Genomic DNA, 56,666 nt, shown 5'->3' on the forward strand with positions numbered 1-56,666 from the left:
TGGCGGAGGCAAGCTGGGTTTGGCCGGCCCGAAAGGGGTCAGGGCGGCTCCGCCACATAATCTCGCCCGACGCATAAAAAGGGATCAGCGCTCACCAGATCGGCTGGATGCGCACGTTCCATGCCCGGTCGGAGATCTATTGCGCGGCGCAAGCATGCATCACCGATGCGCACACCCGACATCTGCATTCTCGACTGTGGGGCAACGGAACGACCTCATCGTCCGATGGCCAATTCTTCCGCGCGAGCTACCGCGCCGCAAAGCGCGGTGACGTCAATCTGCACTATGGCAGCGAACCCGGATCGAAATTCTACAGCCATCTTTCTGATCAGTATGGCTACTTCAGCATTCTGCCCATCAGTCCGACCGAAAGCGAGGCGGCCTATGTGCTCGATGGGCTATTCGATCAGGACACGGTCCTCGACATCCAGGAACACTTTTCTGATACGGGCGGTGCGAGTGATCACGTCTTCGGGCTGTTCGCTCTGATCGGCAAGCGGTTCGCACCGCGACTGCGCAATCTCAAAGATCGGAAGTTCCACATGTTCGAGAAGGGCGATGCGTATCCGGCGCTGTCGAACCACATCGGGGCGCCGATCAACACCACTCTGATTCTCGGCCATTGGGACGATCTGCTCCATCTGGCAGCGTCGATCAGGACGCGGTCGGTGGTGCCGTCTACGATCTTAAAGAAGCTGTCCGCGTCACCGAAGGAAAGCCAGCTCGCAAGGGCGCTACGGGAACTCGGTCGGATCGAGCGCTCGCTCTTCATGATCGAATGGTACTCGAGTCCAGCGCTACGGCGAAGGTGCCAAGCTGGCCTCAACAAGGGCGAAGCTGCGCGGCGAAATCCGTGATCGGTCGTTCGAAAGCCAGGCGTTCCGCGCCTCCGGCCTCAACCTCGTCGTTAGCTCGATCGTGCATCGGAATACGGTCTACATCGAACGGGCCGTCACCCACTTGCGCAAAATGCATCGCGAGACTCCGGATCAGTTGCTCAAGCACGTCTCGCCGCTGAGCTGGGAGCATTCGCACCTTCCTCCATGAGTTCGGGGCGCTCTACCAGGCGTTCTGCGGCGACACGGATATGCCGGATCTGACTACCGCGGCTCCTTACGGGGGCTTCGTAGCCTGGCAAGAGCGTCTGCTTGCCAGCGATGACGAAGAACGCATATGGGCCCACTGGCGCAGCCAGTTTGTTGATCATGAACCCGACCTGGCCCTTCCGACCGACAGGCCACGAGCCGCGCTTCCACGCACACTGGGTCAGTTCGTGTCCAGGTACGAAAACCGAGCGCTGTGAATCAGCACCGAAAGTTGACCGCCCCTTGCGAGCGCCCGCTGGGGCGAGGCTCAGATCTCGCCGCCGTCCCGGAAGCAATCGGCGCCAACGTCGCGGTCCTTGGTTTAGGACGCACCTTTTGGGCGGACGGCGTTGCAAAATCCAGTAAAAATCACCGCCCGCAGCAGGGGCAGCCGTTTCCAAGCGGTCCCATCGCAATCTGTTCAGACTTTTCGATACGCTCGTTCAGGGTGCCAGTTTCAACCCCAGGCTGCGTGATCCGTTTTACAAATTCATTCCGATCCGCTGGCGACAGTTTCGTATATCCGCGGATAACCTTGCGCAGTTCTTCGTTCATTTTCTTCTCCTAGTTTCCGCCGCAAACGGCGCATTTGTTTTTTTGCCACCAAGGCAAACGTCGCGAAGTAGGGATTTCATTGCATACCGAACATGACCGTCGATACTCGATCAGGCCATTTCGCATGCCTAGGTTCTTTTCTTTGGACGTTATGTCCTTCTCGATGTCGTGGGAATCTATGATTCTTTGTTGATCGGTCCGCATCCTGAATTCGAGAGCAATATCGTCTACTCGGTTTTCCCCGATAGCCTGCTCCATTTCATATGAATCGCGCACTGCACGTGAGCTGTACGCCAGATCGTCGTCCCATCGGCTGAACACCGCCCAAAGAGCGAAAAGCAACTGGATCACTGCTGCCAACGCGAGCCCAACCTTGAGCGCAGTCAGATACGCTGGTGGCAGCTCAAACGCGTCTGACCCCGCAATGCCGGCAAGGATAATAGGGATTGCGAACGCCCAGAAATCGCGCAGCTTCGTAAGAAGCTTGAGCCGCCTCAGACGGCGCGAAAAGATAGTATGGGTCCCATGGCAATTCAGCGCGGAATTCCACGCTTGTGTGCGCATCGCATCTTCAGTGATCATGCTGGTTCGATGATGAAAGCTATAGATTGGGAATGGAGAAGCTTGTGAGCCGACTCGGCTACCTTAGGCTGGCCATCTTACGCGCCGCAGTCCAACCTTTCTGCTCGGCCTAGCTTGCCCTTGGGTCGGCTCACCTCGATGGAAAATGGCTGTCGGAAATTGCATGCATCCCCCCTAGATCATGAGAAGAGGTAACATGATGGTGTGAATTGCGATAGATTTTAAATGCAGCGCAAACGGTAAAAGAACCGTAGTGGAAAACCCGTTGCAAGGGGGGCTGCCTACAACGGCAATGTTCCCCATCATTGTAGGGCACGTCCTTCGGACAAGGCTCTGTTCCGCCACAGTCACAACAGCCCAAGGCTTCCGCAGCCCACCTCTAGGTGTAGAGGAAGGCGCCACCCACTCTCCCCAAACATGCTTTCGACCTTCGCAATTTGGCGGGATCAGAGCCTGGTCCGAAGGACTGCCTCTCATACCGGCAGGTTGTTTACCAGCAATCGGTTCCCCGCTTTTTTTGCGTTCGGTGGGTTCCGCCCTCCTTGGGCTAGCAGATTTGGTTATCTGAATATCAACCGCATGCTTCGCTGTTCTGAGTTTCGGCGAGCCGGGGGCAAGAACTGGAGCGATCGGCACAACGTACCTTATCTCCAACGACGGTGAACGTCTCACCATTATCTTCTTAATCTTCGTCGTCATCAGAGCCCGGTCAGCCCAGCGAGAATGTTCCCCGCCAGCAGCTTCTCCTTCGACAGCAGCCCAGCGTCCTCGAGTGCCTCGACCAGCTGGCGCAGCGTGTCGAGCCCGAACTGCGACAGAAAAGTTTTCGTCGTCATATAGGTATAGGGCGAGCCCGGCTGCGGGCTGCGCGGCCCGAGGCGATCAGCTCCTGCGCGCGCAGCACGGCGATCAGATCGCGCGATACCTCCTTGCCGAAAAAGCTCGAGAGCTCGCCACGGGTGATCGGCTGGAAGTAGGCAATGCACATCAAGACAAGCGCCTCCGCCTGCGACAGTTCTTTACTTGCAGTGCTAAAGAGGTACCGTTTCGGACCCCTACAGTTTGCCACGGCAAAGATAGGAGGTAACGATCTTTTTGGAGCTTTGACTACGGCATAGGTGTCGTGACCACAACGTCGTCGAAAATAACTGGGCTTTTGAATACCGACACGACTAGCTTGAACGTCGGGAACGAGGGCGCATATCGGTGAGGTTTAAACACCCACCCCGAGCATCGGCGTACGTGCTCGAGCCGCCGAGTTCGCGGTCCAGCCAGCGATTGAACCGCTCAGCCGCAGTCTTGCCCGGCACGAACCAGGCCTTGAGGTCGTCCCTCCAGCGAGCACGCGGGAAGCTCTCCCGGAAGCGCTCCATTGTCACGCGATTATAGGGAAATGCGACAGTGGCGCCGGGATGGTCAGTCCTAGGCCTAGATTTTTCGCTGTTGCCAGTCATGGCGCGGTTTCCTCTGCGGTCCGCGTGAGACGGCCGAGAGAGGAAATTCTGCGTACAAAATGACAGTCAGCGAATCGGCGAGTCAGCGCACGAATTCAGATCGCCACGGGGCAGCGTTCAATCATCCAGATTTAGTCCAACCAGCTACGCGCGACCAAAAGAACGGGGACATAGACCGATATAGATCACACTTTGCTTGCCAACCGTGTCGCGAGGTGGCCCTATGTGCCACAGGTCGGCGGCCTGATCTTGGGGGGACAGTGAAGCTTGGTGATATTGACGCTTACGAACGTCGCCTCCGCGGTGCGATCGTTGCCTTCAACAAGAGGCGAGTGCCAGGGGTCACACTTGTCGAAGCTGTCGACGAGGCGGCGCTTTGGCCGGAGGGTTTCGAGCAAGCGCAGCCATTCTTGACCGACCTCCAATTGGCAACGCTCTTCGACAGGAGCCCGCTCCTGCTTTGTGCGATCGCGGCCGAGATTGGGTTTAGATTCGAGGGGGTCGGAACCGAATACTGGAACAAGCTTGCTGCGGCGCTTGGGGTCCCAATCACGATGTCGGATCGAGCGAGGTTCGGTCACGTCTTCAGGGCGACTGCGCACAAGTTTAGGCTTTCGAAGCCCTCGGAAAGTGCCTTTAGCGCGCACTTCTCCATAATGTCTTGGCCCATCGCGAGTGCTTTACTGCCGCTCGATCTCATTGGACCTGTCACGCGCCTTGTCGCTAGAGCGCCCTCGGCGGCACTTCCTGGTCCCGGGCGCAGCGCCAATTTCCCTAGTCTACGAGCGTGGGCGAGCGCGGCGGAAGGGGCCCGACTGGTCGATTGGTTACGTTTCGAGGCGGCGTCGGAACGAGTCTTGACCGCCTTGCTCACGGAGAACCGCGGGGGCGGTATTTCGACGGTTAGCTATTCACGCCTTCACGACGCGATCACGAACTCGTCCGAGGCTTTTTTTGCCGCTCGCGCTGCCCGCCGGCGTGCCCGACGGAATAAGGGAGGAAGAATCGCTCCAGAGACCCCGGGGCGCCTCGAGGTGACCCGCGAGTCGGCTGGCTTGAAGCTTTATGCCACATGGCCCGCCTTGGCCGGTGAACTGGTTGATGAAGCTAAGAACATCGCGCGCGCTGCCGGTTGGCGGCCGCAGCTTTGGGGGGCGGGCGCGCGCCTGCATAGTGAAACTGCCCTTGGAGACGGCCCTTTCGCGTTAACCCACTCGGACATCCCTCGAGCCGATCAGGCCGCCTATCGTGATGCGGGGGCCGTGTTTGGTGAGGGCAGTACGATTGCAGCAGCGCTTGCCAGCCGCAGCATAGACTGGAACGACGCTTTGCTGTTCGATGTAAACGACGAACGCACACGAGGCGAGCAACGCTTTGCGCCTTTCGATCTCAATAGCGGCCATGCATGGATTGCCTGTCGCGCGGAAATTACTTCTCTCGATCGGCTCCATTTCATCGGGTCGGTCGCCGGCTATCGAATATTCGAGGCGAGTCTTGCAGATGAAACCGCGCGCGCGGTCCTCCGCACCCATGGACTATTAGCTGCCAAGGATCGCATCTTAGCGGCCCGCCACCCGATCGACGCGATCATTGCACCTCAGCGCGTGGTTCGACCCGACAGACCCTTCACGATCTATCGGCCGGGGCCCCCAATCGACGTTGGCGAACCTCGGCGGCTGCGCAACGGTGAGCAGATGAGTGGACAGCCTCGCGTACGCGGCGAAGACGCCCAGGAGCCGGACGATATTCCGATCAGGTTGTCGCTTCTCGAGCGTGATGGAGCATTCTCTGCACTCATAGAGCGGAGGCTGCAGTTGCGTCTCGAAAGCGCACATGCGCTGAGAGCCGTTCCGCTCACAGCTGAGCTTGAAATCAATGGTAAGCTCATCCTCCGTAGCGTCGGCGAACTTGCTGAGCTTCCTGTCACTGTCGAGCAGCAATCGCCCCTTCTGAAGGGCCTGTATGCGGACGTTGTCCGCACTCGACTCCTCGAGAGTGGGGCGGGTACTCTTCGTTTCTCGGTTGGCCGGCTAGCCACTATCGAAGTGCCGCTCGCACGACCGACGGGGGCTGTCGACTGGTCAACCACTCCTCCAACTCTGATCGAGGCAGACGGCTCAGCCAGTATGGCCTGCGCGCCCGCCACCGCGCCGCACCGCTTCGCCCCGGCGCCGGCCGTCGTTCGGCCCGAGCGGGGCGCCGTCGGGTACGTATTTCGGTTCGGCGACGGTCGCTTCGCAGATCCGATGAATCTCCTAGCGAGTCCAAGCTTCAATCTTGGCGATTTCGCCGCCGCCTTTAGCAATGACTTTGGCTCACGCCAGCTTCGCGATGGGGAGCGGGGGAGCGGAGATCTCGCGCGGGCACGCATCGCGTGGTCACGCGCACAATGCGGAACGTTGCAAGCTCTGGCAGCGAAAAGTCGAGTCGTGCAGCAATTCGAAGAACCGCTGATCTACAATCTCTGCGGTCGTGAGTGGTTCGATCGAGAGCGAGAGGACAAATCCTCCCGCTCCGACCCTCACGAAGCACTGTATCTGGTCGCGCTGGAGCAGGGTCTCGCCAGCCTGCCCGAGGGTGTTCCGGAACGTTACGCTGGGGACTTTGCCGAGGCGTTTGCGGTCCGGGCCCGTGACCTCGATCCAGACTGGCCGCTTAGGCGGCCGGCTCCGCGAGACGACGCGATGGACGACGCGCTCAATCTTGGCTTCACCGACGCGGTGAATACCCTTCAGGCGCGTGGCTCCTTGGCTGACGTCGATCCGGATGATTGCGATTTCGGTAGTTCGGAAGATGCTTGGGCCTCTGCGGCGGAGGAAGCCATCCGCCGGGTTTGTCGATCACGCCTCGCGCGCCTGATCGCGCCTGATGAAGGGGGGCGACAACTGCGCGACCGCTTCTATTTTAACATCGGCGTTGCCGAGATGGCCGAGGATCTCGCGGCGTGGTCCCGCACCTTCGCACTGCCGCGGGGGCAACTGAGCGCTGAAGCGGCTGCTGCCGCGCTCCAACTGTGGCTTTCCCCCGCCGCTTGCGACGCGCTTGATGCTGCGATGCGCGTGCTGGTCAATGATCCGTTCGTCGCTCGAGCTAGCCGTTATGCGGCGATCCGTATGGATGCGACGCTAGGCGCGGTCTCATGAGCGATTTCAATCGGCTTCTGCTTAACCTCCATGCCGAAGCGCGTCGCTGCGACCGCGATCAAGCTTTGCTTGGCGCGCTCGGGGTGGGCGCGTTCGCCTATCCGCATCAACTCGATAGCGTCCATCGTATGTTGACCGCGTCGGCCTGTCGCTGGTTGCTCGCCGACGAGGTCGGCCTTGGAAAGACTGTCCAGGCAATCATGGTAATGCGCGCACTTGCAGCGCAGTCTTCCCGCCTGTTCAACGTTGCGCTCGTCGTGCCCGACGACCTGGTCGAGCAATGGGAAGAGGAGTTGCTGGCGCGCGGCCACGCAATCGCGATCGAAGCCGGCGAGTCGGGGAGACCCAACAGTAATCTCCTTATGCGCCTCATCCGGCCGAGCCGGATCGTGGCGGGCGGAAAGATCGCTGCCGACAGAATCGACATGCTTCTCGTCGACGAGTTTACCAAGCTGCAGGTCGCGGTTCGCAATGAACTGATCGCGGCCGCACGCACAATTCCGCACGTTATCGCGATGACAGCCACTCCGGCGCTTCACCAGGTTCGCACGCGCGGCGAACTTATGGAGTTGCTCGAGCCGGAGGCTGCGCGAATTGCCCGGGCCGAAGGCCGCAATGTCCTTGAGGTACTCTCGGAGCGCGAACAGGCAGCCTTCGACCGATTCCGCGGCGAACTCGCCGACGCCGCCCGCCGTCGAGCCGTCGGGGACTGCTATGGCCTCTACCGGCGGCTCATTCGAACTCAACGCACCGACTATCCCGACACTTTGCCACAGCGCCGCTATCAACCGATCCGAGTCGCGCCTACTGACGGCGACGTGGAGCGCGCCAAAGCCACTCGAGCCTACCTTGAGGCGGCCGAAGCGGCCGGTCTCGATTATAGGCGGGACGCGCTGCTCCAAGTTGCGGGTCGCAGTCCGCAATCGCTTCGTGAACGACTCTCAACGCTCAAACGGACGCAAGCCGTTGCAGATGCCTGGCGGCGCATCGAGACCGTGCTACGCGACGAACCGGGGGACGCCAAGCTTGATGCACTCGTCGACCACGTTCGAGAGGTCCGCGCCAGCAAGCCCGACGCTCGCGTCGTGATCGTCGCGGAGGATAATCCCACCACTGATTACCTTTACGATGCACTGACAAAGCTCGTCGATGCCAAGGTCGCTCGAAAACGTCGTGTGATGCGAGCAGCCGAAGAACTCGAAGTTCAAGTCGCCTTGCTCAAAGGCGCGCTCGAAGATTTCGTCAGCGGGGAAGCGCATATCTTGATTGCCGCGCTCGACGCTCGTGAAGGTCACAATCTTCAGTTCGCAGACGAGATCATCTTCTTCGCGCTCCCGTGGTCGCCGCCGGACATTCAGCAGTGGATCGGGCGCATCGACCGCCTGGGGACGCGAGGGGTTCCATCGAGTCGAACCATCGCCATCACCCCCATCGTGACGGAGAACTCAATCGAGGATCGAATCCTCGAGGTGCTCGAGGCGACGAAGGTGTTTGAGAGAAGCGAGGTTTGGGACGACTCTGAATGGCAGGCTATCAGCAAGGCGATTAACGCGGCGGCTGAAGGTGATCGCGGAGCGAGTTGGAGCGACGCCACATCACATGCGCGCAACCTCGGCGATACTGCAGATGATTGGCTGAAAACTACCAAGCTACCGCCTAGCCCCCGTACTACGATCGCAGAAAAGAGAGCTGCTAGTCTGCGCAACCGCGACTATGCGTGCCCGCTCACCGCTGAGGCCGAGGATCGAAAACTCAACTGGTTCCAGTGGCGCGAGCGAGGTCTGGATGTCCTTCTGAAGCTAGCGCGCGAAGAGTATTTCGACATCCGCAGCGGAAAGGACGGCCAACAGAGCTTCAAGACCATCTGGTACAGAGGTGATGGTCGCGAACCAGAATTGGCCCTGCCCGACATCGACAACCGGGGTTCCTGGCATCGGCAAGCCTTCATCGCGAAACGGACCGCGATTGAATGCCCTCCTAACACCTATGTAGAGCAGAAGGACGGCCAGAAGCGCCGCCTGCACTTCCTCGATCATGGGTGCAGCTTGCACGACCAATTGATCGATGCACTCATTAGAAAGCCCATATCAAGCGACCTCACGACCGAGTTCGTCGTAGAGTTCCCACCCGGTCATCCGATCCTCGCCTGGGAAAGCAGGAGGCTCTTCATCGCAGTTGCAGTGCTCGATCTCTCCAGTGCGCTGGCGCCGGACTTGGATGCAATCATCGCCCCGATCGACAGGCAGGCGTCGAAACCCGAACAGGATGCGCGAAACACCGCGCTAAGATCCCTTGAAGCGTCGCTCGCTGCCGACCGTCGTTGGCTACTCGACCGCTGCCCGCCCGTTTTCCTGATGAACGTGTTCGTCGAGAACACGGGCAGCTTCTCACCGGCGATGGCGGCAGCCGGTTCGATCCTGGATCCGTCACATGCCCGGTTGCGCGGTCGCCAGCTTTCGCGACGACGATCATCTCTTGCCGAGCCGCAGATTGCGGAGGCTCGCGCCGCCGCACAGGCGGACCTGCAAAAAAGGGGGTCTGAAGCGCTTGGCCGCGCGCTCGTTTCCATCAACGGCGCTATGGAGACTCGCCTGTTCGCAGCCGACGCAGATGCGGTGCAGCATGCCGAAGCGGCGCGAGCCGAACTGGCCAGTGCCGAGGCGTTAGATCAGAAGCTGGTTTTCAATCAGGCGGCAGTGCGTGGGGCAAAGCTGGCGGTCGAAATCAGTGAGAGGGCAAGCGCCGCGCGCAAGGCTTGGCTTACCGGAGTGGCCGGTAGCGTTTCGAAAGCAGCTGCGTTGAGCAAGCGGCGGTATTTCTGGGTTGTTCCCAGGACTATGCCCGAGGAGAGCTTAGCAGGCGCTCAATGACGCCACGCGCTTGATCGTCGAGGCGCCAGGACCAAGCGTTGACTTGATCGCCGGTCAGCAACGCAGCTCGCTCGACTTGTCGCGGCGGCGGTGTGAGGAATTCGAACGTTCCAGCCTCTCGGTTAACGGCCCAGACCGGTTGTCCCGCGGCTAGTGTGATGCCTACGATAATCCAGTGCCAGATGTCCCGTGTCGGCGGCTCCCACACCGTTGCGTTTCCATTCTCAATCGCCAAAATGACCCGGCGCTTCCGATACCCTCCGCTGATCGTCGCTGCAAAGCATCCGTCAACGTCGGCCCGAGCCCACCGCCCGCTCGGGCCGTCCGGCGTGCCAAAGTAGGCACCCGATCCGCTCAGGACCGCCAGGTTCTGCGGTTCATCGAGGGAATACCGCTCGCCCGAACTCGCCAGAGCTCGAGCATACTCCCAGAGTGCCTTGGCATCATCCTGGGGCTGGTCCGCACCGCCCAGTTCAACCAGGGCATCCCGCCACGCTGGTCGACCTACCTCGACGTGGAGAGGCGTCGGGATCAAATCCATTCTCCCATCCAGCGGCAATCGCCTGATCGGATCGCTAGAACTGAGCTCCACCGCACCGAGTATCACATTGTCGGCGCCACCCCACACCAAACGCCGCGGAGTAGTCGGCGCATATCCGCGCCCGGCATCGGTCGCTAGTTCATCGATATCTCCAGATCGCATGAGCATGCCGATCGCGTCGTCGATCGCTGCGCGCAAAGTGTCTTCGGCAATGCCCAGAGGGCGATAAGCCTCCTTTATCCCGCTGGTGATGCGGCCGCGACTGACATACCCCCCCTCCCGGATTGCGTCGCGGATGTGCCTTAATACGCTGCCTGGCAATGCCTCTTCGGTGGCGAGGTACAGGACTTCCGCCCATAGTGAACTCTTGCTCATTCGTCGGAGCCGAGGGCCACAGCCGCCGTGATCGCATCATCCAGTTGTTCGCGCGACGATCGGTCGTGCGCCACTATGATCAGATGCGAGCGAGCACGCGTCAGCGCCACATAGAGATCGCAAACCGTGAACAGGCCACCGAGCCCCGAAAAATCGGCAAGCACGACCAAGTCGGCCTCAAGCCCCTTAAAGCTGCGCGCGGTCGTTACCAAGACACCCCCGCCCTCGCGCCAGGTCCCGGCGTCTTCGACAAGCGCCACCCCATCAACATCACGGACGTTTGCGAGTGGACCCTTTCCTTTAGCCGCTGGACCGAGAATGGCGATCTGACGCGAGGTGAGCCGGTGCTCTTTCAATAGCGAACGCAGTTCTCCCTGGATCAGTCCGGCGATTGATGCGGCGTTAGGAGGAGTAATGATCTTCGGAGGCCTCCCGAGGGGTGCCGTCTCGAAAGGTAGGGAGGCTATGTTGGTCGCGGCGGTGGCGCAGGCGACGATTCGGCGCGTGTTCCGGCAGTTGATGTCTAGCCGGAAGCGGAACGCACCCTTAATGGGCGGATCCACCGGCTCGCGACGTAGGCTCTGCGCTGTATCAAGAAATGCCCAAACCGGACCGTTCTCCTCGAGGAGATACTCAAGCGCGTCCCACCAGCCGGGCGAAAAGTCCTGCGCCTCGTCGACCACGAGTGCAGTAAACGGCAGTCCATCGCTATAGAGGTCCATTGCCGCCTGCGCGAGCAGATCGGGCACCAGTTCGTCCCACCACTTCTGCGGCTCGGAGGCATTCGCATTGAATTCGATACCAGCCTCTCGGCAAAGGTCGGCCGCGAGGCGATGGAAGTTCTCAACCCTGATGCGGCCCCCATTCTCGACGAGTTCGTCGGCGAACTCCTCCCGAATCCACTTCGCGAGTTCGGAGTTGAAACAGGTAAACAACACTCTGTGGCCCGCGCCCGCAAACGACCGTGCGCGCTGCATGGCCAAGAGCGTTTTGCCGGATCCGGCGACGCCTTCGATGATCGCACGAGGATTGGTCTCGAACCCGCGCAAGACCTGAAGTTGCTGACTGGTCAGTCGGGCGAGCGTCGCCTCATTGGCGGACAGACTTACACTGAGCGGTTCGTAGATCCGGAACTCTGGCGCTAGCGCCTTGCGCACCGCCTCGAGACCTTCAATCGAGAGTTCGGGTTTGAAGGCACCGTTGGCCTTATAGACCCGCGTCAATCCCGCCTCGAGGTCGGCCATGTCGTCGATCGAGAGCACGGCCTCGATCGGAAGATCTGTCGGTGCCTCGCCCTTGAACACGCAGTGGGGGAAAGCAACCGCCGTGCCCCAGGTCACGCGCTCGACGAGAGCCCTCCCGCATATCAGTTCGACACGCTTCCTCAGAGCCCACTTGCTTCGAGACGCCTGTTGAACCGGATCTTTTATTTCCTCGACACCACTCTTCTTGCGCCGAAACCAACGACGCTGCCTAACCTCGATTTCGCCGCCCTTGACTTCCAGAACGAGCACACCGTGCTGACGGTGAAGGATCAGGAAATCGGCCTCACCCTCGCGAGCCGGCGCGGCGAGATCGTCGCGGGCAGGATTTGCCCATGGCAGGGAATGCATGACGATAAAGCCGGCCCCGAGGCTGGCTTGCATTGCGCGCGCGACGTCGGCCTCTGATCCGTGCTCGATCGTCTCCGGATTGATTGGCGGGATGAACAAGGCCATCAACCAACAACCTTCACAAATCGAGCAAGCACTTCGACCGCAGTCGCAGGCACTACCAGTTCACTCACGCATTCCATATGCTGAGAAGCCGCACGATACCGGATGCGCATACCGTCGGTGCCTGCAGGCTGGAGGATGCCAACGGTCCATTCGGCACTCGTCGATCCGAAGGCCTTTCCATCGGTGCGGCGAAGCAGACAGATGTCCGTTTTTCCGGGTGCGTCGCTTGAAGGTCTGAACAGACAGGGAGCACCGCTCTGCACTGCGCTACCTTGACCATCCCCATTCTTGCCGCTGAGCATATTTCCTCCAATCCGGAAAAGCAGGTCGTTAGTCTCCGCACCAGCGACTGCATATTTTGGCGTTCCGGAATCGCCGGCTAGATTGCCGGCGATGACCATCGATGCATCAAGCTCAGGCGTCCCGTTGGGGTCGAAGGCGAGCGTGTTCGTGCTTGTCGTTACTGGTCTGACAAGCGCGATATTGGTGGCGATCGGTAGGGCGCGCAGAACCATCAGGATGTCGACGGCCGCCACCACCTGGCCATTGGCGAGCGCTTGAGCTCGCGACGAGCACGGCTCGCCATCGATGAAGGGGTGCGAAAGGCAGACTATCCGGCCACCTTCCTCGACGAGTCCTCCGTCGACGCGGGTAAACTTCGCATCGCTTTCCAGGAGGTCGCGACCCAGCCGATCGAGCGCTTCGTCTTCACGTTTGGCAGCAATGCTGAGCGGTTGTCCCCCGAAGCACGCCTTGAGCAGATCACCGCCGATGAAGCGATCGAACATCGCATGGTCGAACCGATTCTTGTACGACCGGAGGCACTGGTAGCAGCTATCGTCGCAGGTGCAGTCATCGAGCAGTTCGATTGCACGTTTGGCCAACCGGTTCGGGTCTTTGGAGGCTGCCTTCACGAAGCCGGCGCCGCCGGCTGCCTGGTCATAGAGATAGAGATCCATGAACTGTTGATCGCCGCTCGCTGGAGCAAACCGGAAGTCCCCATCGATGTCGTTGGGCTCAAGATCTTCGAGTTGGCAAGCCGCGCGGCGGAGAGCTTCGACCGCTGATCGCGCTGCGATGACGGTGGAAGGCCGATCCGGATCAAACCGCCAGCCGACCGGCAGCCCCAGGCGAAACACTGCGACATCAGTCCTAAACTCATTCCCAAGGACGATCTTCAGCACCGAGCCCGTACACTGTTCGGGCTCCTTGGGGCGCCTGGGGCGTGGCCTGTCATGCGGCTGCTTGCCGAAAAGCTGTCGCATCGTGGGATCAAAATTCGCAGGCTCAATCCGGCCGCACTGCGTGCAGTAGTTGAATGCCGGATTCGCCGCATCAAGCGATCCGCGATTAGTGACGACGAGATTCTTGCTCTCGCTCCATGCCTCCCAACTCGTCCCGAGCGGCCAAGTCGCGCCACCGATGCGCGAGCCCGGCGTGAATGTCATGGAGTCGAGAGTCGCCTTTGTTGGGCGGAGACGCATCCCGGCGTCGAAATCCGGAGGGAGCGCGGTTATGGTCGGAGGATGCGAGAAGCCGGGCGGCCGAACCCAGCGCCGTGCCGGCCCCAACGTCGCCCGGCCGCTGCAGGCCGGACAGTCTCGGGTCTGGTCGACATAGCCGTCGGACCAATCCAACAGATCGGCGTAGTTGCAAACCCTGCACTGATAATAAAGCTTGCGAGCACGGTAGGCGTCGAGCCTGTCACTATCACGCTCGGCGTAAATGCCGAGGGACAGGAAGCGCTTACCATCGACCCAGACCTCATGACCTGGCGCATACTGACTAAGCGCCGCGTTGAGCGCTTGTTGCGGTGAATATCGACGCTTGGGGCGCCAGGGATCGGTGTCGTCCTCAAATACGCTGAAAGCGGCGACATCTGTCGGGAACGCATATTTGGGGAGCAATCCCTCGGCGAACAACCGATCGAGGAGACGCCCATCTTTGATGGGAGGAACGTCCTCTTCGCTCCCATCCTCCAAGATCTCATCGGAATAATCATCGTCCACGTCAGACGCGGTTACGGGCTCCGCCGGGATTTCCTCATCCGGTTTGATGAGAGCCTCCTCGAGTACTCGCGGAAGGTCATCGAGCACACCCTTGGCGTCAAGCGCTGGGCAGGATTGTGCGAATAAACGCTCGATGTCGGCTTCAAGCGATTCCTGATTGAACGACAGCCAGGCTCGCAGCCCGGCCAGGGAAAAGCTGTCCTCAGCGCCGTTCACAAAATCGGAGACGGAGCCAAGAGACGAAAAGACGTCCGAGGCACTAGAGACGTCATCGATCCGATCCTGTTGGAACCGGCCGATCAAGAACCCGAACGCTTGGCGCTTCGCAATAACCACGTTGTCGAGATTGAGGATCGGGTCTGGCGCCGGCCCCGCCACGATCGGTCCAGGGTCGCGATAATAGGTCTGGTCGTGACTGTCCGCGCCGCAGAACATAATGACGGTCGAAAGCCCGGCACCACGTCGGCCGGCGCGACCGGCGCGCTGCTGATAGTTCGCTCGTCCCGGCGGGACGTTCCGGAGGGCGACCGCTGTCAACCCGCCAATATCGATGCCAACCTCCATCGTGGTAGTGCAACTCAGGATATCGATGGGCGCACCCACCTGCCCATCTTGCTCGATCGGAATATCCTGGAATCGAAGCTCGTAGGCCTCGTTTCGCGACATTGCGTTGGCCATGCCGCTATCGTTGAGAGCGGCCGAATGCTCCTCGGCAATCAGTTGATGTGGAGCATAACCGTCGGCGGGATCGCTCAGCCTCTCCCATAGCCTACGGAAAAACGCCTTTCTGCTTCGAAACACCGGATCGTGCGCCGGATCGATTGGATCCGCGTTTCCGGTGCAACTCGTGCAGCGGTCGCCGATCAAGGCGTTGCGTGGCGATACCGTCGTGCAGCGCTCGCAGCGAATCCACTGAGTGGCGGGGTTCAGCTCAAGCGCGACTTTGGCGCCCTGCACATAGAAATCACCGGTAACGTTCGGCGAAAACACATCGCGCAGCGCTGGGCCGACCGAACTGGCAAAATCGCCTTTCAGCCATTGCTTGAGGCCGTGTGCTTCAAGCAGCGTTGTAAACTTCTTGGAGAATTTGCCATTCCACGCGCGGATGCCCGACGATCCGCGGCCCGTTTCGACATTGTCAGGCGTGTCGCGCAATCGGATCGCGTGCTTGTGCAGGGCCTGCCAAAGCCAGAGCTCGACAAGGGCCGCACGCGCCGCTTCATCACTCAGCCCGGGGATCGTTGGCAACGCGACGGCCGCATTCAGCTTGTCCGCCTCGATCTTGGTCAACTTTGCTTTTAGGGTTGCGAGGGCGAGGGGGAAGATACCCGTGTGCTCGTCCTGCAGCACAGCGTAGATGCTCTGAAATACAGAGAGCGGTGTATCAGCGCAGGTTTGGTTGGTGAGTTGCCGGAAATCTTCGGCGTCCGCGTCGGGACTTCCGATTAAGCCGACGGCGTGCCGCCCCGCCCGATCCATCCGGCCGTCTTCAGCACCACTTGGACGCAACCGTACCCCGTGACGGGCGCCCCCAAGCGCGATCGCGAGAGGCGCATCGTCGAGCGAGGGGATGAACGCAGGTTGCTTTAAGGCGGACATGCCCGCCAGCAACAGCGGCCGAAGACTGTCGCGGAAGGAAAAGGTTTTTAGGGTACCGGCCAAGCGGGACGCCGTTTGGCGGCCGTCTGAAAACACCAGCGCCTTTCGCCCTTGAAGAGGCGTATCGCTATCGGGCCTCGGCGGCTGCTCGAGCACCTGAACCGAGATCAGTTCCTGAAAGGGTTGCTCGCCCTTGGTCTGAAGATCAGAAATTCCGTTCGAGGAGGACGGGTCGCAATTAGCGCCGCAACGCGGGCATTTCTCGAATAGCTTCGAGCCGAGAAGCGGCGCGAGCCACACCTCTCGAACGAACGTGCCACCACCGTCGATCTTTCCGGTTGCGAGATCGAGGTACACGGGCCGGACCGTCCCCGCCATTTGTGGCTTCGGGTTTTCGAGACAAACGTGGACGGGCTCGATCAAACCTGTGTCACCGGCATAGGCATAGCCGTTGTCCTGCCAGAGATGCTCCGTGCCCGCAGGTGCTCCTATGTTAGCGCGGGCGACCGATAGCCCGCACGACCGACAACTGTGAAGTTCAAGGACCTGCGATCCGCAGTCGCAACTGCGGCGGGGCTCGGAGTATAGCTTCCCCGTCGGCCCCCCACGATAAGCAGCGTCGATCTGGTCGCAATCTGGGTTGGCACAAGCCCACAAGCCGGGCAGACCGCGAAAGAGCATGTGGACACGAGCGGGCAGCAGCGGCGGTTTGTCGGGCGCAGGCTTGGCGAGCGATGCCAATTCAAGCAGCGCATCGGTCGCCGCGACGCCGTTCGAGGTGTGGGTAAAAAGAGCGCCGGGCAACTCTGTCACGGCCCATGCGGCGCCCGGCACGTCGACGGGGTCAGCGGGATTCTCGGCACCGCTCGTGATATTCCGGAGGCGACCAACGACCGGAAGAGGCGCCAAAATCTCGTAAAGAGCTGCTGGCAGATCGTCCGCGGTATTGCGAAAGCCTTCGGCATCCGCTTCGCCTAGGGGATAACATCTTGCCACGCTGACCCGTCCCCCGGGGGACAAAACCGTATCGACAATGAGGAACGGCTCTTGAGAATTCGCTTCTCCCCTACGTTCGACAACGACGGCTTCCTCGAGGCGACGGCCGCGGAGATCGAGCCCACCGATCGTAACCGATGCAGCCTCGGGGCCGCTGTCGATTCTCTTTAACGTAACGCGGCTGCCGGATAGGTCGGAACGCTCCGACGCTAACGGTGCGACGACGCCGGAGCGCTCCCGAAGATCTGGCGAGTGTAGAGCATCCAGCGGTACATTGGCCAATTGGTTCGCCAGGTCGGCAGGCCCCGCACCTGCCACATCGACAGCATGTTTGCTTCCGGTCAGCCGGCGGATGGCCTTAGGCTCAAGACCGCAAAGTCCGGCTACGAATTCCTTCGCGCGCTCCTCTTTCGAGAACGACGCGCTCGTCGCTATGAAGATAACACGCGACGTAGGCAGTCCCAGTCGGTCCAGGAGCCGACGGATGAGATAGGCGACTTCCGTGCCATTCGCGCCTCGGTAGAGGTGCGCCTCATCCAAAATGAGGAGGAACTTCTCCTCAGGGTGGGCCTCGAAGTAGGCGCGGGTTTCTCCAAAGATTTCGCGCTCAAGCGGACGCAGGAGCATGTACTCCAGCATCGAGTAGTTCGTGACCAACAGGTCGGGACAGGCCTCCTGGATTTCGTGCCGGGTCAGCAGTTCGGGATCGTCGAGTTGCTCAATCGCACGGGCGGGTTGGCCATTTGCATCCTCCCAGTGTTGACCCGAATTGCCGTACCACTTCCGTAGGCCGTCATATGCGCCTATAAAACTGTCTGGCTTTCCCGGCCACCGGCCTTTTGCCCGGAGCGTCTCAACGAGTTCCTGATCCTTCGAACTACCCGCCCGAGCAGCGTCTTCGATCTTCAGGTAATAGCCGAGTGTCTTCAGACGCTCCCGATCGCGGTCCGCACTCCGAAATCCCGGATAGAGCGTGCGCCCGGTGTAACGCCCGAATTTCGCCGGTCGACCGCCGGCACTTTTGAAGGCCCGTCGCACCGACGGTGCGCCGAATAAGTTTCGCAAGCGCCCCAGTTGATCGTTAACCAGCGCGTTCATCGGGTAAAGCAGTAATGCGCGCACCGCCCGCGTCTCAAAATGCGCTTTCCTGTTGAGCGCCTCGTCAGCGAGGCGCGCAAGCACAGGCAGTAGGAAGCTCTCAGTCTTGCCGGAGCCGGTGCCGGTCGTTACGACGATCCCACTTCCTGCTGCGTCCGAACGAGTCGTGTGTTCGAGCGCCTGCGCCTGGTGCTCGTACGGTGGGTTGAAAAGCAGATCCTCGCCCTTTTCGGCCAGGTCGGTGAGGAAAGCGGACACACCCTTTGGCAGAGAGAGGTCCACATATTTGCGGTGACCGGCGTAGCTCGGGGTGCTTTCGATGAACGGCGTCTGCGCGACACCATGATCGGTCAGCAGCTTTCGCCGCAATGCGACGACCTTCGGATCAGACAGATGATAGGTCGCCTCAATATAGGAAGCGAGCGCCTCCCTCATGTGCTCAATTTCGGTACGCACGTGCCCCCCAATCCCCCGGTTATCCGGCCCCTTTAGTTTTTGATGCTTTGCCACCTAAGGCTAAGAAATTTCACCCCGATTGTCGCTATTCGCCAAGCGCAGTTAGCAGGTCGATCATCGGCTCGGCGTTCAAGCTGCGCTGCACGCTTTCCGGGCCGAGGACCTTCACCGCAGCTATGGTCGCATCGCGGCGAACGCGACCGTCCAGCCATCGACGCCGCCACGCTGCCGAGATCGCAGCGGCCGAGGCGGCGTGGGTCTCGATCGATGCCAGGCCCATTAGCGAATTTCGCGAGGTTCCACCGAGTTCGCAGGCGTAGAATAGCCGAGGGGTGGCATGGTGGAGAATGCTATCGCTGGCGATGCCTAGCGCGTCCAGCCCCTCCCTGATCTGTCGCAGGCGCGGGCTTGTGCCCTCACCAAACCGGTTGTTCACGCGGCGAGAGGTGTGCAGGCTCTGCGCCATGAGCCGCAGGGCGTGGGCGGTATCTTGGCCAAGATGCAGCGTGCCAAAGCCACCTGTCTTGCTCCGTCCGATCGAGTCCCACCGGAGATCGTGCGTCAAACCCTTGTATTCGACCGCCCGCAGGCCCAGCCGATTGTATTGGCTAGATCCTACCCCATAGAGGCTGGTCGTTGTCAGGACGCACAAGTCCGCAGGCTTCGAGATTGCCCGTCCAGCCATTTGCGACGCGATCACACTCACCTGACCGCTGTATCGCTTGGAATAATGATCTCGGACCTCTTTGGACGCAAGTAAGAGGGCCACGAGTTTGCCGCCAAGCAACTCGTTGTAAGGAGCGACCGCCCCACAAATGCTCACGTCGGCCACGCGGCTGGAAAGGCCAGCCTTTCGAAACTCGGTCAGCACGATGTCGATGGCACGCTGTCCACTTTTTGCGGAAAGAAGTTGATCCAGGGCGGCCGAGGGATCTGATGCGAGGTCGGCTGCTCGAAACATTTGCTTTGCGAACAGCAGTTGGGCGAGCAGTTCCGATCTCTTCCGCACGAACAGCAGGTCTTCGGAAGCCCTGACCCAATCGGTGTCGGACCCGGCAACCTTGACGGCTCCTCGCATTGGGCGGATGCGATCCCCCTCCTGAAGACTGGTTTGATAGTGTACCTTCAATTCAAGATCCCGAGCGTACGCGGCTCCGGACGCCTTTTGCTCGAGGCGCAGAATTGTATTTTCGCTTGGGCTTTCGATCTCGTCCGGGCGCGCCAGGTCGTCCCAGCGGACCTCGTCGATCGACGCATTCAGCCGCTGAAGGAAAGCGTCGGCGAGGCATGCGGAGTCCCACAGACCGGAACGGAGATTTGTCTCCGTCGAGTCCCGCAGCCAGCCGATCCAGTTGTCTCGCGCCGAGAGCCGCATGACGGGGCTCGCCAGCATCGCGATCCCCATGACGCGTCGCCCTGGGCGCGCAGCGTTCCTGATCAGAACCAGCAATTGACGCCCAGGAATCGGACGATATTCGTGCGCCCAAGTATGACGGAAGTAGCGCCAGATTTCGTTCAGTGGCAGCCCAGTCTCAGAGCATTTCGCTCCCGCTTGGCAAACCTCGACGACCGGATCGATCAATCGGGCGAGAGCTGCATCGCGGTCGACCGCCGGCAGTTGATTGATCGCTTCCAGGTCGCTTCCTAACGCTGCCCCATCATCTATCAGGTCGAGGACAGAACTGCGCACGCCTGGCTGTCGCGGCGTCCGCCGCTCCATCCGTTTGATGAAATTCGCCACGGAGGGTTCGGACAACTGGCGACGGCGAGCGATTTGGAGGGCGGATCGAATACGAAGCTTGATATCGTCGACGGTTTGATCGGGGCTTGTCTCAATACCGGGCGCTTTGAAATGCAGCCCATTTCCTTCAAAAGCGACATGCCAACCTTGATCAAGAAGGTCCGCCACGAGAAGGCAGATGGCGCGCAGCTTGGTGCTATCGCCCTCGTCAACATATCGCCGGGCAAGTTTGCGAAGGCCCTGCGCGAAACCGGGAGGTGTCGGTCCAGTAAAGTTGAGAAGCTCGTGGAGTTCCTCACGTTCCTCTGGGGCAAGAAACGGCGTGAAAGGCCGTAAATTCGACCGATCTACCTCAGATTCTGCCATGACTAACCCTCCCCGACCGCCCAGTCGTCTTCATTGTCACGTCCGGCGCCTCGGCGCCAGCCGGCAGGTGGCCAGTCCCAATGTCGGAGGCCCATTCTCTTAGCAAGCTGTCATAGTCGGCGGCGTGTTCAGCGCGCCCGAGCCTCATTCGGCCAAGGATCTTCTCCAAGAGAGCATCTAGGGCGGCTTCAGGTGCAAACTCTCGAACTACGCGGCCAATCAGAACTTCCACCTCTAACGAGGACGCGGGTTCGATTACCTGGGGTTTCGTGCGTGAGGGAGGAACGACCACTGACTTGGAGGTCGCTGCGACGGCAGGCCTTGAGGCAGTTGCGCGCTCCGCTTTCGCAGAACGAACCTTATGTCGCAGATGTTCGATTGCCTTAGGCAAGCCGGCTGCGCGTAGGCAGTCCCACATTTCGCGCGAGAGCGACACCTGCTGCTTCGCAGTGGTGACGCCGAACGCCTCGTCTAAGCTGGCAGAAAACTCAATCTCAACGCGGATATATCGATCGTTGTTGATGAACGTGGTCCATGGGGTCCGCCCCTGAATGTCCACGATCCGTCCATTTCGGCTGAAGATGATGCCGTGATAGTGCTTCAGGATGGGGAAGCGGGAGTTGGCATTGATGCCGATTGCGTCGCGACCCTTGTCGGTCGCACCAAAGGAAGGCGGAAGCCACGCATAGCGCAGCGTAATCGATCCGCGGGCATCACCGAGTTCACCGTCGATCGAGATGGTGACCGGATCTAGCGCGTTGGCATGGTCTTCGTCCAGCGCGAATAGTTCGGCGTCAGGAGAGAGGAACAGCGGGTCTATTGGACGCACCCTCTCCCCATCGATGTAGATCGACGTCGCACGAAGGAGCTTATGATAGGCGACCCCGAAATGCCGGACGAGATTGCGACGCAGGCCCGCAGCCGTGGTCCAATCCAGGCGGTCCAGCTTGTCTATGACCACGACCGTTCCGGACTTCCATCCGCCCGGGTGGCTTTGTGCAAGTGCGTTGGCAACAAAGTCGGGTAAATGTGACTGACGCGCTGGCGGGATTTCCAACTCGTTATCGGCGTTCCGATACGCGTCGTTATCGAGCAGATCGAGATCAAGTGTGACAGCGTAGGTGCCGCCGCGTTCAAGTTTGGAATAAATCGAAAAACGGCGCCCCATGCTGACGGTCGCGCAGGGAAGCCCATATCCAAACCTCCCCAGACCCGCGCGATCATTTTCTCGGTGGGTCCCGCCCCACATCATGGCAAACCGTAACATCGAGGGCGCCATTCCATGTCCATCATCGACAATCGCGAGTTGGCTTGGCTTAGCGGTCGAGCCATCGCTCGCGAAATCGAAAAGCAGATCTACCCGCTCCGAATAGGCTTGGATGGAATTGTCGACGAGTTCCGCAATCGCCTCCAGATTGCTCTTGTATCCGATGTGCCGGATGCCGCGGACGAAAGCTTCCGGAACGAACAGGTTCAGGTTTTGGTCGCGCGCTTTGAGTTCGGTGTAACGTTGTTGCTCCGCGATAACTTTGCGAGTTGTCGGTTCGCTGTCCATGTCCCTCCCCCGAGTTGCCCCGCCGTATGCGCCAGCAGCACGAAATGCATTGAGTAGTTGGAGTGCATTGTATCGATCACCTGCCATGTGCCAATCGGCTCGCTCGAAAATAGAGTGGCGCGTTGCCTCGCAAGAAGGATTTCGTGGGCAACAGCGCGGCGGAAGCCAGCCCGCGGCCCGACCAGACCCGGTGATCTTTCCGGCCAATCTTGTCGATGGCGATCATGTCGGTTCACGATCTCGATCACCGGCTGCCGCACGATCAGTCGTCCTGGTCCTGAGTGATCGCCTGTCTCTGCGGTCGCAACACGGCAACGCCCGCTGACACCTGGTCCTCGACGACATCGTCCTCGCCCTCCCCGTTAGCCAATCCGGCTGGAATACCGCCGGCCAGCAGCTTCTCCTTCGACAGCAGCCCTGCGTCCTCGAGCGCCTCGAAATCCGGCAGCTGGCGCAGCGTGTCGAGCCCGAACTGCGACAGGAAGTTTTTGGTCGTCACGTAGGTATAGGGCGCCCCCGGCTGCGGACTACGCGGCCCCGAGGCGATCAGCTGCTCAGCGCGCAGCACGCCGATCAGGTCGCGCGACACCTCCTTGCCGAAGAAAGAAGACAGGTCGCCGCGCGTAATCGGCTGGAAATAGGCAATGCACATCAGCACGAGCGCCTCGGACTGCGACAATTCTTTCGCCCCCTGCCCGGCCGCGCCGAATGCGGCGTGGATGACGTCGCCAAAAACCTTTTTGGTCCGGTGCTGCCAGCCGCCGGCTACCGACACAAGCTCGTAGGGGCGGCCGGCGAGCTCGGCGCGGATGTCGTCGATGATCAGCTCGATATTGCAGTTCTTCCCCACCACCCGCGCGAGGACACTACGTGTCACCGGTTCGCTGGCGGCAAAAATGACCGCTTCGACGCGGCCCATCCATTCACGCCAGCGCAGTTCTGGCGGCAGGTGCTCGAGTTCGGTGTCGAGCAGCGCCGGCTGATCGTTGGGCTTGCGGCGGACAGAGGTTTCGCTCATCGCTAAAGTCCAAACAGCCGAAAAGTGGTGCGACCGGAAAGCTCGCGCACGGCACCCAATTGTTGCAGCCGCTCGAACAGCCGCCTCGCCGCAAAACGCGACAGGTTTTTCGACGTCAGCGAGCCGGAGACGGCGTCTTCATTCAGGAGCAAAAAAACCACATCGCCCGCCCCCTTTGCTCGGAGCTTCGGCGCGACGGCGATAAGCCGCTCCGCCCGCCGGGCAAGCTCTGTGGCGAGCCGGCAGGCCTCCGCCGCCGCTGGAACCAGCGCGACGCAGACCGCGCGCTCGAAACCTTTTTCGCCGGGTCGGATGCGCTTGCCGCCGGGCTCACCACGGAACGCCGGACCAAAGGCCTGCGCCATCAGGAGCGGCAGTGGCCGCGGCCAGCGCAGGCTTTGCGCCAGCACCAAGTCGGCCAGCCACCAGGCAAGAAGCTCGCAATCCGGTCGCATGGCGACGACGCGGGCGGCGATCGCCGCAGCGGCGAACGGCGCCGGCCGCTGCGACCCCGCCACTTTTCCTATCTCCGTGGAGAGGTCAGCTAAAGCCGCGCCGTCCCAATGGAGACCCAGCTGGTCGACGATCCTTTCGAGCCGATCGGCGCTGGCGGCGGGCGGCTGCAGCGCCAGTTGCCGCCAGCCGCCGAGGATGGCGCCGGCGGGACCGGGATCGGCGCCGGCCGGGCGCAGGTGCCAGGCATCGCGCAGGGCGGCCGCGTCCTCGGCGCGGCCGGCGAGCCGCATGCTGGCGGCGGCGCAGTTGAGCGCCAGCCGCTGCCGCCAGGCGCCAGCCCAGGCAGGCGGCGCCCGGGCGAGGTCGTCGAGGGCGCTTAGGGCGGCGCCGGCCTGGAAGGCGGCGTCGGCGTCGCTCGGCCTGCTGCCGGCGGCGAGCGCCCAGACCGGCACGGTTGGCGGCGCGGCGAGGCTGGCGGTCGCGGGATCGAGGCGAATCATGATTTGGAGGGTAAAGTGCCGGTGCGCTTTTGGCGATTAATTTCACACCAAAACGCACAGCCTGTCGTGGACATAAAACGAATGATAATGTTGCATTATCAGTCAGTTACGCCTCTCGTCCCTCGCGTGTGACCAAGGCATCGACCTTGCCGCCTCTAGTCTCAAATCAACCCCCATCCTCGAAACCTTCCCCTCCCCGTCATTTCGCGCAAGCTGAGCTCGCCGACAAGGTTGAGTGCGCCCTGCTTCGAGACTTTTAGCCGGTCTCGGATCATGCCTGTGGAGACGATCGGCCGGGAGAGCACGAGCTCGACCAGGTCGGACAACTTTGAGTTGGCGCGGCGTTCACGCAACCGCCGCTCCATCTGGCTTTTCGCGAGCACGAGTCTATCGTGCTCCTTCTCCAGCCAGCGCGGCTTCCTGGATGGCACCGACAAACGCCAACAGGCGGTCGCTCCGCAACCGTGCTCGCCTGCGCTCCCGCGGAATGTTTTTGGCACCGAGATGCAGTGAGGCGAGATGACCCGCGGCGAGCCCTTCCTGCCGCAGCAGCGCGGCCACGAGCAGATGCCCCAGCCAAGCAGCATGCTGCAGCACATCGATCTCGGACCAAGCCTCGAGCAGGATCGCGGCGCGCAGGACCGTGGGCAGTTCCCGGGTGTCAGCGAGCACGCCCTGCCACTCGGCCAGGCGTGCGCTCGAGCACCGCGTCGATCGCCGCAAATTCTTCCGCCAGCGGATCCGACTCGTCCGCCTCGCCCAGTTCGCCGGCCTCCAGATCCGGGCCAAAAGCCCGCTCCCCTTCCCGGCCACCCTCCGCTGGCGCCGCTGAGCCGCCGCGGCCAGCGTCCTCGTCCCAGTCGAGATCGTAGACGAGGCCGTTTTGCGGCTGCCGGCCGATCCCCGAGGCCGGCTTTCCAGCCGCCGGCATCGCTCCGTCTTCCAACACTTTGGTCGAACGAGGGCGCGATGGCGATCGGCATGAGCCGCGCCGCCGTCATGCGCCGCGTGATCCTGCCGCAGGTCGTCCAGCGCATGCTTCCCGCCTTCACCAATCGGGCCGTCGAGGTCGCCAAGGTGACCTCGCTCGCCTCCGTGCTCAGCGTGCATGAATTGATGTACGAGGGTAGGCTGCTTTCCTCGACCTTCTACCGTCCGCTGGAGATCCTCACGGCGGTCGGCGTCATCTACTTCCTCATCATCTATCCGCTCAGCCTTGCCTCGCTTGTTCTTGAGCGACGCATGGCGCGTGCATCTTGAGGCGAGCGATGACCCAAGCCGTGGCCGCACTCAAATGCACCGGGCTGCACAAATCCTTCGGCAAGCTCGACGTGCTCAAGGGCATCGACTTGACAGTGATGCCAGGTGAGCGCCTGGCCATCATCGGCGGAAGTGGTTCGGGCAAATCGACGCTGCTGCGATGCCTCAACTTCATGGAATTGCCGACCCTGGGAACAGTGGAACTAACGGGCGAGCGTGTCGGGCGGCCGCGCGCCAACGGACAGGTCGACTATCCGGAACGCGATCTCTGCGCCGTGCGCCGACGCGTCGGCATGGTGTTCCAGCAGTTCAACCTCTTCCCGCACATGACGGTTCTGCAAAACGTCATGGAAGGGCTGGTCACCGTCGACCGCATGCGGAAATCCGAGGCGCGCGAACGCGCAATCGGTGAGATCGACCGCGTCGGGCTGACCGACAAGATCGAAGTCTATCCCCGCCGCCTCTCGGGCGGTCAGCAGCAGCGGGTGGCCATTGCGCGGGCCCTTGCCATGCAGCCGGAGGTGATGTTGTTCGACGAGCCGACATCCTCGCTCGACCCGGAACTTGTGGGCGAGGTGCTGCGCACCATCCTCGGCCTTGCCGAAGAAGGGCGCACGATGCTGCTCGTCACGCACGAGCTCGGCTTCGCCTACCGCTTCGCCACGCGCGTGCTTTTTCTGGCCGACGGCGTGGTTCACGAGGAAGGGACGGCCGAGGAAATCTTCCGGGCGCCGAAGCACGCCCGGACAAGAGCGTTCATTGACCGCTCCTCGGAATTTTCACTGTGAGGGCCATGATGGGTTACACAAGTGCACAAAGCTACGACGGCGACGTCCGCAACGACAACGCACTGATCTATGTGAACGGAGAGTTCGTCCACCGCGAAAACGCCGTGGTGTCGGTCTTCGATGCCGGTTTCGTGCTCGGTGACGGCGTGTGGGAAGGGTTGCGGCTCGTTAACGGAAAGCTGCTTTCGCTCAACGCGCATCTCGATCGGCTCTTCGAGGGTGCACGCGCCATCAGCCTCGAGATCGGCATGACGCGCGAGGAGGTCACGCGAGCGCTAATGGAGACCTGCGTGAAGAACGGCTTCACCACCGACACGCACATCCGTCTGATGATCACGCGCGGCCGCAAGTCCACTCCGAACCAGGATCCGCGCTTCACGCTGGGGGGAGCGACCGTGGTCATCGTGGCGGAGATCAAGCGGCCGCGCGGCCAGTTCGCGGAAGCGGGGCTGAAACTGTTCACATCGACCTTCCGCTGCTCGTCGCCCGACGCGTTCGACTTGCGGCTCAATTCGCACAGCCGTCTCAATCTCATCCAGGCGCTGGTCCAGGCGATCGCGGCCGGCGCTGACGAGGCGTTGATGCTCGACCCGCAAGGGTTCGTCGCAAGCTGCAACTCCACGAATTTCTTCATCGTGCGCAAGGGCGAACTGTGGACGTCGCGCGGGCTTTACAGCTTCAACGGCATCACGCGTTCCCACATCGTCCGGCTTTTCGGCGAACATTGCGGGCCGTCTTTCGAGAAGGATTTCACGCTCGTCCAGGCCTACTCGGCCGACGAAGCCTTCGTCACCGGCACTCTGGGCGGGGTCACGCCGGTTGCACACGTCGACGGGCATATGATCGGTGACGGCAAGCCAGGGCCTTTGACGCGCGAGATTTCCCGAATCTACTGGGAGCACGCCGACGCGAACCGCCTGGACTGACGACCGAAGTTCGTGCTCTGCGAAGCACAGCTCGAAGACCGTGTCGCCGGCGGCGACCAAGAGGCGAACGTTGCGCTGGATGCCTTCGACCGTGGCTTCGTCGGCTTTAGATCTCGGTGGACAGGACTGCGAAACGAAGCAGACGCGCCGGGGTGTCCACCGGGCGGAGTGGCCGGGCATGAACATCGTTCAGAATCGCAACGCGATGCTCGTGCGGCACGAGGGTTGGTACTGGATCTTCGCCATCGACCGTTTCGGCTATGTGCGGCAACTTCGGAGGCATCACTGCTTCTTGGGTTCGCTGCCGACCGCTATTGCCGATGCTTGACCATCGTGCCGCCGCCGGTCGCCTGGTCGGTAGGGAAAACCTCGACGCGCGCCACGTCCACGAAGACCGGGAGATCGATCACGTCGCTGACGATCTGCGCGATGTGTTCCGGCTGTATCGGGCGGTAGTCGTCGTAAAGAAGGGCCGCCGCCTGATGGTCCGGTATAGACGTCCGGTAGAGTTGTGTCTGGACACGGCCCGGCACGATTTCGCTGATACGAACCGACGTACCGAGCAAGTCGCAGCGCAGATTGTCGCAAAACAGGCTTAGGCCCGCCTTGGAGGGGCCGTAGGCAGCCATGGAAGGATATGGCGCCTGGCCACCGCTTGAGCCGATGAAGACAAGGTGGCCGCGCTTGCGCGTCACCATCCCAGGCAGGAAGGCTCGGGTCAGGTGCATCGGGGCTTTCAGATTGACGTCGATCATGGCGTCGATCTCAGCGGGATCGATTTCGTGAAAAGCCGCGCGACTGGAGAGAATGCCTGCGTTGTTGACGAGGATATCGACTTCGACGCCGCCCAAGGCATTGACGATTGCCCAGGTGTCGCGGACGTCCGCGATGACCGGAACCGCGCCGCTGAGGCTGGCGAGTTCGCTCAACTGACTTTCGTTGCGCCCGACCGCATGAACGACAAGGCCACGTTCCCTCAAGCGCAGAACTATGGACCGGCCGATCCCGCTGGTCGCGCCCGTGACGAGCGCGGTGCGGTAGGGTGAGTTCTCAGACATAAATGTAGCCTCCGCTGACGACGACGTTCTCGCCGGTCGCGTAAGTGTTGCGGTGGCTTGCCATCATGACGATCCATTCGGCCATTTCCTTCGGCTCAGCGGCTCGGCCGAGGGCACTCGCCCTGGCCAGTTCCGACAGGAATCCGAGTTCCTTCGCCCTATCAGTCGCGAAGCCGGCTGGCGCGACGGAATTGACGAGGATTTGATCGTTTGCGCATTCTTCGGCGAAGGATTTGGTCAGACTGACGACAGCCGCCTTGGTGGCCGCGTAATGGGCGTTTTGCGGATGCGCTTTGAAGGCGTCGACCGAGGTGACGTTGACGATGCGCCCGGTCACCTCAGGTGGACTCACATATTGGCGCATATGCCTGACTGCCGCGACCATCATATGGTAGGTGCCCTTGATGTTGACGGCGTTCTCGAGGTCCCATTCATCGTCGGTGATGTCGAGGATCGGCTTGCGCGGATAGATCGCCGCGCTGTTGACCAGCGCATGGACACGGCCGAGCTTGCCCGCGATCTCGTTGAATCCGGTGTGGCCGGTCTCGGCCCTCGAAATGTCGGCGCATGCGGTGGCGACGTCGGCGCCCTGCCCGGCGAGGTCTTCGGCAGCCTTGGCCAGCAAATCACCATTCCTGTCGACCAGCCCTAGCTTGCCGACGCCATGCTCGATCATCAGTCTGGCTGTCGCGAGCCCAAGGCCGGAAGCGCCACCGACGATCACAACAGTCTGGTCCTTCATACCATCTCCGGGCTTTCGGTAATGCGATGCTATTGGTATGATATCACTTATATGTTAACTTCTCAAATCTCAAGCGATATCCGAGCAGCGCATGATACCTCGCCTCTCTCAAGCACGCCGACGGCCCGAAAACGCTTTCTTCGAGCGCTTGGTGGAAACGGGCTTCCGTGGCGAAACTGAAACGAGAAGCGACAACCGGACGGTGTTCTCAACAGACAACTCGATCTATCAGGTTCAGCCGGCGGGTATTGTGTTTCCTCGCGGAACGGACGACCTGAAAGTCGTTGCCGGCTTGCTGAGCCGGCCGGAATTTGCGCACGCCGCCATCTCGGTTCGCGGCGGTGGCACCGGCACCAACGGCCAGTCGCTGACAGCCGGAATCGTCGTCGACTGCTCCCGACATATGAACCGGATACTCGACATCGATCCGATCCGTCGCGTCGCCCGAGTCGAATGTGGCGTCGTCAAGGACCAGCTCAACCGGGCGCTGGAGCCGTACGGACTGTTCTTCGCTCCGGAATTGTCGACCTCGAATCGGGCGACGATCGGCGGCATGATCTCGACCGACGCGAGCGGCCAGGGTTCCTGCATCTACGGCAAGACCAGCAACCACGTGCTCGGCCTGCGGGTGGTTCTGACGGACGGCACCGACTGGTGGTCGCGGCCGCTCAAGAGGGCGGAACTGGAGAACGTGCAGCGCCGCAGCGACCGGATAGGAGAAATCCACCGGGTTCTCGACCGGATCGAACGCGAGAGGAGGCTGTTGATCGCCCAAACCTTCCCGAAGCTGAACCGCTTCATGACGGGCTACGATCTCGCGCACCTCAGGCGCGCGGACGGCCGCTTCGATCTCAACGCCACGCTGTGCGGCTCTGAGGGAACGCTGGCGATGATCGCTGAGGCGGAACTGAACCTGCTGCCGATTCCGGCCTGCTCGGCTCTCATCAACATTCGCTACGACAATTTCAACACCGCGCTGGAAGACGCCCGCAACCTCATCGCGCTGAGGGGTGGCTTCGGTGGAGACGGTGGACGAAAAGGTGCTGCGCCTTGCCAAGGGCGACGCGGCCTGGGCGGAGATTGCACACTTCTTTCCCGACGACGCTTCCGGCCCCGCGAATGGCATCAATATCGTCGAGGTGTTAACTGACGACCCAACCGAACTCTCTCGCAAGCTTTCCGAGATCGTGTCCCGGCTGGGTGCCAGCTTTCAGCTCGGCCGCGGCGGCTACACGGTGACGCGCGAAAGAAACGAGATCGAGGCGATCTGGACGATGCGCAAACGGGCGGTCGGCCTGCTCGGCAATGTCGAGGGACCGGTGCGGCCGGTCGCCTTTGTCGAGGATACCGCGGTGCCACCGGAAAATCTCGCCGCCTATATCCGCGAGTTTCGTTCAATCCTGGACGGCGAGGGCGTCGACTACGGCATGTTCGGTCATGTCGATGCTGGCGTGCTGCACGTGCGTCCGGCGCTCGACCTCACGCGGGATGATCATGTTCAGCTCGTGCGGCGTATCAGCGACAGGGTGGTGGCGCTGGCGCGCAAATATGGCGGGGTGTTGTGGGGAGAGCATGGCAAAGGCGCGCGTTCCGAATACGTACCCGAATTCTTCGGCGATCTTTATCCCGGCCTACAGGAGATCAAGCGTGTCTTCGACCCTCGTAACCAGCTCAATCCCGGCAAGATCGCCGCGCCTGGCACGAGCCCGCTTCTCAAGATCGACGAGGTCCCGCTGCGTGGCGACTTCGACCGCGTCATCGGCAATGAAATTCGCGCGGCATTCGACAACGCCGCCTATTGCAACGGCAACGGTGCCTGCTTCGATTTTGACGAGAAGAGCGTGATGTGTCCCTCCTACAAGGGTACGCGCGACCGGCGTTTCTCGCCTAAGGGCCGCGCCTCACTAATGCGCGAATGGTTGCGCCTGCTTGCCTTGCAAGGCCTGGATCCTCGCGCCGAGGCGCAACTTCTGCGGCGTACGAACCCGCTTGCCCGGATTGTCGCCCGGACCTGGAATTCCGTGAACCCTGCCAATCGCCGTGACTTCTCCCACGAGGTGCGCGCGGCCATGGACACGTGCCTGGCCTGCAAGGCCTGCTCAGGCCAGTGCCCCGTCAAGGTAAGCGTGCCGGCCTTCCGCGCGAAATTCCTTGAGCTGTATTATGGGCGCTATCTGCGGCCGCTGAAGGACCCGATCGTGGCGGCGATCGAGACGACGCTGCCGTGGATGGCGCGGCTAAAGCCCCTCTACAACGCCTTCGTCGGCTCCGCCGCCGGCGGGGCGATCATGCGGCTCGTGGGCCTGACGGCGCTGCCGGTCATGCCGCCCGTCTCGCTCGCACGTGAACTGGCGCGGAGAGGCATCGGCGTCGCGACACAGGAGCACCTGCTGCGGCTGCCCCCGGAAGAGCGCGCCCGCACGGTGGTCTTCGTGGCGGATGCGTTCACCTCGCATTTCGATCCGCAGGTCGTGCTCGACACGGTCGATCTGGCAAGGAGAATGGGATTCGCGCCGCTGCTGTTGGCCGCCTGGCACAACGGCAAGGCACTCCACGTCCATGGCTATCTGGGCGCGTTCGAAAAAATTGCAGCCAAGACGGCCCGCCATCTGGACGACCTGGCCGACACCGGTGTCACGCTGGTCGGCATCGATCCTTCGATGACGCTGACCTACCGCAGCGAATATGCAACTGCCCCCTCCACACGGACCCGCGCAAGGGTGTTACTGCCTCAAGAATGGTTGGCCGCCAATCTGGACCGGCTGGAGCCGGCACAAGATGTCGCAGACGATAGCGTCTTCAAGCTGATGGCACATTGTACGAAGCGCACCAACGTGTACCATCAGCGCAAGGCCAGTGGTCCGCGGTTTTCGGCAAGCTCGGCATCCGCCTCACATTGGCCGAGATCGGTTGCTGCGGTATGGCCGGCACCTTCGGGCACGAGGTGCGCAACCGCGCGCTTTCGGAGACGATCTATACCATGAGCTGGGCCGCTGAGCTCGCCACGGCTGGGCAAAATGAGGTGCTGATGGCAACCGGCTACTCCTGCAGATCGCAGGCCAAGCAGATCAGCGGGCGCTCGACTCCTCATCCAATCCAGGTCATCAACGCCAGGATCACCGACAGCAAAGGTGGCTGATCTGCCAGCTAGCATGATATGTGATATGTGCTAGATTGGCGCGTACCGAAATCGACGCTTGGAGGATTGGCTTTGGCAATCATAGCGCAACGCGGCAACCTCGCAGAAATCGTCGCGGCGCAACTCACCTCGCGCATCGATTCGGGTCTATATACGCCCGGCGAGAAGATACCGTCGAGTGCCCAGCTTTGCGAGGAATTCGGTGTCAGCCGCACAGTGATCCGTGAAGCCCTGACCTCGCTCAAGATCGGCGGCCGCGTCACGGCACGCCAGGGGGCCGGCGTCTACGTCACCGAAAAGGACGCCAAGACACTCCATTTCGAGATCAGCCGCATCGACGATATCCGCTCGGCCATGCAGATCCTGGAACTGAGGCTGGGGGTCGAGATGCAGTCCGTGGCGCTGGCCGCGGCGCGGCGAACTCCGGAGGCCCTGGCTGAGATCGCCAGAGCCTACGATCATCTGGACAGGTTGGAAACGGACGATGTTGAGGTCGAGGCGCGGGCCGATTTCGACTTCCATCTTGCCATTGCCAAGGCGACGCGCAATCCGCACTTTCAGCATTTCCTCGAAGCCGTCTTCGCCGAGATCAATTTCGACCTTGTGCTGAAGCACCGCCAGTCGGCCCGCGCGCATCAAGCTTATCTGAAGAAGATCAATCGCGAACACTCGGCCATCCTCGCCTCCATAACACAAGGCGATGCCAAAGCGGCCAGGAACGCGCTCGTGGCCCATCTGGAAGAGAGCCTGAACCGCTATCGCGCCATGCTCGACGAGCCGGCGAGCGCGATGTCGGGGGATTGAGGAGGTCGGTGCCGGCCTTTTGCCGGCGCCTCCGGCTGCGGCTACCTACCTTGTGCGATCGCCTGCTCGCGGATCTGCGTCAGGCTCATCTTCGGCGTCAGCGCCTCCGGATCGATCCGGATCTCGATGAGTGCCGGCTTTCTGGACGCCTCACAACACTTGAATGCCTCGGCGAAGTCTTCCGTCTTTTCCACCGTTTCGCCATGCAGTCCGTAGGAGCGGGCCAGCGCCGCAAAATCCGGGTTGGTTAGCCGCGTGCCCGAAACGCGGCCGGGATAGTTGCGCTCCTGGTGCATGCGGATCGTGCCGTACATGCCGTTGTTGATGACGAGGAAGATCACGCGCGCATCGTAGTGCATGGCGGTCGCCAGTTCCTGACCGTTCATCAGGAAGCAGCCGTCGCCGGCGAAGGCCACGACTTCACGCCCCGGTGCGGTGAGCTTGGCGGCGATCGCCGCGGGCACGCCGTAGCCCATGGAGCCATTGGTTGGGCCGAGCTGCGTGCGGAATGTGCGGTACTGATAGAACCGGTGCGCCCAAGCGGAATAGTTGCCCGCACCCGTCGTCAGGATCGCGTCGGGCGCGAGATGGCCACGCAGCCATTCCATGATCTCGCCCATCTGCACCGGACCGGGAATTTTCGGGTGCCTCAGGTTGTCGAGATAGTCGGCGTGAGCTGCCTCGGTCCATGCCTTCCGGACGGGAGGGGTCGCTGGTTTCAGACGACGCGCCTGGGACAGGAACCCGGCGACGCTGGCGTTGACGGGCAGAGCCGCGTGGTAGACGCGCCCAAGTTCCTCGGCACCGGGATGGACATGAATGAAGGTCTGCTTCGGCACCGGAATGTCGATCAGCGTGTAGCCGCCGGTCGTCATTTCGCCGAGCCGCGCGCCGATGGAGATGAGGACATCGCTGTCCTTCATTCGCTGGATCAGCTTCGGCCCGGCGGCGAGGCCGAGGTCGCCTGCGTAGTTCGGGTGAGTGTTGTCGAACAGGTCCTGGCAGCGGAACGAGGCCGCGACGGGCAGGCAGAAGGCTTCCGAGAAGGCCTTGAGGTCCGCGACCGCTTGGGCGGTCCAGCCGCCTCCTCCGGCGACAAGCATCGGCCGCTCCGCCTTGGCAAGCACCGACATCAGTTCCTCAAGCTGCGGCTCGCCCGCGTAGGCTTCGACGCGCTTGTAGGCCGGCACGTCATCGGCCGTCACCTGATCGGTGAGCATGTCTTCAGGCAGCGCCACGACCACGGGACCGGGTCGGCCGTTGACGGCGCGATGAAACGCCTGGCTGATCAATTCGGGAATGCGCGCCGCGTCCTCGATCTCGACCACCCATTTCGCCATCTGACCGTACATGCGGCGGTAGTCCATTTCCTGGAAAGCCTCGCGCTCCATCTGGTCGCGCGCCACTTGGCCGACGAACAGGATCATCGGCGTGGAATCCTGGAAGGCGGTATGCACGCCTACCGAGGCGTTGGTCGCACCCGGGCCGCGCGTTACGAAGCAGATGCCGGGCTTGCCGGTCAGCTTGCCATAGGCTTCGGCCATGTACGCCGCCCCGCCTTCCTGCCGGCACACGATGAGTTCGATGGCATCGGCGGCATCGTGCAGCGCGTCGAGCACATCGAGATAGCTTTCGCCGGGCACGCAGAACGCGCGCTCTACACCGTGGATGCGCAACTGATCGATCAGTACCTGTCCGCCGCTGCGGCTTCCACACTCAGTTTTCATCGTCTTGACCCGTGTTTGAGTTAGATGACCGCGTCTTCGAGGAAAGGCCGATTAGCGACCACGCGTTCGAAGCCGAATGGCGAAAGATCGAGGGTCCGGAACCCGCCATAAGTGATGAGTTCGCTCAGGCCCCGGCCCATGGCCGGCGCCTGCTGCAGTCCATGGCCGGAAAAACCGTTGGCGAAGAGGAAGTTCCCCACCTCGGTATGTGGGCCGAGGATGACGTTGTGGTCGAGCGTGCAGTAGTCATAGTGCCCGGCCCAGGCATTCACGACCTTGATCGCCTCGAAGGCGGGCACCCGGTTGGCGAGGATCGGCCAGATTTCGTCCTCGAACTCGTCGTGCATGACCGCGAAATCGTTAGGATCCACTTCCGGGTCGTGCTTGGGATAGGTGCCCATCAGGTAGAATTTGCCCTCGGGGCGGAAGAACACGCCGGTCGGGTCGATGGTAAGCCCCACCTTTCCTTCGAGCGGCGTACGGCAGTCGACCACGAAGAGCGAACGCCGGCGCGGCTCGACGGGAATGTCGAGGCCGGCCATGCGGGCGACCTTCTTGCCGTTGGTGCCGGACGTGTTCACGAGCGTGCCGCAGCCGATCGTCTGGCCGCTTTTCGTGGTTACCGAGACGATGCAGTCGCCGGCACGGTTCACCGCCACGACTTCGTCCTCGATATATTCGACGCCAAGGGCGCGGGCCTTTCTGCGAAAGCCCTGCATCAGCGCCGAACTGTCGAACCAGCCTTCGCCGCGCTCGCCGTAGCTCCCGAGTGACAGACCGTCGAGGTTGAGCCAGGGGAAGCGGCGGCCGAGCGTGTCGACGTCGAACAACGTCACCTCCGCCCCGCACGCCGCCTGCGTTGCATGGTTGCGACGTAACACCTCGCTGCCCCGCTCGTCCTCGGCAAGGAACAGGTAGCCGTTCTCGTGGAAGCCGATTTCCGGAGTGTCGTCGTCGACCGCGACGTTCTCCTTGAAACTGCGGATGAACTGCGTCCCGAATTGCGAGACCTGGACGTTGATCGCGTTGGAGAACTGATGGCGGATCGAGCTCGAGGACAGCGCGGTCGCTGAGCGCTGGAAGGTCCAGTCTTTCTCGACCACCAGCACCGAGCCCTTGAAATCCGGATTCGTCGCCAGGAAATAGGCCGTCGCGCTGCCGACCACGGCGCCGCCGACGATCACGACATCGTAGGATGCCTTGGATGCCTGCATGACAGCGCTCACTTCTGCTCGTCGTCGTCGGGATGGCCGAGGGCACAGAAGAAGCCGCCCTGAAAACGAATCGCGGGATCGTTCGGATCGCCCTGGGGAGTACTGGCGATTACTTTCTCGCGATAATCGTCCGCGCTGTCCTGCGGCTTGTAGCCGAGGATGCTGGCCGTGCGATTGTCCCAGAAGGACTCACTGTTGTTCGACATGCCGTAAGCGATCATGAAGCCGACCCGCGGAGCTGACAGGCTCCTTTCGACCAGTTGGCGGCAGTCGCGATAGGAAAGCCATGTTATCAGATGGCGGCGATCTGCCGGCTCCGGATAAGACGAACCGATGCGCAGGCAGATGGTTTCGATGCCGAACTTGTCGAAATAAAATCGCCCGAGATTCTCCACGAAGGTCTTGGACACGCCATAGAGGCTGTCCGGCCGCGTCGGCACATTGGCGTCGATTGTTTCCGTGCGCTCATAATAGCCGATGGCATGCACCGAGCTGGCATAGACGATGCGCTTCACGCCATGGCGCCGCGCCGCCTCATAGACGTTGTAGGTGCCGATGATGTTGTTGTTGAGGATGGCCTTCCACGGCGCTTCCAGGCCCTGCCCGCCCATGTGAACGATGGCGTCGCATCCCTTCACAGCCGCCGACACGGCCTCGAAATCCGAAAGATCCGCTGGCGCGTCTTCCTCGTGCGGGGCGAGGTTTTCGCAAGGTCCGAGCGAGGAAAGGCGCACGACCTTGCCGAGCTGCGTTCCCGATTTCCTGAGCTCCGTTCCGAGCGCACCCGCGGCGCCGGTGAGCAGGGTTCGTTGAAAATCCGTCATGGGCTCTTCTTTCCGTTATCGGAGCCGCGCCAGCGCATCGGCGACACGTTCGGCGGCGGCGGTCAGATTGTCGCTCGACGTCGCAAAGGACAGGCGGATGTAGGGTTCGATGCCGAACGCTGCCCCCGGCACCGTTGCGACCTTGCCCGCTTTCAGGAGGTAGGATGCCAGTTCCGCGTCATTGGCAATCGTCGTTCCGTCGGGAGTGGTCTTGCCTATGTGGGGTTCGCATTTAGGGAACAGGTAGAAGGCTCCGTCAGGCGCCCGCACTTCCAAGCCCGGGATGGCTCCGAAACTCTTCGTCACCAGCGCGCCGCGCACCTTGTATTCCTCGACAGCCTTGCTGACGAAGTCCTGTGGGCCATTGAGCGCCGCAACGGCGGCGGCCTGAGTGATCGACGACGGGCAAGTCGTGCTCTGCGACTGGAGCTTGTTCAGCACCTTGGTCAGGCTTTTTGGCCCGGCGGCATAACCCAGCCGCCAGCCGGTCATGGCGTAAGCCTTGGAGACGCCGTTGACAATTAGCGTTCGCTCGCGCAAGTCGGGGCAGGCTGCCGCGAACGAGGCGAACGGTACTTCGCCGCATACAATATGCTCGTAGATCTCGTCCGACATGATGGCAACGCGCGGATGCCGCGTCAGAACCGCGCCGAGCGCCCTCAGTTCCTCGGCGCTGTAGATCGCCCCGGTTGGATTAGACGGCGAGTTGAACAGGAACCACCGCGTCTTCGGCGTGATGGCAGCCTCCAACCGTTCCGGCGCGAGCTTGAAGGCATCCTCGACGCCGCAGCAAACGATTTTCGGCACGCCGCCATGCAGGATGATGATGTCGGTGTAAGACACCCAATAGGGTGCCGGGACGATCACCTCGTCGCCAGGCTCCAGCGTGCCGAGGAAAGCGTTGAACAAGATCTGCTTGGCGCCGTTGCCGATGGAGATCTCGTCGATCGCATAGTCCAGCCCGTTCTCGCGCTTGAACTTGGCAACGATCGCCTCGCGCAGCTCTGGAAGCCCGTCCGGTCCGGTATAGCGTGTCACGCCGCGCCGCATTGCGTCGATGGCGGCCTGAACCACATGGGCAGGCGTATCGAAATCCGGCTCGCCGAGCGACAGGTCGACGACGCTTTCCCCCTTGGCGCGCATCGCCTTGGCTGTCATGGACACCGCCATTGAGGGCGACGATTTGATCGTCGCGGCCCGCTTGCTCTCAAAAGCGATCATGTTCATCCTTTTGGCTTCCGTATGCTGGCCTTGCCGTGGATTTCGACCTGTTCGCCGGTGAGGTAGCCGTGCTTGAGGTCGTGCTCGAGCGCCGCCGCCGGACGCTTCGCGGGATCACCGAAGCCGCCGCCGCCCGGAAGCTGGAGCACCAGACGACGCGCCGGCGGCACGAATTGCAGGCCCTTGCCGCGCAGGACCGTTCCGTCGTCGAGCGATACCGATCCCGGCGCACCGTCCTTGCCGCCGTCGCGACCCCGGGCCGGATGGTTGAGGCGGTCGAACATGGCCGAAAAACGGAAACCGTAGCCGTCGGCCGCCGCGATCTCGATGGTCTGGCCGAGGCCGCCGCGATACTCGCCGGCGCCACCCGAACCCTCTCGCAGTTCTTTGCGCCAGACGATAATGGGGCCGACATTCTCGGTCGCCTCGATCGGCATGGTGTGGACGCCGCTCGGAAACGCCGTGGCGTTCAGCCCGTCGAGCGTGGGGCGCGCGCCGGAACCGCCGGAGTTGAACATCAGGATCTCTGCGCCGGAACCACCGATCTCATCCGATAGCGGCCGCACACTCATGTGCAGGTTCCAGAGCGCGCTCGCGCCTTCGGCTGGCGCCCTGCCGGGCAGCGCCTGATGCAATGCGCCGAGCACGAGATCCGGCACGAAATGGCCAAGCACGTGGCGCACGGCCACTGGCGCCGGGCGCTTGGCATTGAGGATACAACCTTCCGGCGCGACGATGTCGAACGGCGCCAGCGAGGCAGCATTGTTCGGAATTTCAGGCGCCACGACGCATTTGATGCCGTAGCAGGCATAGGCCTTGGCATAGACGAGCGGCACGTTGATGCCGAATTTGCTCATACCCGAGGTGCCGTCGAGATCGACCAGCACTCCATCGGGGCCGATTGTCAATTTCGCCTGCAGGTGAACCGGTTCGTCATAGCCGTCGAGGTCGAGGCCATAGGACCAGCTTCCATGCGGCAGCGCACGCAACCGCTCCAGCGTCGCCTCGCGGCTGTGTTTCAGGATGAAGCCGCCGATTTGTGAGAGATCCGCAAGGTTGAATTCCGTCAGCATGTCGGTGAGGCGGCGGTGGCCAGTTTCGTTGCAAGCTGCGAGCGCATGGAAATCGCCCACCACCTTGTCGCTCTCGCGTACATTGTTGCGGACGATGTGGACGAGGGTCCGGTTGAGCTCCCCGCGCTCGAAGAACTTCATGATCGGGATGAACAGGCCTTCCTCATAGACCTCGCGTGCGTCCGGCCCGAAGCCGCGCCCGCCGACATCGACCACATGGGCCGTTGATGCGAAGTGGCCGACCAACCTGCCGTGATGGAAGGAGGGTGTCACGACGGTGATGTCGTGCAGGTGGCCGGTGCCCTTCCAGGGATCGTTGGTGATGTAGACGTCGCCCTCGAAGATGTTCTCGGGGCCGATGTCGCGGATGAAGTGGGCGACCGATTCGGCCATGGCGTTAACGTGGCCTGGCGTGCCGGTGACTGCCTGGGCGAGCATGCGGCCTTCAAGGTCGAAGACGCCGGCGGACAAATCGCCCGCCTCCCGGACTGAGGTGGAGAAAGCGGTACGGATCAGCGTTTGCGCCTGCTCCTCGACCACCGAGATCAGCCGGTTCCACATCACCTGCATGTGGATGTCGATCATGGACTGGTTCATGTTCCGGTCCTCATGTGCGGGTGGCCAGGATACAGCCGTCGTTCTGGATGACGGCCCTGAAGGAGGCAGTGAGCACCGTCGAGGTCTCGCGCTCGACGATAACGGCGGGCCCTTTGACGACATCGCCGGGGTTGAGCGCCGAGCGGTCGTGAATGCCGGCCTCGAGATAGGCCCTCTGCGCGGCCTCGAACAGGCGCCGGGTCTTCGTCGGGGCGACAACGGAGCCCTCGGAAACTGGCTCGACACGGGCGACAGGTGGAAGCGGTGAGCTGACCTTGACCGACCAGCTGACGATCTCGACGTCAAGACCTTCGATGGCGCGACCGAAGACGCGCTCATATTCCTCTCCGAACAGTGCGCCTATGCGGGCGGCGCTGTCGGCGTCGAAGCGGGCAAGCGGCAGGGCGACTGGAATGTCCCATCCCTGTCCGACATAGCGCATGAACACGCTACGTTTGATCACAGGTTCGCGATCATCGATCCCCCCGGCGACGAACCCTGCGGCCTCGGCCTCCATCGCCTCCATCAGGCGGTTCGCCGCCGACGCATCGAATTGCGACAGACGGAATACCGAACTGCGGACCGCTTCATAACCGAAGGGCGCCCTGAGGAAGCCGATGGCAGAGCCGACGCCGGCACCAGGCGGCACCAGAAAGCTGGAAATACCCATCTTCTCGCAGAGCCGGGCGGCATGTAGCGGGCCGGCACCGCCGAAGGTGATCATAGTGAAATCGGAGATGTCCTTGCCGTTCTCCACGGCGTGGACCCGGCCGGCATTGGCCATGTTCTCGTCCACCATCTCGCAGGTGCCGTAGGCGGCCGCTTCCGCATCGAGCCCGATCACGGCGCCGATGTCGACGCGCATTGCCTTGCGACTCGCCTCGGCGGACAGTGTGATCGCCCCGCCGGCGAAATTGTCCGGATCGAGCTTGCCGAGCATCAGGTCGGCATCGGTCACTGTCGGATGCGCGCCGCCGCGCTGATAGCAAGCCGGCCCCGGCTCGGAGCCGGCGCTGTGTGGACCAACGCGAATCTGGCGCATGCCGTCGACCCCGGCGATGGAGCCGCCGCCGGCGCCGATCTCGACCATCTCCACCACCGGAATGGAGATCGGCATGCCTGAGCCCTTGCGAAAGCGATAGGTGCGCGCGACCTCGAAGGTCTTCGCGGTATTGGGAACTTGCTTCTCGATCAGGCAGATTTTCGCCGTCGTGCCGCCCATGTCGTAGGAAAGCACCGCGTCGAGGCCGTGATGGCGGGCGATATCGGCGGCGAAAATCGCGCCGCCCGCAGGGCCGGATTCCACCAGCCGCACCGGAAACTCCGAGGCGCTTTCAACCGAGACGATTCCGCCGCCGGAATGGATCATGAAAACCGGACAGCCGACGCCGATCTCCTTGAGGGAGACGACGAGGCGGTCGAGATAGGATTTGATCGCCGGCTTCACGTAGGCGTTGGCGCATACGGTGTTGAAGCGCTCGAACTCCCGCATTTGCGGCGAGACCTCCGAAGAGATCGAGACGGAAAGCGCCGGCAACCGCTTTAGCAGCGCGTCCCTCACCCGCCTTTCATGGCCGCCGTTGGCATAGGCATGGATGAAGCCGATCGCCGCGCTTTCATAGCCGCCCGCTGCGATGCGTTCGGCCACAACATCGACGGATGCGTCGTCGAGCGGCAGCAGCACCTTGCCGGAGGCATCCATTCGCTCGCGCACGACGAAGCGGTCCGCGCGTTCGATCAGCGCGGGCGGAAGAGCAATATTCAGGTCGTACTGCTCGAAGCGGTTTTCGGTGCGCATTTCCAGCACATCGCGAAAACCTTCGGTGGTGACGAACGCCGTCCTGGCCCCGCGCCGTTCGATCAACGCGTTCGTGGCGAGCGTGGTGCCGTGGATGAGGATATCGATCTGCGACAGCTCGATGCCAGCCATCTCCGCCACCACCTGCACGCCTTTCAGGATCGCGCGCTCTGGCGCTGCGTAGTCGGTCAGTATCTTGGTGGAATGCAGCGCTCCATCGAGATCGAGCGCGATGTCGGTGAAAGTTCCGCCAATGTCCACGCCGACACGACAATTTCCTCCCGCGGGTACCGACATTCTCATCTCCTAAATGCCTTTGAGAGCAAGCGGTCCTCGCTCAACCCCAGCCTGCGCGATGCTCCAAGGCACTGACATCTATTACTTTTTCTTATCTAGCGCGGAGCGAAATAATTCCGCTTGACGTTCTTTCGATATAGCACTTATCATATATGTGTCAACTTAAAAGGGGCAACGTTCCTCGCGATCCGACCAAGCGGAGAGAAGCTCCAAGGGCGGAGGATCAGGCCGAAAACGGCCGACCCGAAAAGGAAAGATATTCGGAGTGCGGGCCGAACCCGCACCCAAAACGGATCCAACAAGGATGTCTCCTAACAGAGGGAAGGTTCAAATGAATCGCTTACGCAAATATCTCGCTGCCGCCGCGGTAGCGTCCTCCATGTTCGCGGCACAGGCCTTGGCGGCCGACGCCATCAAGATCGGGGTTGCGGGTCCGATGACAGGGGCCAACGCCACCTTCGGCGAACAGATTTGGACGGGTGTCTCCACCTACGTCAATGAAGTGAACACGTCCGGCGGCATCGACGGCAGGCAGATCGAGCTCGTGAAGGGCGACGACGCATGTGAGCCCGGTGGCGGTCGCCAACCGCCTCGTGGATCAGGACAAGGTCCAGGCGGTGGTCGGCCATTTCTGCTCGTCCAGCACCATCCCTGCGTCGGAAATCTACAACGACGCCGGCATATTGACGATCACGCCTGCATCCACAAACCCGATCGTCACTGACCGCGGCCTCGAAACGATGTTCCGCACCTCCTGCGGCCGCGACGACCAGCAGGCGGTGGTCGCCGGCTCGTACATTCTCGACACGCTAAAGCTCGACAGGATCGCGCTGATCCATGACAAGGATACCTATGGTCAGGGCCTGGTCGACGCGCTCAAGCGGGCACTTGCCGAAAAGGGCGTCGAGCCGGTGCTGTATGAAGGCCTCACCCGTGGTGAGCGCGACTTCAACGCGCTTGTCACCAAGATCAAGAGCTCCGGCGCGCAGGCAGTCTACTTCGGCGGCCTCATCCCGGAGGCAGGCCCGCTCATCGCCAAATCCACGAGCAGGGCCTCGATGTGAAATTCGTTAGCGGTGACGCACTCGCCCAAAAGGAAATTGTCACCGCCGCCGGCGGCGCGCAGAACCTCAAGAACGTCTACTACTCGTCCGCAGCAGACCCAAAGGAAGACCCGGCTGCCGCCGAAGCACAGGATGCGCTGAAGAAGGCCAACGTGCCTCTCGACAACTACACGCTCTTCGGTTTCGCCAGCGCCCAGGCCATCGTCGCGGCGCTGCAGGGAACCAAGAACGGCAGCATCGACGACCAGCTCAAATGGCTGCAGTCCAACTCGGTCAAGTCGGCTGTTGGCGACCTCGCCTGGAATGAGAAAGGCGACGTCAAGGACTTCAAGTTCGTCTTCTATACCTTCGACGACAAGGGCGATCCGGCCCGCGCAAACTGACGGAATTGAACCCTGCCGGTCGGGCTTTGTTCGGCCGGCTCCTGCATGCCCATGAACAAAGGGGGCCGCAGTGGACTTCTACATCCTGGCGCAGCAATTGGTGAATGGCATCACGCTGGGCACCATCTATGGGCTGATCGCCGTCGGCTACACCATGGTCTACGGCGTCATCCGCATGATCAATTTCGCCCATGGCGACGTCTACATGGTGTCAGCCTATATTGCAGCTATCACGCTTGCGGTGCTCCACTTCTTCGGTGTCCAGTCCGTTCCATTCGCACTCATCTCGATTCTGATCATCACCTGCGCCGTCACGGGCGTCTACGGCTGGACGATCGAGCGTGTCGCCTATCGGCGTTGCGCGGGTCAACGAAGCTTGCGCCCTTGATCTCGGCCATCGGCATTTCGCTGATGCTACAGAGCTATGTGCAGGTGGCGCAGGGCGCGCGCGACCAGGACGTTCCGCTGCTGATCCAGGGTGCCTTCCGTTTTGGAGATGGCGCTCACTTCGTGCAGATCACCTATATGCAGACGGTGATCCTCATCGCCTCGCTCGTCGCCGTGGCGCTTCTGACCTATCTCATCAACCACACGCGCATCGGCCGCGAGTGCCGGGCCACCCAGCAAAACCGCCACATCTCCGCGGTGCTGGGTGTAAACACCGACCGCACGATCTCCACCGTCTTCGTTATCGGCGCCGCGACGGCAGCCGTCGGCGGCGTGCTCGTCACCTTCAACTACGGCTCGTTCAACTTCTTTATCGGCTTCGTGATGGGTATCAAGGCCTTCACGGCAGCTGTCCTTGGGGAGCATGAGGATTTGTGGGGCGGGCTGGAACGAAGTATGTCGTCACCGTTGAATTTTGACGGGGCCGGCGGATGTGAAAAGGGCAAAACGGGCAGCGACGAAAACTGCCGGAGAGGCGGCAGCCTCGGAGGATGAGATTTCCATCCTGCAATTCCGCATCTGGCTGAAGGACGTGAGCCCCATGGTGTGGCGTAGGGTTCAGGTTCCCTCGACGATGACGCTACGCGAGTTTCATGGCGTCCTTCAGGTCGCGATGGGATGGGAAGGCATACACCTTTACCAGTTCGTCATTCACACGGTGCGGTACGGCTCGTGGGAGGCGGGTGCCCGCTTTCCGGCTATCCCACTTGGCAATTTGCAACTGCGTAACGGCAGCCGGTTCCTGTACGAGTACGACCTCAACTTCCCTTGGGAGCACGAGGTCCGGCTAGAGCAGCGCCGGCCTGTCAAACCCGGAGCTCACTATCCGGCGTGTACGGGCGGCGACGGCAACTGTCCGCCTGAGGATTGTGGTGGACCGGAAGCCTGGATGTGGCAGAGGGACGAGGCGCTCGGGCCTGACCTCCATGAGGATCTCGCCACAGCATTGGAATTCATCACGGAAATCGGCGACACCCGGTCCCTTGCGGTCCTCGATGATCCGGACCGCGCTTGGGAATTACAGGAATTGCGGTTTCGGATCAAAGGCGGAGCTACACTGCTGGGCCAGTCGTTCGAGCGGCGGAAAGTGAATGATCGCCTGCGGCAGAGCGAACATCTGATCCTCATGCACCAGCAGATGTGACGGGCCTGATGACCTGATCTTTCGAAAGAAGATTGGCCCCCAGAAGGGCGGCATCATCACCGCGAGTGTTGATGCCCGAAAGCAAGGCTGGGATGGCGTTTGCGGCCTGCTTGATCGAGATCATGTCGGTTTACCGGACGATTTTCGGATTGCTAACTGATGGTCTTTATCAGCGTTTCCGGCAGGCCGCAGAGGAGAAACGGGCGTCATGGGCGCAATCAGTTTTCCACTCCGGTCATTCTGGAAAACTCATTGCGAGGACATGAGATGCGGGCGCGGCTGGTTCTGGAGATTATGGGTGACGATGGTGAGATGATTGCAATGGAAACCGTCGCCGATCTGGTGAAGGTGACGAAGGGCGCCGAGGATCTCGGTCTGTCGTTGTCGGAGGCGAAAGGCCTTCTTACGAAATTACAGCAGGCGATGGTGGAGACGCAGGTGGAACTTTGGCTGAGCGAAAACCGCGAGCTGGATGGGCGTCGCCTGCGCAGCAAGGGCAGTTACCCAATAACCTTCCATACGCTCTTTGGGGACGTCCGCCTGAAAAGCCCCCGATACTACCTGCCGCACTCGGTCGGCGGAAACGATCCAGCAACGATCTCTCCACTCCGGAAACTGATCCCCGACCACATTGCGCCCGAGCGCCTCTATCTGGAAACGCGGTGGGCATCGCTCGTGCCCTATGCCGCCGCGGCCGAGCTGCTGGCCGATGTGCTGCCGGTCGAGAGCGGCGCCAACGCCACGACGGTTCGGCAGCACGCCTTGCAGGCCGCCAGGCGCATCGAGCGGGAACTGACCGAAGAGCGGGTTTCCTTCATGCAGGATGCCTGTCCGCGCGACTGGATGAACCTGCCCGTTCCCGATGGCCGCATCGTCATCGGTCTGGATGGCGGGTATATCCGTGACCGCAACGATCGAAAGAAGAACTTCGAACTGATCGTCGGCCGCTCCTTACCCGAGGACGGAGATGCCCGTTACATCGGTTTTGTCCATGGCTACGATCGCAAGCCGCAGCGGCGTATCCTTGACCATCTTAAAAAGCAGGGTGTTCAGGCCAATCAGGACATCACCTTCATCACCGACGGAGGAGAAGAAGTCCGCTCGCTTGCCGAGATGATCGCGCCGGCAAGCGAACATGTCCTCGACTGGTTCCACATCACCATGCGCATCACGGTCCTGCGCCAATTCGCCCAGGGTCTCGAAAACCATAATGAGCAGGCCGGACAGGATCTGCTTGAAACCCTGCGCAGGATCAAATGGCACCTCTGGCATGGCAATGCGTACCGTGCCAGTGAGGAAATCGGCGACCTGCAATTCGATGCGGAAGCGCTCGAAACGGACTACCCGATCATGCGCAAATTCCTCACGGCCATTGGCGAGTTCCGATCCTACATCGCTTCCAACAGTGCCAGCCTGATCAACTACGGCGAACGCTACCGGTCCGGTGAGCGGATATCCTCGGCCTTCGTCGAGGCAACCGTCAATGCCGTCATCAGCAAGCGGTTCGCGAAAAAGCAGCAGATGCAGTGGAGCAGGATCGGCGCGCATCTTCTGCTGCAAACCCGAACGCAGACCCTCGACGGCTCCCTACGCTCGACCTTCCAGCAATGGTATCCCGGTATGGCGAACGACAATCACGAACCAGACGAAACGGCTGTGTTGCAAAGTCTTCGGTAACCAGGCGCATGGCATGGCCTCTGGTGTTTCGCCGGAGAGTTCAGATGTTCAAGGGCCGCCATTTCGACCAGTCCGTCATTCTGCTTTGCGTTCGCTGGTATCTGGCCTACGGCTTGAGCCTTCGCGATTTGAAGGAAATGATGGCCGAGCGCGGCGTCAGTATCGATCATTCGACGATCCACCGCTGGGTCGTTCACTTCTCGCCCTTGCTGCTGAAACGCTTCAATCGGCGCAAGCGTGCCGTCGGCGGAAGGTGGCATATCGACGAAACCTATATCAAGGTTCGCGGCCGCTGGATGTATCTCTATCGCGCCATCGACAGCGTCGGCGACACCGTCGAGTTCTGGTTCAGCGAGCATCGTGATCTGCCGGCGGCCAAACGCTTCCTGCGCAAGGCGTTGCAGCGTCACGGCCACCCCGAGCGCATCGTCATCGACGGCAGCCAGACGAATCGCGAGGCGATCCTTTCCTGTGACGCGGAAAGCCGGCTGCGGGATCGGTCGCGGCGGCAGCTCAAGCCGATCCGCATCCGAAAGAGCCAGTACCTCAACAACCGCATCGAGCAGGATCACCGGCGTATCAAGTGTCGTGTGCGGCCTATGCTCGGTTTCAAATCATTCGCAAGCGCTATCGCCACGCTGGGCGGGATCGAGATGGTCCACATGATGCGAAAACGACAGGGGAGGTACGCCTTCAATCCAAATCCGCCCATCGCCCAGCAATTCGAAATCATCGCCGCCGCGTGAGGCTGGGGTCGTTCCCCGAATTTCTATTGCCAGACGACAATTTTGCAACGGAACCAAATTTACCGGTTCTCAATATCGATAAGCGGAATTCATCGAATCAATAGGGTTACCGCTCAAGAGCTGGCCGCCACTGCTGCGGATAACAGCACATGCGGCATTCAAGCCCGTTTGTACCGCGCCCTCGACCCACCCGCCGGTAAAGGAGCATCCACATCCTGCGAGATACAAGCCCGTGTCTTCTTCCGGTCTTTTTGCGGTAGCGAATTGGAAAAATAACCGTTCTGAATAGATGTCTTCACCAGGATAATTGAGCTTGAAGGCACCTACTGAATATGGATCCATCAGCCAATCGTGCTGCAGGACATGACGTTCATAGTCACCGTTAGCCGGGACTAGATGACGGGCGAAATCAGGGGAAATGGTGGCCAGATCATCGACCAGACGCTGGCACCGTTCCTTTTTGTCCAGAATGGAAAGCATTTTGTTAGCATCATCTTCCCATGTATAACTTAACAGCACCACGCCCTTACCATCCGGATCATCTGGCTGATAGTCTAGGCAGTAAACCCCTCTGGCAAGGCCATCTGACAAGATGGTTGTCGGCGAGCCCTTTTTTAACCAGAACTTGTTTTCCGTCAGCATAAACAGCTTGGAAGAGCCGGTAAGGTGAGTTTCTCTGACCGCTCGCAAAACTTCGTTAGTAAGAAAGGTTCCATCCGCCGTGAGACGATGGGCCAGCTCCATAGCTCGATTGCTGGTAGTGACGATGACGCGGTCAAAAGGCACGACCTGCCCTCCTGCGCATGTCACGAGAATCTGACCGCCCTGTTTGTAAATACGGCTTACATGACCGTAGCGGACACGCTGCCGCAAACTCACACCGTTAAGCTCCTGTTCAGCCAACCGTTTCACCAACAGGGAGATCCCTCCCATAATCAGGCGCTGATCGTCCTCGTACCCGTTAATTACTAGACGCAGCATCTCAGTAAACGCGGCTTGGTACACAGGTAAAAAGCCTCCAGATCCAATCCCCAGCGATCCGAAAAGCTCAAAATCTTCCGGCCTTTTCCAAGGTACGCGCCCTGGTGGCTGCGGTCCGGTAAAGATGGTGACGAGGGCCGAATAGAAGGAGATGTCGCGAAACGAATCTAGCCAGGCCTGCCATGCGTCACGAGCTTGGTCAAAGCGATGCGACCGAAGCAAAGTTGTGATCTTCGCCGGTGCGGGCAGTTGAATCCCTTCGTGCACGTAACCGTCGCTTATCAAAGCCTGCCATCCTTGATGAACGCGTCTGAACAGTGGCGGCGGAGACTCGCCGGCCTGCCATAAATGACGCGCACCTCGATAGTGCACCTCGGTATCCACGATGCCCGGATCGGGGAAGGAAGCTGCGGTATCTATCCTCAATTTGTCCAGATAATGGAACAGGCAGGTTGCGCTGGAAGGAAAGCGCATAGCGCCCATCTCGGCAATGAGATGCGGTTCGCGCGGGTCGAAGATTTGTGACCAAGCCCGCCCACCCATACGATCCCGCGCCTCAAATAGCACGATGTCCGTTATTCCGGCGCGCAAAAGTTCAGTCGCCGCCACCAAGCCACTGATGCCGGCGCCCACAATGCCAACCCGCGGGCGCCGGCTGTTTTGAGCAAAGCTCCCAATACCACCTTCAGACTCGCTCAATCGCAAGAACGGTCCATAATCATACAGAAGATCGATACTCGGCAATGAATTTCTTGCGATGGTATTGTTCAGCATACCGCTCTCCGGTGATAGCTATAGTTCTTGAGATCTAGTGTGGCCGCCCTCAGAATGCCTCCCCCGTTAAATTGGAACGCTGGCCACAGCATAACAATTGCTGCTCACCGGAGGCGCAATTAACGGGGTGTATTAGAAGAGAGCTTGCCATCTTCTGTACTTAGTAATAAATAATTACTGCAAACGCATCTCGCTCATCGACGATTGACGCAATATTTATTTGGATGAGAATGGATTTCTCAGCCGAAATACATCGCGTTCCTCTCATATGGGGTGGTCGCTCTCCTGCCACCGCGAGCATGTTCCAAATACTCGCGCGCGATATCTTCTACTAGTGCTTGCTAACGATCAATATTATCTATTTCTTTCTATCACTCAATTCCCACTCATTGAATTAATATTACGTTTCATATGTAATATAATACGCTTCCTCACTGATCAGAACCCATTTGTCCATTCTCTTCGGCCGATGGACATGATGCGCCAAGGCTGGTTTTCGAGCTTGCGCCAAGCATCGCAGCAATGGGCGACGATATCGTCATAGGATTTGAAGATGCGGTTCGACAGCCAGTTTTCGCGCATGACGAGCCAGAGGTTTTCGACCGGGTTGAGCTCCGGTGATTTCGGCGGCAGTGGCAGGATGGTGATATTCGTGGGCACGACGCCTGGCGTCTTTTCCGGCAAGCAGCCTTTGGTTGCTTCCATCGACGGCTATATCACTTTGGGGGGCGAGGATGAGGCAGCTGACTACGTCGACGAAAACGGCCAGGCCTGGCAGGCCACGCCCGGTGCAGTCGCGTGGGTGGCGGAGGTTACCAGAAAGCTGAAACCACGACGACGGCGTAACTGACCGCCGGAACCGATGGGCGTGTTCTAATTTGGGTATACCCGGCCTGAACACCCGCCATGAACACGTCGCAACCGGAAAGCCTGTTTTGGGCTCAATCGTCGTTATGAACAGAGCATCGCGCCGGCACACCCAAAATGAACAGCTTGCATGACCCGCATTGGATACGCCCGCACCTCCACCACCGACCAGAACCTCGCCGGGCAGATCGCCGCGCTCAAGGCCGCCGGCTGCGAGGTCATTCGCGAGGAGCAGAAGAGCGGCTCTACCCTGGAAGGCCGTCCGCAACTCAACACCATTCTCGACTTCATTCATGCTGGCGAGACGCTTGTCGTCACCCGGATTGACCGCCTGGCCAGATCGCTGCGCGACCTGCAGATGATCGTGGACAAGCTCAAGACGAAGGGCGCGCATCTCTCCGCGACAGAACAACCTGTCGATACGTCGACCGCCGCCGGTAAGGCCTTCTTTGGGGGATGTCACGTTGTCTGCATATACACGCGTTGAGACCTGCAGCCGCTGATGTCAGCTGACCATGGCCACGGCTTTCCATTCCGCCATGGCCTGCATCGTCGTCGCCACGTATCATCGCGGCAAAGCGGCGGGCCAGGTCAGCCGCGATTGAAAGTTCCGGAGCATGTTCATGCAGATGGTGGAGGAACCGCTCGGTTTGCTCAGCCGACGTCGCGTGCTTCACGCTCGATCACATCGAAAGAATCGGGCCATTTCCTCGCTGCCGTGAATGTTCGGTGCGACGCGCTCTCAGTCGGCGGTGAACAACACGTCCGTTGGTACCGATCGTCCGATAAAAGTTGAACGCGGGTTCTGAGTGCGGCTCGACGTTGTCTGGAAGCCGACGATTGAGGGCTATCAGCTCACAGCTGTCGCAATGGGCCTATTCGATGGCCCATCCGGTTTGCATTTCTCCAAACACCATTTGTCGGGGACAAGGACGACTCCTGCGAGATCAGAGACGGTCTACCGCGGAACGACAGCTCGGCTGCGCCGTGCAGACATCGGTTTGGCGTTCCGGTCGAGTTCGTTCAATCAGAACGAGGTCTTGATGCCGACCATCACCGCCGCCGCGGCAAAATCGCCGCCAACCGCGTCGTCGTCGCCGTCAATCTTTGCGCCGGTCGGAATGTCATAGGTGTTGTAGTCGCCGCGAGCGGTGAACACCTTTTCGTAGGAACCGGAGACGAAGAAGCTGGTCCGCTCGTTGTACTGGTAGCCGACGCTGCCGCCGACCATCAGAACCGGCGCCGATTCGAAATCATCCTCGAAGCGCTGGTCACCCGTCCAGTGATGATCGGTATCGCCGGCCGAGAACGTCATCCCGCCCTTCAGCGCAAAGCCGAAGTTCCAGTGATCCTTGACATAGGTCGTATCGATGCCGGCAAAGGCGACCGGCAAGTTCTGCTGGTAGCTGCCGACCTTTGTGCCTCCTGGCCAGTCGCCAACCGAATCCCGGAAGCGGTCACCGCTGTGGACATAGGAGCCGCCATAGGCAGTCCACTTGACCGAGGTGTACTTAAAGCCACCGTTGACGTTGATCAGCAGCTGGTTGCTGACCTGGAAGTCATGGCCGAGCGCGACGGTTGCCGAATAGAAGTGATCCAGATCGGTGTCGGAATGGCGCGAACGGTCGCTCCAGTCGTTCCAGCCATCATTGGTCGAGAATCGCGGGTTCCAGTCATAGTCTTCCATGTAGCTGTCGCCGCTGAAGGCGATCTGGCCGGACAGCTTGGCGGTCCAGCCGGCCTCGCTGCGCGCCGTCATCTCGGCTGAAACGACCGGAGCGGTGCTTTCCCAGATAAGGTGGCTCAGCTTGGAGCCGCTGCCGGGATCCCGATAGACTAGCTCGTTGGCCTCGATGTCGATGACGCCGACGCCGCCAATGAAAGAGAAATTGGGATTGTAGGGCGCCGGTTCGCTCACCACCGCGGCACTGGCCATCGCCGGCCAGGCAGCGAGCAACGCTGCCGCTCCACCAAAGAGTTTCGCATACAATTTCATGAAACTACCCTCATAGGAATGATCCGTTATTCGGCTATACGCTGCGTAACCGGGTGCACGTCAGGTGCGGTCGTCTATGCAGCGCCCCTGTAGGTTGGCAGATTGCCGCCCTCGGCTCGGTTCCTCAACACTCAAGGAAAACGCCGTTAGCGTGACCCGATTGACGGCGGTTTTTGCCGATGCGTTCCGGGCGGTCGGCGTGACGGGAACCTTGCATTATCTGAGGCACACATTTGCGATGACGATGCTGGTACGATTGCAGCGGCAGGCAGCGACCACGCCGGACCTCAATCCGCTGAGATCGTGCAGGTTGCTTTGAGCCAGTCCACAGCAGACACTCTGAGTCTAGATTATCCGACAGAGCCGAGGGCCGACTTCCTCGAACCCGTTCCGCAGATAGAAATCGAGCGTGCGCTTCCATTTTGGTTGCCCGGGCGCTCCAACCTCAAGTCGCTTCCAACCACGAGCATGGCTTTCCTGCGAGGCGACCTCAAGCAGATGAGGGGCAATCCCTTTGGAGCGCATGTCGGGTCGAACATACAGCTCCGAAATATAGCCGAACTTGCCTCCCGCATGGATCGCCGTGCATTCATTCAGCACCATGATGCCGACCGGCTCGTCATCTGCACTTGCGATCACAGCGACCCGCCAGCGTCGGCAAGCACCGTCTCCGCGCTTTGTCTTACGACGTCGGGCGTGGGCGCTTTCCCGCCAGTGAGTTCATCCAGTAGCGCGTGAATGAAACGGGCGACCGTGTCTGCGTCCGTTGCGTTGGCGCTGCGAGTAGATATGGAAGGCATATTCTCTCCTGCTAGTGGTCAAAATTCCGATTCCTGCTTGCCATCCGTGCAGGTCCGCCTCACTTTTAGATGTAATGTCGGGCTAATTAACAGCATTTTTTTATTAAATATATGCTAAAAAACTGCAAAACAAATATTACAAGCATGCAGGATTCCGGATGAATTGAGGTTAATTGCGCAGACAGGGGACCTTCTTACAGAAAATCAACCTGGTTACTGCGTAACCGCACGGTGAAGCGGCCTTGCCGAGGTAAGATGAAGTTGCAAGTCTGGAAAGAGCCTGGGACAAAAGATACAGCCTGAAATGCCGGTGCTGCCAGAACGCTAGGATTATCAATACAGTCGAGCAAAGAGGACACTTGACGCATAACCTAGGCGATGCACCCGCTAGACCGGTTCCGCGCCTTCCCGGCCGCCTCAAGTACCCGGATGTGCAGATAGGGCCTCGATGCCTTCCGGCAATTTGATAAAGCCAAAACCCTGCTGGTGTTGAACCAGATCACTTCGCGTCGACAGCGGGCGCGGTTACGGTCGACGAACGCTGAAAGTAGCTTGGCTCGGAAGACCGTTCCTTGCGAGCGCAGCCAGACCGCCAGACCAGAGAGAGCACGCTTGCGAAATAGGCCAGTTGAAGAAGCAGTGAAGAAGCCAGCATGATCACGATTGCTCTGCCAATGGAATGGGAGGCAAAGTAAACGGTCACAGCGTTGGCGCACAGGACCAGCGACAGGACGCGACGAGAGGTTCTAAAAGGCAACGCCGTTCTCCTTGTCTTGTCCCCAGGTCATGCAGCAAGCTTGTTGGCCGCTGTGGGTCTGGCAGTTTTTCGGGCAGACGCGGCCGCAGGCGCGCACCGGCCGCCCTGGATCGACGACCATGACCATGCGGTTGAGCTCGCCGTCGAAGTCGTCGTCCTCGCCCGCGCAGATGCCGAGGATTTCGCCTGCGTCATCGACGCCATGAAGGTGCATAACCTCGCGCGAGCAGACCTTGAAGCAGCGGCCGCAGCCGATGCAGGTCGCGCCATCGATCGCCGTCAGATAGTGCGGCGTCCATGGTACGCCGTCGCGGGTGACAAAAGCGCCCGTCATTGTGAATTCTCCAACGCCGCGAGTTCTTCCTTTGCCGGCTTTCCTGGCGACCGACTTGATCTCGGTCCAGTTGACCGGCAGGTCCTCTGCAAGGTCGTGCAATTCCCTCTTGGCGGCTCCCGCGGCGCCACTGCAGGTTGCGGGCCTTCTTCTGCAGCAGCTCAAGTTCTGACATGATTCTCTTCCTCGCAAGCCGGCTTTTCTTACGCCCGCGCCATGTCGGGACGCGCTTCGATGGCCGCGACGTGCGCACGTAGCCCGTGGCTACCGCCGTCACGCGGATGTCGCGGGAAGCCCACTCGCGTGCAAGCGACTTCGTCAACGAGATCAAGCCCGCTTTCGAGGCTGCGCAGGCGTTGCGTTTGGGAATGCCGACCACGCCGGCCACCGAAGCGAGGCTGATGATGACACCACCCGGCTGCATCCGCCGCGCCGCCTCGAGGGCCATGACGAACGGCCCAATCAGGTTTACCGCCAGGCCGCGTCGGAAGCCATCGACACCGGTATCGGCAGTCGCGGCCATGGTGGGTCCCACCCCAGCATTATTGATGAGGACGCCGATGTGCGCGAACTGCGCTTCGACCCGGCCGTAAAGCGCGAGGATATCTTCTTTCGCGAGACATCGCATTCGAGGCCGAGATGTGGATGGCCGAGCCATGGGCCAGTTCACCACGCCGCTGCCCGGAAGGTCCACGGCAACAACAGTTGCGCCATCCCCGGCAAAAAGATCGATCAAGGCACGGCCGATCCCGCTCGCGGCGCCTGTGATGATGACGACGCGACCCGCCTGTTTCATGAAAACTGCTCCGCGACGAGCCACGATGATCCCGGCCTGCCAACGGTCAGAGGCAGAATGATCCGCCGGGTAAAACAGCACGTATTTCTTCACGGACAACGTCGCCGCCGAGCTTAGCCTCGGCACCACCTGTGCCAACATCACAGGCCAAGGCTCGATCGGCGGGCTGGGGAATATCGGCAAGGTTTGGCTGCTGCCGCCTGCCTGGCGCCAGGGAAGCATCCCTCGACAGCCAGGGCCGCCCTTCGCCCTGCCCCATGCACACACCGTACGGTGTCGGGCTCCAGCTCGGCAAGCATGAGACCGTGAAGCATTCCAGGCTTCTTGCACCCGATAACGGTGAGATGGATGTTTTCGTTCATGCCACCGCGCTGAACCGCTCAGGGCTCAGCATCCTGGTGGAGGACAGAAAGTGTTTTTCGAATGCGGGCAGGGCAAGAAAGGCTTGGAAGTCCGGAGTTCGCCTCGCCTAGAAGTCAATACGTCGGCCAAGGGCCAAATTGCCGCTCAAACAAAGAAAAAGCCCGCTGCCGGGAGGAGGTGGCAGCGGGCTTGATTTGAAATGCAGCGCGGGAGGAGGTGCACCGCATTCAGCGCCGGGCATCGCATCTGGGAGGAGTAGATGGCCGACAACAGGATCATATCGATCGCCGCAGATATTGCAATGCACAAATTGCATATCGCACGTGCGAAAGCGTTACCTGGGTGTATGCATCGACATTGTCTCGAAAGACCCACCCACCAAATTGTTGCCATAGCTGGCCGCTGTAGAGGTTAATGGTGCTGGTCATTTTTGCTCTCCTTTGCGTTGTCGCAAGGAGGGCAGATCTGCGCCTGGATCGAAACGTCGAGCGCCGGCGCTCGTCGGCGACAAGCAGATCCGGCTGCAGCATGAGCGCGCGTGTGCGCTGCCTTTGAACATGCGCTCCTCGGGCCTTTCGCGCGGGAGGCCGCTGACGATTGCGGCTTCGGTCGAGATGCGGCGGACGCGATGGCGCGGATTGAGGGAGGCGAAGGGATAGCGAACTCGGCCGCGTAGGCGTTTCGCCGCGTCGATCGTGCTGATATCGCCAGGCGTAGGTTCTTCACAAGACGGCAGCGTCAGGTTGGCGCGTTCGAGGCAGCCCTTGGCCTGCGGGCTGTTGGCGCACATGATGTCGATGTTCAGCTGGAGTACGCGGTGACGGAACCGATTAGCCTTGCTTGCAGCTTCATGCCGGGCTGCGGCCGATCCGCCACTGATATGGTGGTGGCGTGCCATTGACTGCGTAGTCGCCAACGATGCGATCCTTTTAGATGCGTGGGTTGTGCGAAGACTGGCTGAAATTTTCTCCTGCGTCCTGGCAAGAGCGAATGAGCGCGAGGTAAGGCGTGGTTTGGTCCCCCGTCTTTTCCTATGCTGCGCAGATCATGCCGATAGCAGCCGCGCGCTCCCGCACAACCCTCGAGAGATAAAGTCAGGCTGCGACCTTCTTGCCGGTCCGCTTCGCCGGCGCCGGCGTTTCCGACTCTTTCGGTTTGCGGCCGAGACCCATGGTCTTGGCCAAGGCCGAGCGCGCAGCGGCGTAATTCGGCGCGACCATGGGATAGTCCGCCGGCAGGCCCCATTTGGCGCGATATTCGTCCGGCGTGAGGCCATAGTGGGTCGATAGATGGCGCTTTAGCGATTTGAACTTCTTTCCATCGTCAAGGCAGATGATGTAGTCCGCCATCACCGACTTCTTGATCGGAACAGCAGGCTTGAGAGCCTGCGGCTGTTCTGCGGAAACGCTGCCGGCCGTTCCTTTCAGTGCTGCATGTACTTGGCCGATCAGGGCGGGGAGATCGCCCACTGGGACCGGATTGTTCGAGACATAGCCTGAGACGACATCGGCGGTAAGCGCGATGAGGGCGTCGAGGTTGTGATCGGCTTCTTCTGTCATGAAATTCTCCGGGTGGCTTGAAGACAGCAGGCGAAGTCTTGCTACATAGTGATGGTTGTGGCTGAAGGCAATAAATGTCTCGGCAGCATAAGTATCGCCATAAGCCATTGCTAATAGGCGTCCCAGCGGAAATCGTTTCGGCTGCCAGGCGCCGGAACCGATATGCAGCCATGCCATCTTGAGCTTTTGTCATTCCGAAAACAACGTGACGAAATTCCGCGCTACACGAAAATAACAGCCAGGTGAACGAAACCCGGCATTCGTCGTTCGTCAGTGACGTTGGCCCAACGGGTCCGGTCTATTCCCGGCGACTTCTAGGGGTCGGAACAAGATCTGCTTTCCCAGACACGCTAAGCCAGAACGGAGCATGAACATCAGGCGGCGCGAAGGCGG

General features: G+C 60.9%; 44 protein-coding genes and 10 pseudogenes. 21 read left to right on the top strand and 33 right to left on the bottom strand.

Features of this window, described 5'->3' with window-relative positions:
* Positions 1–77 precede the first annotated feature (77 nt).
* Together AC0L17_RS28955 and AC0L17_RS28960 are read left to right on the top strand one after the other, a co-directional pair.
* Positions 78–1,038: pseudogene (locus AC0L17_RS28955) on the top strand (Tn3 family transposase); the annotation flags it as partial.
* A complete protein-coding gene (locus tag AC0L17_RS28960) occupies positions 1,028–1,303 on the top strand; it encodes a condensation domain-containing protein (RefSeq protein ID WP_473518320.1) in 276 nt (91 codons plus the stop codon). The pseudogene AC0L17_RS28955 and the gene AC0L17_RS28960, both read left to right, overlap by 11 nt.
* A gap of 151 nt (positions 1,304–1,454) precedes the next feature.
* Here the strand turns inward: AC0L17_RS28960 and AC0L17_RS28965 are convergent, their stop codons facing one another.
* The 3 genes and pseudogenes from AC0L17_RS28965 to scpB (AC0L17_RS28975) form a co-directional block, all read right to left on the bottom strand.
* Entirely contained in the window at positions 1,455–1,640 is a 186-nt protein-coding gene (locus AC0L17_RS28965) for a hypothetical protein (RefSeq protein ID WP_473518293.1), read from the bottom strand.
* 9 nt (positions 1,641–1,649) lie between these two features.
* Positions 1,650–2,222 carry a mobilome CxxCx(11)CxxC protein gene (locus tag AC0L17_RS28970; protein WP_473518294.1) on the bottom strand — a complete coding sequence of 191 codons (573 nt, stop codon included), beginning with the start codon at positions 2,220–2,222 and terminating at the stop codon, positions 1,650–1,652.
* 698 nt (positions 2,223–2,920) lie between these two features.
* A pseudogene (gene scpB / locus AC0L17_RS28975) lies at positions 2,921–3,246 on the bottom strand (SMC-Scp complex subunit ScpB); the annotation flags it as partial.
* 1,485 nt (positions 3,247–4,731) lie between these two features.
* Here scpB (AC0L17_RS28975) and AC0L17_RS28980 point away from each other — a divergent pair.
* Together AC0L17_RS28980 and AC0L17_RS28985 are read left to right on the top strand one after the other, a co-directional pair.
* A complete protein-coding gene (locus AC0L17_RS28980; RefSeq protein ID WP_473518295.1) occupies positions 4,732–6,819 on the top strand; it encodes a hypothetical protein in 2,088 nt (695 codons plus the stop codon).
* Positions 6,816–9,689: an SNF2-related protein gene (locus AC0L17_RS28985; protein WP_473518296.1), complete on the top strand. Its 2,874-nt coding sequence runs from the start codon at positions 6,816–6,818 to the stop codon at positions 9,687–9,689. The genes AC0L17_RS28980 and AC0L17_RS28985 overlap by 4 nt, the downstream gene beginning before the upstream one ends.
* Here the strand turns inward: AC0L17_RS28985 and AC0L17_RS28990 are convergent.
* The 10 genes from AC0L17_RS28990 to AC0L17_RS29035 all read right to left on the bottom strand — a co-directional run bounded on the left by AC0L17_RS28990 (position 9,655) and on the right by AC0L17_RS29035 (position 25,048).
* The gene (locus AC0L17_RS28990) at positions 9,655–10,605 is read right to left on the bottom strand and encodes a hypothetical protein (RefSeq protein WP_473518297.1); all 951 of its coding nucleotides are present in this window, start codon (positions 10,603–10,605) and stop codon (positions 9,655–9,657) included. The genes AC0L17_RS28985 and AC0L17_RS28990 overlap by 35 nt on opposite strands.
* Positions 10,602–12,323: an NERD domain-containing protein gene (locus AC0L17_RS28995; RefSeq protein WP_473518298.1), complete on the bottom strand. Its 1,722-nt coding sequence runs from the start codon at positions 12,321–12,323 to the stop codon at positions 10,602–10,604. The genes AC0L17_RS28990 and AC0L17_RS28995 overlap by 4 nt, the downstream gene beginning before the upstream one ends.
* The gene (locus tag AC0L17_RS29000; RefSeq protein ID WP_473518299.1) at positions 12,323–18,481 is read right to left on the bottom strand and encodes a DEAD/DEAH box helicase; all 6,159 of its coding nucleotides are present in this window, start codon (positions 18,479–18,481) and stop codon (positions 12,323–12,325) included. Before AC0L17_RS29000 ends, AC0L17_RS28995 begins: the two co-directional genes overlap by 1 nt.
* Positions 18,482–18,566: 85 nt before the next feature.
* On the bottom strand, positions 18,567–20,588 hold the full coding sequence (locus tag AC0L17_RS29005) for a Druantia anti-phage system protein DruA (RefSeq protein WP_473518300.1): 2,022 nt from the start codon (positions 20,586–20,588) through the stop codon (positions 18,567–18,569).
* Positions 20,575–22,143, bottom strand: a complete 1,569-nt coding sequence (locus tag AC0L17_RS29010; RefSeq protein WP_473518301.1) for an ATP-binding protein — start codon at positions 22,141–22,143, stop codon at positions 20,575–20,577. The genes AC0L17_RS29005 and AC0L17_RS29010 overlap by 14 nt, the downstream gene beginning before the upstream one ends.
* Positions 22,144–22,405: 262 nt before the next feature.
* Positions 22,406–23,161 (bottom strand): SMC-Scp complex subunit ScpB, encoded by a 756-nt coding sequence (scpB, locus tag AC0L17_RS29015; RefSeq protein WP_473518302.1) that lies wholly within the window; start codon positions 23,159–23,161, stop codon positions 22,406–22,408.
* Between the two features lie 2 nt (positions 23,162–23,163).
* Positions 23,164–24,117 carry a DUF1403 family protein gene (locus tag AC0L17_RS29020; protein WP_473518303.1) on the bottom strand — a complete coding sequence of 318 codons (954 nt, stop codon included), beginning with the start codon at positions 24,115–24,117 and terminating at the stop codon, positions 23,164–23,166.
* A 161-nt stretch (positions 24,118–24,278) separates the two neighbouring features.
* Positions 24,279–24,500: a helix-turn-helix domain-containing protein gene (locus AC0L17_RS29025; protein WP_473518304.1), complete on the bottom strand. Its 222-nt coding sequence runs from the start codon at positions 24,498–24,500 to the stop codon at positions 24,279–24,281.
* Positions 24,501–24,504: 4 nt separating this feature from the next.
* Positions 24,505–24,789, bottom strand: coding sequence for a DUF1612 domain-containing protein (locus tag AC0L17_RS29030; RefSeq protein ID WP_473518305.1), 285 nt, complete (start codon positions 24,787–24,789; stop codon positions 24,505–24,507).
* The gene (locus AC0L17_RS29035; RefSeq protein WP_473482137.1) at positions 24,779–25,048 is read right to left on the bottom strand and encodes a hypothetical protein; all 270 of its coding nucleotides are present in this window, start codon (positions 25,046–25,048) and stop codon (positions 24,779–24,781) included. The genes AC0L17_RS29030 and AC0L17_RS29035 overlap by 11 nt, the downstream gene beginning before the upstream one ends.
* Positions 25,049–25,086: 38 nt before the next feature.
* Between AC0L17_RS29035 and AC0L17_RS29040 the strand changes: the two genes are divergently transcribed.
* The 4 genes from AC0L17_RS29040 to AC0L17_RS29055 all read left to right on the top strand — a co-directional run bounded on the left by AC0L17_RS29040 (position 25,087) and on the right by AC0L17_RS29055 (position 27,419).
* Positions 25,087–25,377: a hypothetical protein gene (locus AC0L17_RS29040; protein ID WP_473482139.1), complete on the top strand. Its 291-nt coding sequence runs from the start codon at positions 25,087–25,089 to the stop codon at positions 25,375–25,377.
* Positions 25,378–25,385: 8 nt separating this feature from the next.
* Positions 25,386–26,165, top strand: a complete 780-nt coding sequence (locus tag AC0L17_RS29045; protein ID WP_473518306.1) for an amino acid ABC transporter ATP-binding protein — start codon at positions 25,386–25,388, stop codon at positions 26,163–26,165.
* 8 nt (positions 26,166–26,173) lie between these two features.
* Positions 26,174–27,091: an aminotransferase class IV gene (locus tag AC0L17_RS29050; protein ID WP_473482141.1), complete on the top strand. Its 918-nt coding sequence runs from the start codon at positions 26,174–26,176 to the stop codon at positions 27,089–27,091.
* Positions 27,092–27,269: 178 nt separating this feature from the next.
* A complete protein-coding gene (locus tag AC0L17_RS29055; RefSeq protein ID WP_473482142.1) occupies positions 27,270–27,419 on the top strand; it encodes a hypothetical protein in 150 nt (49 codons plus the stop codon).
* Here AC0L17_RS29055 and AC0L17_RS29060 read toward each other — a convergent pair.
* Both AC0L17_RS29060 and AC0L17_RS29065 read right to left on the bottom strand, forming a co-directional pair.
* Positions 27,403–28,149, bottom strand: a complete 747-nt coding sequence (locus tag AC0L17_RS29060; RefSeq protein ID WP_473482144.1) for an SDR family oxidoreductase — start codon at positions 28,147–28,149, stop codon at positions 27,403–27,405. The two genes, AC0L17_RS29055 and AC0L17_RS29060, sit on opposite strands and share 17 nt — an antisense overlap.
* The gene (locus AC0L17_RS29065; RefSeq protein ID WP_473482147.1) at positions 28,142–28,891 is read right to left on the bottom strand and encodes an SDR family NAD(P)-dependent oxidoreductase; all 750 of its coding nucleotides are present in this window, start codon (positions 28,889–28,891) and stop codon (positions 28,142–28,144) included. The genes AC0L17_RS29060 and AC0L17_RS29065 overlap by 8 nt, the downstream gene beginning before the upstream one ends.
* Positions 28,892–28,982: 91 nt before the next feature.
* Between AC0L17_RS29065 and ydiJ the strand changes: the two are divergent.
* A pseudogene (gene ydiJ, locus AC0L17_RS29070) lies at positions 28,983–32,030 on the top strand (D-2-hydroxyglutarate dehydrogenase YdiJ).
* A gap of 72 nt (positions 32,031–32,102) precedes the next feature.
* A complete protein-coding gene (locus AC0L17_RS29075) occupies positions 32,103–32,834 on the top strand; it encodes a FadR/GntR family transcriptional regulator (protein ID WP_473482153.1) in 732 nt (243 codons plus the stop codon).
* Positions 32,835–32,875: 41 nt separating this feature from the next.
* Here AC0L17_RS29075 and AC0L17_RS29080 read toward each other — a convergent pair whose 3' ends face one another.
* The 6 genes from AC0L17_RS29080 to AC0L17_RS29105 are packed head-to-tail and all read right to left on the bottom strand — an operon-like array spanning position 32,876 to position 41,585.
* A complete protein-coding gene (locus tag AC0L17_RS29080) occupies positions 32,876–34,561 on the bottom strand; it encodes a thiamine pyrophosphate-binding protein (protein WP_473518307.1) in 1,686 nt (561 codons plus the stop codon).
* A 20-nt stretch (positions 34,562–34,581) separates the two neighbouring features.
* Entirely contained in the window at positions 34,582–35,775 is a 1,194-nt protein-coding gene (locus AC0L17_RS29085) for an NAD(P)/FAD-dependent oxidoreductase (protein ID WP_473482156.1), read from the bottom strand.
* An 8-nt stretch (positions 35,776–35,783) separates the two neighbouring features.
* On the bottom strand, positions 35,784–36,599 hold the full coding sequence (locus AC0L17_RS29090) for an NAD-dependent epimerase/dehydratase family protein (RefSeq protein ID WP_473518308.1): 816 nt from the start codon (positions 36,597–36,599) through the stop codon (positions 35,784–35,786).
* A 15-nt stretch (positions 36,600–36,614) separates the two neighbouring features.
* Positions 36,615–37,826 (bottom strand): pyridoxal phosphate-dependent aminotransferase, encoded by a 1,212-nt coding sequence (locus tag AC0L17_RS29095; protein ID WP_473518309.1) that lies wholly within the window; start codon positions 37,824–37,826, stop codon positions 36,615–36,617.
* On the bottom strand, positions 37,823–39,490 hold the full coding sequence (locus AC0L17_RS29100) for a hydantoinase B/oxoprolinase family protein (RefSeq protein WP_473482162.1): 1,668 nt from the start codon (positions 39,488–39,490) through the stop codon (positions 37,823–37,825). Before AC0L17_RS29100 ends, AC0L17_RS29095 begins: the two co-directional genes overlap by 4 nt.
* Before the next feature lie 10 nt (positions 39,491–39,500).
* Positions 39,501–41,585 (bottom strand): hydantoinase/oxoprolinase family protein, encoded by a 2,085-nt coding sequence (locus AC0L17_RS29105; RefSeq protein ID WP_473518310.1) that lies wholly within the window; start codon positions 41,583–41,585, stop codon positions 39,501–39,503.
* A 436-nt stretch (positions 41,586–42,021) separates the two neighbouring features.
* Here AC0L17_RS29105 and AC0L17_RS29110 point away from each other — a divergent pair.
* The 5 genes and pseudogenes from AC0L17_RS29110 (at position 42,022) to AC0L17_RS29130 (ending at position 44,623) form a co-directional block, all read left to right on the top strand.
* A pseudogene (locus AC0L17_RS29110) lies at positions 42,022–42,649 on the top strand (branched-chain amino acid ABC transporter substrate-binding protein).
* A complete protein-coding gene (locus AC0L17_RS29115) occupies positions 42,646–43,032 on the top strand; it encodes a hypothetical protein (RefSeq protein WP_473518311.1) in 387 nt (128 codons plus the stop codon). Before AC0L17_RS29110 ends, AC0L17_RS29115 begins: the two are co-directional and overlap by 4 nt.
* 70 nt (positions 43,033–43,102) lie before the next feature.
* The gene (locus tag AC0L17_RS29120; protein WP_473518312.1) at positions 43,103–43,420 is read left to right on the top strand and encodes an ABC transporter permease subunit; all 318 of its coding nucleotides are present in this window, start codon (positions 43,103–43,105) and stop codon (positions 43,418–43,420) included.
* Entirely contained in the window at positions 43,417–43,974 is a 558-nt protein-coding gene (locus AC0L17_RS29125; RefSeq protein WP_473518313.1) for an ABC transporter permease subunit, read from the top strand. The genes AC0L17_RS29120 and AC0L17_RS29125 overlap by 4 nt, the downstream gene beginning before the upstream one ends.
* Positions 43,913–44,623, top strand: coding sequence for a plasmid pRiA4b ORF-3 family protein (locus AC0L17_RS29130; RefSeq protein ID WP_245430210.1), 711 nt, complete (start codon positions 43,913–43,915; stop codon positions 44,621–44,623). The genes AC0L17_RS29125 and AC0L17_RS29130 overlap by 62 nt, the downstream gene beginning before the upstream one ends.
* Here the strand turns inward: AC0L17_RS29130 and AC0L17_RS29135 are convergent.
* Positions 44,604–44,747, bottom strand: coding sequence for a hypothetical protein (locus AC0L17_RS29135; RefSeq protein ID WP_189524368.1), 144 nt, complete (start codon positions 44,745–44,747; stop codon positions 44,604–44,606). The two genes, AC0L17_RS29130 and AC0L17_RS29135, sit on opposite strands and share 20 nt — an antisense overlap.
* Positions 44,748–44,890: 143 nt before the next feature.
* On the opposite strand from AC0L17_RS29135, the gene AC0L17_RS29140 reads away from it, so the two are divergent.
* The gene (locus AC0L17_RS29140; protein ID WP_473518321.1) at positions 44,891–46,300 is read left to right on the top strand and encodes an ISKra4 family transposase; all 1,410 of its coding nucleotides are present in this window, start codon (positions 44,891–44,893) and stop codon (positions 46,298–46,300) included.
* Positions 46,301–46,344: 44 nt separating this feature from the next.
* The gene (locus AC0L17_RS29145) at positions 46,345–47,046 is read left to right on the top strand and encodes an IS6 family transposase (protein WP_473518314.1); all 702 of its coding nucleotides are present in this window, start codon (positions 46,345–46,347) and stop codon (positions 47,044–47,046) included.
* Positions 47,047–47,115: 69 nt separating this feature from the next.
* Here AC0L17_RS29145 and AC0L17_RS29150 read toward each other — a convergent pair whose 3' ends face one another.
* Both AC0L17_RS29150 and AC0L17_RS29155 read right to left on the bottom strand, forming a co-directional pair.
* Positions 47,116–48,801: an NAD(P)/FAD-dependent oxidoreductase gene (locus AC0L17_RS29150; RefSeq protein WP_473518315.1), complete on the bottom strand. Its 1,686-nt coding sequence runs from the start codon at positions 48,799–48,801 to the stop codon at positions 47,116–47,118.
* Positions 48,802–49,239: 438 nt separating this feature from the next.
* Positions 49,240–49,461, bottom strand: a pseudogene (locus AC0L17_RS29155) (transposase); the annotation flags it as partial.
* Between AC0L17_RS29155 and AC0L17_RS29160 the strand changes: the two are divergent.
* Both AC0L17_RS29160 and AC0L17_RS29165 read left to right on the top strand, forming a co-directional pair.
* Positions 49,355–49,651, top strand: coding sequence for a hypothetical protein (locus tag AC0L17_RS29160; protein ID WP_473518323.1), 297 nt, complete (start codon positions 49,355–49,357; stop codon positions 49,649–49,651). The pseudogene AC0L17_RS29155 and the gene AC0L17_RS29160 sit on opposite strands and share 107 nt — an antisense overlap.
* 147 nt (positions 49,652–49,798) lie before the next feature.
* Positions 49,799–50,119: pseudogene (locus tag AC0L17_RS29165) on the top strand (recombinase family protein); the annotation flags it as partial.
* Between the two features lie 576 nt (positions 50,120–50,695).
* Here the strand turns inward: AC0L17_RS29165 and AC0L17_RS29170 are convergent.
* Entirely contained in the window at positions 50,696–51,664 is a 969-nt protein-coding gene (locus AC0L17_RS29170) for an omptin family outer membrane protease (RefSeq protein WP_473518316.1), read from the bottom strand.
* Positions 51,665–51,815: 151 nt separating this feature from the next.
* Between AC0L17_RS29170 and AC0L17_RS29175 the strand changes: the two genes are divergently transcribed.
* The gene (locus AC0L17_RS29175) at positions 51,816–51,983 is read left to right on the top strand and encodes a hypothetical protein (RefSeq protein WP_473479252.1); all 168 of its coding nucleotides are present in this window, start codon (positions 51,816–51,818) and stop codon (positions 51,981–51,983) included.
* Positions 51,984–52,009: 26 nt separating this feature from the next.
* On the opposite strand, the gene AC0L17_RS29180 is transcribed toward AC0L17_RS29175, so the two are convergent.
* The 5 genes and pseudogenes from AC0L17_RS29180 to AC0L17_RS29200 form a co-directional block, all read right to left on the bottom strand.
* On the bottom strand, positions 52,010–52,267 hold the full coding sequence (locus tag AC0L17_RS29180) for a GNAT family N-acetyltransferase (protein ID WP_246811256.1): 258 nt from the start codon (positions 52,265–52,267) through the stop codon (positions 52,010–52,012).
* 696 nt (positions 52,268–52,963) lie between these two features.
* Positions 52,964–53,167, bottom strand: coding sequence for an exopolysaccharide production repressor protein (locus tag AC0L17_RS29185; protein ID WP_473518322.1), 204 nt, complete (start codon positions 53,165–53,167; stop codon positions 52,964–52,966).
* Between the two features lie 81 nt (positions 53,168–53,248).
* Positions 53,249–53,555: pseudogene (fdxB, locus tag AC0L17_RS29190) on the bottom strand (ferredoxin III, nif-specific).
* A 78-nt stretch (positions 53,556–53,633) separates the two neighbouring features.
* Positions 53,634–53,747 (bottom strand): annotated as a pseudogene (locus tag AC0L17_RS29195) (hypothetical protein); the annotation flags it as partial.
* A gap of 97 nt (positions 53,748–53,844) precedes the next feature.
* A pseudogene (locus AC0L17_RS29200) lies at positions 53,845–54,351 on the bottom strand (SDR family NAD(P)-dependent oxidoreductase); the annotation flags it as partial.
* A 79-nt stretch (positions 54,352–54,430) separates the two neighbouring features.
* Here AC0L17_RS29200 and AC0L17_RS29205 point away from each other — a divergent pair.
* Positions 54,431–54,553: pseudogene (locus AC0L17_RS29205) on the top strand (OmpW family outer membrane protein); the annotation flags it as partial.
* Positions 54,554–54,989: 436 nt separating this feature from the next.
* Here the strand turns inward: AC0L17_RS29205 and AC0L17_RS29210 are convergent.
* From AC0L17_RS29210 to AC0L17_RS29220, 3 genes are all read right to left on the bottom strand, one after another.
* Positions 54,990–55,142, bottom strand: a complete 153-nt coding sequence (locus AC0L17_RS29210) for a hypothetical protein (protein WP_473518317.1) — start codon at positions 55,140–55,142, stop codon at positions 54,990–54,992.
* Complete coding sequence (locus tag AC0L17_RS29215; RefSeq protein WP_473518318.1) at positions 55,139–55,630, bottom strand: hypothetical protein; 492 nt, start codon at positions 55,628–55,630, stop codon at positions 55,139–55,141. The genes AC0L17_RS29210 and AC0L17_RS29215 overlap by 4 nt, the downstream gene beginning before the upstream one ends.
* Before the next feature lie 178 nt (positions 55,631–55,808).
* A complete protein-coding gene (locus AC0L17_RS29220; RefSeq protein ID WP_473518319.1) occupies positions 55,809–56,273 on the bottom strand; it encodes a Ros/MucR family transcriptional regulator in 465 nt (154 codons plus the stop codon).
* Positions 56,274–56,666: the final 393 nt, after the last annotated feature.

It is taken from the genome of Mesorhizobium sp. WSM4829, assembly GCF_055811475.1.

Coding starts and splice junctions, on each gene's coding strand:
- AC0L17_RS28965 (WP_473518293.1), bottom strand. CDS start 1,640: ATGAACGAAGAACTGCGCAAGGTTATCCGCGGATATACGAAACTGTCG.
- AC0L17_RS28970 (WP_473518294.1), bottom strand. CDS start 2,222: ATGATCACTGAAGATGCGATGCGCACACAAGCGTGGAATTCCGCGCTG.
- AC0L17_RS28985 (WP_473518296.1), top strand. CDS start 6,816: ATGAGCGATTTCAATCGGCTTCTGCTTAACCTCCATGCCGAAGCGCGT.
- AC0L17_RS28990 (WP_473518297.1), bottom strand. CDS start 10,605: ATGAGCAAGAGTTCACTATGGGCGGAAGTCCTGTACCTCGCCACCGAA.
- AC0L17_RS28995 (WP_473518298.1), bottom strand. CDS start 12,323: ATGGCCTTGTTCATCCCGCCAATCAATCCGGAGACGATCGAGCACGGA.
- AC0L17_RS29005 (WP_473518300.1), bottom strand. CDS start 20,588: ATGGCAGAATCTGAGGTAGATCGGTCGAATTTACGGCCTTTCACGCCG.
- AC0L17_RS29010 (WP_473518301.1), bottom strand. CDS start 22,143: ATGGACAGCGAACCGACAACTCGCAAAGTTATCGCGGAGCAACAACGT.
- scpB (WP_473518302.1), bottom strand. CDS start 23,161: ATGAGCGAAACCTCTGTCCGCCGCAAGCCCAACGATCAGCCGGCGCTG.
- AC0L17_RS29020 (WP_473518303.1), bottom strand. CDS start 24,117: ATGATTCGCCTCGATCCCGCGACCGCCAGCCTCGCCGCGCCGCCAACC.
- AC0L17_RS29035 (WP_473482137.1), bottom strand. CDS start 25,048: ATGCCGGCGGCTGGAAAGCCGGCCTCGGGGATCGGCCGGCAGCCGCAA.
- AC0L17_RS29040 (WP_473482139.1), top strand. CDS start 25,087: ATGGCGATCGGCATGAGCCGCGCCGCCGTCATGCGCCGCGTGATCCTG.
- AC0L17_RS29045 (WP_473518306.1), top strand. CDS start 25,386: ATGACCCAAGCCGTGGCCGCACTCAAATGCACCGGGCTGCACAAATCC.
- AC0L17_RS29050 (WP_473482141.1), top strand. CDS start 26,174: ATGGGTTACACAAGTGCACAAAGCTACGACGGCGACGTCCGCAACGAC.
- AC0L17_RS29055 (WP_473482142.1), top strand. CDS start 27,270: ATGAACATCGTTCAGAATCGCAACGCGATGCTCGTGCGGCACGAGGGT.
- AC0L17_RS29060 (WP_473482144.1), bottom strand. CDS start 28,149: ATGTCTGAGAACTCACCCTACCGCACCGCGCTCGTCACGGGCGCGACC.
- AC0L17_RS29065 (WP_473482147.1), bottom strand. CDS start 28,891: ATGAAGGACCAGACTGTTGTGATCGTCGGTGGCGCTTCCGGCCTTGGG.
- AC0L17_RS29080 (WP_473518307.1), bottom strand. CDS start 34,561: ATGAAAACTGAGTGTGGAAGCCGCAGCGGCGGACAGGTACTGATCGAT.
- AC0L17_RS29085 (WP_473482156.1), bottom strand. CDS start 35,775: ATGCAGGCATCCAAGGCATCCTACGATGTCGTGATCGTCGGCGGCGCC.
- AC0L17_RS29090 (WP_473518308.1), bottom strand. CDS start 36,599: ATGACGGATTTTCAACGAACCCTGCTCACCGGCGCCGCGGGTGCGCTC.
- AC0L17_RS29095 (WP_473518309.1), bottom strand. CDS start 37,826: ATGAACATGATCGCTTTTGAGAGCAAGCGGGCCGCGACGATCAAATCG.
- AC0L17_RS29100 (WP_473482162.1), bottom strand. CDS start 39,490: ATGAACCAGTCCATGATCGACATCCACATGCAGGTGATGTGGAACCGG.
- AC0L17_RS29105 (WP_473518310.1), bottom strand. CDS start 41,585: ATGTCGGTACCCGCGGGAGGAAATTGTCGTGTCGGCGTGGACATTGGC.
- AC0L17_RS29135 (WP_189524368.1), bottom strand. CDS start 44,747: ATGATCTCGATCAAGCAGGCCGCAAACGCCATCCCAGCCTTGCTTTCG.
- AC0L17_RS29140 (WP_473518321.1), top strand. CDS start 44,891: ATGCGGGCGCGGCTGGTTCTGGAGATTATGGGTGACGATGGTGAGATG.
- AC0L17_RS29145 (WP_473518314.1), top strand. CDS start 46,345: ATGTTCAAGGGCCGCCATTTCGACCAGTCCGTCATTCTGCTTTGCGTT.
- AC0L17_RS29150 (WP_473518315.1), bottom strand. CDS start 48,801: ATGCTGAACAATACCATCGCAAGAAATTCATTGCCGAGTATCGATCTT.
- AC0L17_RS29160 (WP_473518323.1), top strand. CDS start 49,355: ATGCGGTTCGACAGCCAGTTTTCGCGCATGACGAGCCAGAGGTTTTCG.
- AC0L17_RS29170 (WP_473518316.1), bottom strand. CDS start 51,664: ATGAAATTGTATGCGAAACTCTTTGGTGGAGCGGCAGCGTTGCTCGCT.
- AC0L17_RS29180 (WP_246811256.1), bottom strand. CDS start 52,267: ATGGTGCTGAATGAATGCACGGCGATCCATGCGGGAGGCAAGTTCGGC.
- AC0L17_RS29210 (WP_473518317.1), bottom strand. CDS start 55,142: ATGACCAGCACCATTAACCTCTACAGCGGCCAGCTATGGCAACAATTT.
- AC0L17_RS29220 (WP_473518319.1), bottom strand. CDS start 56,273: ATGACAGAAGAAGCCGATCACAACCTCGACGCCCTCATCGCGCTTACC.